50 protein-coding genes, 1 other RNA gene and 3 pseudogenes are annotated in these 56306 nt (G+C 73.7%); 32 read left to right on the forward strand and 22 right to left on the reverse strand.

Annotated elements, in window-relative coordinates:
* A partial coding sequence (locus ABTY20_RS11950) for a bifunctional RNase H/acid phosphatase (RefSeq protein WP_351996849.1) occupies positions 1 to 996 on the forward strand: 996 nt, incomplete at its 5' end.
* Here the strand turns inward: ABTY20_RS11950 and eda are convergent.
* The 3 genes from eda to ABTY20_RS11965 all read right to left on the reverse strand — a co-directional run bounded on the left by eda (position 971) and on the right by ABTY20_RS11965 (position 2715).
* Positions 971 to 1618 (reverse strand): bifunctional 4-hydroxy-2-oxoglutarate aldolase/2-dehydro-3-deoxy-phosphogluconate aldolase, encoded by a 648-nt coding sequence (gene eda / locus ABTY20_RS11955; protein WP_351996850.1) that lies wholly within the window; start codon positions 1616 to 1618, stop codon positions 971 to 973. The genes ABTY20_RS11950 and eda overlap by 26 nt on opposite strands.
* A 65-nt stretch (positions 1619 to 1683) precedes the next feature.
* On the reverse strand, positions 1684 to 2466 hold the full coding sequence (yaaA, locus tag ABTY20_RS11960; RefSeq protein ID WP_351996851.1) for a peroxide stress protein YaaA: 783 nt from the start codon (positions 2464 to 2466) through the stop codon (positions 1684 to 1686).
* Positions 2467 to 2532: 66 nt separating this feature from the next.
* Positions 2533 to 2715 carry a hypothetical protein gene (locus ABTY20_RS11965; RefSeq protein WP_351996915.1) on the reverse strand — a complete coding sequence of 61 codons (183 nt, stop codon included), beginning with the start codon at positions 2713 to 2715 and terminating at the stop codon, positions 2533 to 2535.
* 131 nt (positions 2716 to 2846) lie between these two features.
* Here ABTY20_RS11965 and ABTY20_RS11970 point away from each other — a divergent pair, with 131 nt between their 5' ends.
* From ABTY20_RS11970 to ABTY20_RS12005, 8 genes and pseudogenes are all read left to right on the forward strand, one after another.
* Positions 2847 to 3413, forward strand: a complete 567-nt coding sequence (locus tag ABTY20_RS11970; protein ID WP_351996914.1) for a Uma2 family endonuclease — start codon at positions 2847 to 2849, stop codon at positions 3411 to 3413.
* Between the two features lie 23 nt (positions 3414 to 3436).
* Complete coding sequence (locus ABTY20_RS11975; RefSeq protein ID WP_351996852.1) at positions 3437 to 4270, forward strand: AraC family transcriptional regulator; 834 nt, start codon at positions 3437 to 3439, stop codon at positions 4268 to 4270.
* Between the two features lie 52 nt (positions 4271 to 4322).
* Positions 4323 to 5072, forward strand: a pseudogene (locus ABTY20_RS11980) (DMT family transporter); the annotation flags it as partial.
* Positions 5073 to 5184: 112 nt separating this feature from the next.
* An RNA gene (gene rnpB / locus ABTY20_RS11985) (RNase P RNA component class A) lies at positions 5185 to 5597 on the forward strand.
* Between the two features lie 166 nt (positions 5598 to 5763).
* Entirely contained in the window at positions 5764 to 10551 is a 4788-nt protein-coding gene (locus ABTY20_RS11990) for an HD domain-containing protein (protein WP_351996853.1), read from the forward strand.
* Positions 10544 to 10855 (forward strand): hypothetical protein, encoded by a 312-nt coding sequence (locus ABTY20_RS11995; RefSeq protein ID WP_351996854.1) that lies wholly within the window; start codon positions 10544 to 10546, stop codon positions 10853 to 10855. The genes ABTY20_RS11990 and ABTY20_RS11995 overlap by 8 nt, the downstream gene beginning before the upstream one ends.
* Positions 10852 to 11454: a hypothetical protein gene (locus ABTY20_RS12000; RefSeq protein ID WP_351996855.1), complete on the forward strand. Its 603-nt coding sequence runs from the start codon at positions 10852 to 10854 to the stop codon at positions 11452 to 11454. The genes ABTY20_RS11995 and ABTY20_RS12000 overlap by 4 nt, the downstream gene beginning before the upstream one ends.
* Before the next feature lie 119 nt (positions 11455 to 11573).
* Entirely contained in the window at positions 11574 to 12197 is a 624-nt protein-coding gene (locus ABTY20_RS12005; protein WP_351996856.1) for a histidine phosphatase family protein, read from the forward strand.
* 108 nt (positions 12198 to 12305) lie between these two features.
* Here ABTY20_RS12005 and ABTY20_RS12010 read toward each other — a convergent pair whose 3' ends face one another.
* The gene (locus ABTY20_RS12010) at positions 12306 to 12929 is read right to left on the reverse strand and encodes a hypothetical protein (RefSeq protein ID WP_351996857.1); all 624 of its coding nucleotides are present in this window, start codon (positions 12927 to 12929) and stop codon (positions 12306 to 12308) included.
* Positions 12930 to 13104: 175 nt separating this feature from the next.
* Between ABTY20_RS12010 and ABTY20_RS12015 the strand changes: the two genes are divergently transcribed.
* The 7 genes from ABTY20_RS12015 to ABTY20_RS12050 all read left to right on the forward strand — a co-directional run bounded on the left by ABTY20_RS12015 (position 13105) and on the right by ABTY20_RS12050 (position 22345).
* Positions 13105 to 13368 carry a hypothetical protein gene (locus tag ABTY20_RS12015; protein WP_351996858.1) on the forward strand — a complete coding sequence of 88 codons (264 nt, stop codon included), beginning with the start codon at positions 13105 to 13107 and terminating at the stop codon, positions 13366 to 13368.
* 55 nt (positions 13369 to 13423) lie between these two features.
* Complete coding sequence (locus ABTY20_RS12020; RefSeq protein ID WP_351996859.1) at positions 13424 to 14392, forward strand: hypothetical protein; 969 nt, start codon at positions 13424 to 13426, stop codon at positions 14390 to 14392.
* Entirely contained in the window at positions 14389 to 18126 is a 3738-nt protein-coding gene (locus tag ABTY20_RS12025) for a CHAT domain-containing protein (RefSeq protein WP_351996860.1), read from the forward strand. Before ABTY20_RS12020 ends, ABTY20_RS12025 begins: the two co-directional genes overlap by 4 nt.
* A gap of 373 nt (positions 18127 to 18499) precedes the next feature.
* Positions 18500 to 18868, forward strand: coding sequence for a pPIWI_RE module domain-containing protein (locus ABTY20_RS12035; RefSeq protein ID WP_351996861.1), 369 nt, complete (start codon positions 18500 to 18502; stop codon positions 18866 to 18868).
* Entirely contained in the window at positions 18823 to 19827 is a 1005-nt protein-coding gene (locus tag ABTY20_RS12040; RefSeq protein WP_351996862.1) for an RNAseH domain-containing protein, read from the forward strand. The genes ABTY20_RS12035 and ABTY20_RS12040 overlap by 46 nt, the downstream gene beginning before the upstream one ends.
* Positions 19828 to 19975: 148 nt before the next feature.
* Positions 19976 to 20707, forward strand: coding sequence for a DUF7873 family protein (locus ABTY20_RS12045; RefSeq protein ID WP_351996863.1), 732 nt, complete (start codon positions 19976 to 19978; stop codon positions 20705 to 20707).
* Positions 20708 to 21280: 573 nt separating this feature from the next.
* Complete coding sequence (locus tag ABTY20_RS12050; protein WP_351996864.1) at positions 21281 to 22345, forward strand: alpha/beta hydrolase; 1065 nt, start codon at positions 21281 to 21283, stop codon at positions 22343 to 22345.
* A 74-nt stretch (positions 22346 to 22419) separates the two neighbouring features.
* On the opposite strand, the gene ABTY20_RS12055 is transcribed toward ABTY20_RS12050, so the two are convergent.
* Positions 22420 to 22998 (reverse strand): LysM peptidoglycan-binding domain-containing protein, encoded by a 579-nt coding sequence (locus ABTY20_RS12055; RefSeq protein WP_351996865.1) that lies wholly within the window; start codon positions 22996 to 22998, stop codon positions 22420 to 22422.
* 404 nt (positions 22999 to 23402) lie between these two features.
* Between ABTY20_RS12055 and ABTY20_RS12060 the strand changes: the two genes are divergently transcribed.
* Positions 23403 to 24122, forward strand: a complete 720-nt coding sequence (locus ABTY20_RS12060) for a lytic polysaccharide monooxygenase (RefSeq protein ID WP_351996866.1) — start codon at positions 23403 to 23405, stop codon at positions 24120 to 24122.
* A gap of 121 nt (positions 24123 to 24243) precedes the next feature.
* Here the strand turns inward: ABTY20_RS12060 and ABTY20_RS12065 are convergent, their stop codons facing one another.
* On the reverse strand, positions 24244 to 24597 hold the full coding sequence (locus tag ABTY20_RS12065) for a MazG-like family protein (protein WP_351996867.1): 354 nt from the start codon (positions 24595 to 24597) through the stop codon (positions 24244 to 24246).
* 102 nt (positions 24598 to 24699) lie between these two features.
* Between ABTY20_RS12065 and ABTY20_RS12070 the strand changes: the two are divergent.
* Together ABTY20_RS12070 and ABTY20_RS12075 are read left to right on the forward strand one after the other, a co-directional pair.
* Positions 24700 to 25654 (forward strand): annotated as a pseudogene (locus tag ABTY20_RS12070) (aldo/keto reductase).
* A 303-nt stretch (positions 25655 to 25957) separates the two neighbouring features.
* A complete protein-coding gene (locus tag ABTY20_RS12075) occupies positions 25958 to 27598 on the forward strand; it encodes an alkaline phosphatase D family protein (RefSeq protein WP_351996868.1) in 1641 nt (546 codons plus the stop codon).
* Here ABTY20_RS12075 and ABTY20_RS12080 read toward each other — a convergent pair.
* Positions 27585 to 28610, reverse strand: coding sequence for a Gfo/Idh/MocA family protein (locus ABTY20_RS12080; protein ID WP_351996869.1), 1026 nt, complete (start codon positions 28608 to 28610; stop codon positions 27585 to 27587). The two genes, ABTY20_RS12075 and ABTY20_RS12080, sit on opposite strands and share 14 nt — an antisense overlap.
* Positions 28611 to 28750: 140 nt before the next feature.
* On the opposite strand from ABTY20_RS12080, the gene ABTY20_RS12085 reads away from it, so the two are divergent.
* On the forward strand, positions 28751 to 30097 hold the full coding sequence (locus ABTY20_RS12085; protein WP_351996870.1) for a multidrug effflux MFS transporter: 1347 nt from the start codon (positions 28751 to 28753) through the stop codon (positions 30095 to 30097).
* The gene (locus ABTY20_RS12090; protein WP_351996871.1) at positions 30052 to 31227 is read left to right on the forward strand and encodes a serine hydrolase domain-containing protein; all 1176 of its coding nucleotides are present in this window, start codon (positions 30052 to 30054) and stop codon (positions 31225 to 31227) included. The genes ABTY20_RS12085 and ABTY20_RS12090 overlap by 46 nt, the downstream gene beginning before the upstream one ends.
* A gap of 49 nt (positions 31228 to 31276) precedes the next feature.
* Here the strand turns inward: ABTY20_RS12090 and ABTY20_RS12095 are convergent, their stop codons facing one another.
* Together ABTY20_RS12095 and ABTY20_RS12100 are read right to left on the reverse strand one after the other, a co-directional pair.
* Positions 31277 to 32197 (reverse strand): RNA polymerase sigma-70 factor, encoded by a 921-nt coding sequence (locus ABTY20_RS12095; RefSeq protein WP_351996872.1) that lies wholly within the window; start codon positions 32195 to 32197, stop codon positions 31277 to 31279.
* Positions 32194 to 33399, reverse strand: a complete 1206-nt coding sequence (locus ABTY20_RS12100) for an NAD(P)/FAD-dependent oxidoreductase (protein WP_351996873.1) — start codon at positions 33397 to 33399, stop codon at positions 32194 to 32196. Before ABTY20_RS12100 ends, ABTY20_RS12095 begins: the two co-directional genes overlap by 4 nt.
* Before the next feature lie 241 nt (positions 33400 to 33640).
* On the opposite strand from ABTY20_RS12100, the gene ABTY20_RS12105 reads away from it, so the two are divergent.
* Positions 33641 to 34636: a small ribosomal subunit Rsm22 family protein gene (locus tag ABTY20_RS12105; RefSeq protein WP_351996874.1), complete on the forward strand. Its 996-nt coding sequence runs from the start codon at positions 33641 to 33643 to the stop codon at positions 34634 to 34636.
* Here ABTY20_RS12105 and ABTY20_RS12110 read toward each other — a convergent pair.
* Positions 34579 to 34842, reverse strand: a complete 264-nt coding sequence (locus ABTY20_RS12110; protein ID WP_351996875.1) for a DUF6243 family protein — start codon at positions 34840 to 34842, stop codon at positions 34579 to 34581. The two genes, ABTY20_RS12105 and ABTY20_RS12110, sit on opposite strands and share 58 nt — an antisense overlap.
* Before the next feature lie 100 nt (positions 34843 to 34942).
* Between ABTY20_RS12110 and ABTY20_RS12115 the strand changes: the two genes are divergently transcribed.
* Positions 34943 to 35560, forward strand: coding sequence for a TetR/AcrR family transcriptional regulator (locus ABTY20_RS12115; RefSeq protein ID WP_351996876.1), 618 nt, complete (start codon positions 34943 to 34945; stop codon positions 35558 to 35560).
* A gap of 22 nt (positions 35561 to 35582) precedes the next feature.
* Here ABTY20_RS12115 and ABTY20_RS12120 read toward each other — a convergent pair whose 3' ends face one another.
* Entirely contained in the window at positions 35583 to 36449 is an 867-nt protein-coding gene (locus ABTY20_RS12120; RefSeq protein WP_351996877.1) for a glycerophosphodiester phosphodiesterase, read from the reverse strand.
* 215 nt (positions 36450 to 36664) lie between these two features.
* Between ABTY20_RS12120 and ABTY20_RS12125 the strand changes: the two genes are divergently transcribed.
* Positions 36665 to 37402, forward strand: a complete 738-nt coding sequence (locus tag ABTY20_RS12125) for a bifunctional DNA primase/polymerase (protein WP_351996878.1) — start codon at positions 36665 to 36667, stop codon at positions 37400 to 37402.
* An 82-nt stretch (positions 37403 to 37484) separates the two neighbouring features.
* Here ABTY20_RS12125 and ABTY20_RS12130 read toward each other — a convergent pair whose 3' ends face one another.
* The gene (locus ABTY20_RS12130) at positions 37485 to 38480 is read right to left on the reverse strand and encodes an SCO2278 family lipoprotein (RefSeq protein ID WP_351996879.1); all 996 of its coding nucleotides are present in this window, start codon (positions 38478 to 38480) and stop codon (positions 37485 to 37487) included.
* Positions 38446 to 38604 (reverse strand): annotated as a pseudogene (locus ABTY20_RS12135) (iron transporter); the annotation flags it as partial. The pseudogene ABTY20_RS12135 and the gene ABTY20_RS12130, both read right to left, overlap by 35 nt.
* A gap of 73 nt (positions 38605 to 38677) precedes the next feature.
* Between ABTY20_RS12135 and ABTY20_RS12140 the strand changes: the two are divergent.
* Entirely contained in the window at positions 38678 to 39322 is a 645-nt protein-coding gene (locus ABTY20_RS12140) for a PhzF family phenazine biosynthesis protein (protein WP_351996880.1), read from the forward strand.
* Between the two features lie 32 nt (positions 39323 to 39354).
* Here the strand turns inward: ABTY20_RS12140 and map are convergent, their stop codons facing one another.
* Positions 39355 to 40212 (reverse strand): type I methionyl aminopeptidase, encoded by an 858-nt coding sequence (gene map, locus ABTY20_RS12145; RefSeq protein ID WP_351996881.1) that lies wholly within the window; start codon positions 40210 to 40212, stop codon positions 39355 to 39357.
* A 75-nt stretch (positions 40213 to 40287) separates the two neighbouring features.
* Between map and ABTY20_RS12150 the strand changes: the two genes are divergently transcribed.
* A complete protein-coding gene (locus tag ABTY20_RS12150; RefSeq protein WP_351996882.1) occupies positions 40288 to 40518 on the forward strand; it encodes a hypothetical protein in 231 nt (76 codons plus the stop codon).
* Positions 40519 to 40531: 13 nt separating this feature from the next.
* Here the strand turns inward: ABTY20_RS12150 and ABTY20_RS12155 are convergent, their stop codons facing one another.
* Positions 40532 to 41134: a hypothetical protein gene (locus ABTY20_RS12155; RefSeq protein ID WP_351996883.1), complete on the reverse strand. Its 603-nt coding sequence runs from the start codon at positions 41132 to 41134 to the stop codon at positions 40532 to 40534.
* 140 nt (positions 41135 to 41274) lie between these two features.
* On the opposite strand from ABTY20_RS12155, the gene npdG reads away from it, so the two are divergent.
* Positions 41275 to 41988 (forward strand): NADPH-dependent F420 reductase, encoded by a 714-nt coding sequence (gene npdG, locus ABTY20_RS12160; protein ID WP_351996884.1) that lies wholly within the window; start codon positions 41275 to 41277, stop codon positions 41986 to 41988.
* 56 nt (positions 41989 to 42044) lie between these two features.
* Positions 42045 to 42236 carry a hypothetical protein gene (locus ABTY20_RS12165; protein ID WP_351996885.1) on the forward strand — a complete coding sequence of 64 codons (192 nt, stop codon included), beginning with the start codon at positions 42045 to 42047 and terminating at the stop codon, positions 42234 to 42236.
* Here the strand turns inward: ABTY20_RS12165 and ABTY20_RS12170 are convergent.
* Positions 42226 to 43026 carry a site-2 protease family protein gene (locus tag ABTY20_RS12170; protein ID WP_351996886.1) on the reverse strand — a complete coding sequence of 267 codons (801 nt, stop codon included), beginning with the start codon at positions 43024 to 43026 and terminating at the stop codon, positions 42226 to 42228. The genes ABTY20_RS12165 and ABTY20_RS12170 overlap by 11 nt on opposite strands.
* Before the next feature lie 161 nt (positions 43027 to 43187).
* Between ABTY20_RS12170 and ABTY20_RS12175 the strand changes: the two genes are divergently transcribed.
* Complete coding sequence (locus ABTY20_RS12175) at positions 43188 to 46478, forward strand: AfsR/SARP family transcriptional regulator (protein WP_351996887.1); 3291 nt, start codon at positions 43188 to 43190, stop codon at positions 46476 to 46478.
* Here ABTY20_RS12175 and ABTY20_RS12180 read toward each other — a convergent pair whose 3' ends face one another.
* From ABTY20_RS12180 to panB, 3 genes are all read right to left on the reverse strand, one after another.
* Positions 46479 to 47300 (reverse strand): ABC transporter permease, encoded by an 822-nt coding sequence (locus tag ABTY20_RS12180; RefSeq protein WP_351996888.1) that lies wholly within the window; start codon positions 47298 to 47300, stop codon positions 46479 to 46481.
* Positions 47297 to 48325 (reverse strand): ATP-binding cassette domain-containing protein, encoded by a 1029-nt coding sequence (locus ABTY20_RS12185; RefSeq protein ID WP_351996889.1) that lies wholly within the window; start codon positions 48323 to 48325, stop codon positions 47297 to 47299. The genes ABTY20_RS12180 and ABTY20_RS12185 overlap by 4 nt, the downstream gene beginning before the upstream one ends.
* Positions 48326 to 48490: 165 nt before the next feature.
* On the reverse strand, positions 48491 to 49369 hold the full coding sequence (gene panB / locus ABTY20_RS12190; RefSeq protein WP_351996890.1) for a 3-methyl-2-oxobutanoate hydroxymethyltransferase: 879 nt from the start codon (positions 49367 to 49369) through the stop codon (positions 48491 to 48493).
* Between the two features lie 191 nt (positions 49370 to 49560).
* Here panB and ABTY20_RS12195 point away from each other — a divergent pair, with 191 nt between their 5' ends.
* The 3 genes from ABTY20_RS12195 (at position 49561) to ABTY20_RS12205 (ending at position 53084) form a co-directional block, all read left to right on the forward strand.
* Positions 49561 to 51150 (forward strand): MFS transporter, encoded by a 1590-nt coding sequence (locus tag ABTY20_RS12195; RefSeq protein ID WP_351996891.1) that lies wholly within the window; start codon positions 49561 to 49563, stop codon positions 51148 to 51150.
* Between the two features lie 76 nt (positions 51151 to 51226).
* Entirely contained in the window at positions 51227 to 51847 is a 621-nt protein-coding gene (locus ABTY20_RS12200; protein WP_351996892.1) for a TetR/AcrR family transcriptional regulator, read from the forward strand.
* Positions 51848 to 52031: 184 nt separating this feature from the next.
* Entirely contained in the window at positions 52032 to 53084 is a 1053-nt protein-coding gene (locus ABTY20_RS12205; RefSeq protein ID WP_351996893.1) for an endonuclease/exonuclease/phosphatase family protein, read from the forward strand.
* 105 nt (positions 53085 to 53189) lie between these two features.
* Here ABTY20_RS12205 and ABTY20_RS12210 read toward each other — a convergent pair whose 3' ends face one another.
* From ABTY20_RS12210 to ABTY20_RS12220, 3 genes are read right to left on the reverse strand one after another with little or no spacing between them, the layout of a single operon-like run.
* Positions 53190 to 54950 (reverse strand): NAD+ synthase, encoded by a 1761-nt coding sequence (locus ABTY20_RS12210; protein WP_351996894.1) that lies wholly within the window; start codon positions 54948 to 54950, stop codon positions 53190 to 53192.
* A gap of 49 nt (positions 54951 to 54999) precedes the next feature.
* A complete protein-coding gene (locus ABTY20_RS12215) occupies positions 55000 to 55623 on the reverse strand; it encodes a DUF305 domain-containing protein (RefSeq protein ID WP_351996895.1) in 624 nt (207 codons plus the stop codon).
* Entirely contained in the window at positions 55620 to 56282 is a 663-nt protein-coding gene (locus ABTY20_RS12220) for a thioredoxin-like domain-containing protein (protein ID WP_351996896.1), read from the reverse strand. The genes ABTY20_RS12215 and ABTY20_RS12220 overlap by 4 nt, the downstream gene beginning before the upstream one ends.
* Positions 56283 to 56306: the final 24 nt, after the last annotated feature.

A 56306-nucleotide genomic window follows, 5' to 3' on the forward strand; every position in this document is an offset into this window, starting at 1 on the left:
CGGGCCGCCCTGGACGCCCCGGCGGCGGAACCGGTGACGCCCGGGCCGTCGGGTCCGCCCGGGGACGCGAGGGCGGGCGCGGCCCGCGCCCGCGCCGCCCTGGCCTCCGCCTCCGGGACCGACGCCGGGACGCGGTCCGGGCGGGCGGCGGACGCGGTGACCGGTCCCTCGCGGCCGGCGCTCGCGGACCGGGGGACCGACGGCCTCGCGGACGCCGGCCGCGCCGGCGCGCGGACGGCCCGGGTGGACGTGCCGGACGGGCCGGCGGCCCGGGCCGGTTCCCCCGTCGGGGACCGGGACGGGGCCGGGGCGGATCTGCGGGCCGCCCGGGCCGTGGCCACCCCCACCGCCGGATGGGCGCCCCCCGACATGGGCGCCCCGGCCACCTTCGTGCTGCTGCGGCACGGGGAGACCCCGCTGACTCCGCAGAAGCGTTTCTCGGGCAGCGGCGGCAGCGACCCCTCGCTCTCCGGCGTCGGACGGGAGCAGGCCGAGAAGGTCGCCGCCGCGCTCGCCCGGCGCGGCACCGTCCAGGCGGTCGTCGCCTCCCCGCTCGCCCGCACCCGGGAGACCGCCGGCATCGTCGCCGCCCGCCTCGGTCTGGACGTGACCGTGGAGGACGGGCTGCGCGAGACGGACTTCGGCGCGTGGGAGGGCCTCACCTTCGGCGAGGTCCGCGAACGCCACCCCGACGACCTGAACGCCTGGCTGTCCTCCCCGGACGCCGAACCCACCGGCGGCGGCGAGAGCTTCGCGGCCACCGCCGCCCGGGTCGCCGCCACCCGCGACCGGCTGACCGCCGCGTACGCCGGCCGCACGGTCCTGCTCGTCACCCACGTGACACCGATCAAGACCTTCGTACGCCTCGCCCTGGGCGCCCCGCCCGAGGCCCTGTTCCGCATGGAACTGTCGGCGGCCTCCCTCTCCGCCGTGGCGTACTACGCCGACGGCAACGCCAGCGTCCGCCTGTTCAACGACACCTCGCACCTGCGCTGAGCCCCGCCGCCGCCCGGGCCAGCGCCTCGACGCGGCCCCAGTCCCGGGCGGCCACCGCGTCCGCCGGAAGCATCCAGCTCCCGCCCACGCACCCCACGTTGGGCAGCGCGAGGTAGTCCGGCGCGGAGTCGGGGCCGATGCCTCCGGTCGGGCAGAAGCGGGCCTGCGGCAGCGGCCCGGCGAGCGACTTCAGATACGCCGTCCCGCCCGCCGCCTGCGCCGGGAAGAACTTCATCTCCCGCACCCCCCGCTCAAGCAGCGCCACCACCTCCGAGGCGGTCGACACCCCCGGCAGGAACGGCACCCCGGACGCCCGCATGGCCTCCAGCAGGACGTCCGTCCACCCCGGGCTGACCAGGAACCGCGCCCCGGCCGCCACCGCCTCGCCCGCCTGGGCCGGCGTGATCACCGTCCCGGCGCCGACCACGGCGTCCGGCACCTCACCGGCGATCGCCCGGATCGCGTCGAGCGCGGCGGGCGTCCGCAGGGTCACCTCGATCGCGGGCAGACCGCCCCTGGCCAGCGCACGCGCCAGCGGTACGGCGTCGGCCGCGTCCTCGACGACGACGACGGGCACCACGGGGGCGAGATCCAGCACGGAGGAGGGCAGGGGAGAGCGCATGGCGTCATCCTGCCCGTCCGACGCACACTGCGCAAAGGTCGTTGCACACCTTGCAACGTGCGGGGTCAGTGCACCTCGTCCACCAGCACGTCCAGCGCCCACGCCGCCCCCGCCCGGGCCGGCGCCGTCGCCTCCACCACGTACCCGAGGTCCCGCAGCGCCTCCACCAGCCCGGCGGGGTCCTGCGGCGCGGCCCCGGCCGTCAGCAGGCTCCGCACGATCCGCCCCTTGGTCGCCTTGTTGAAGTGGCTGACCACCTTCCGGGTCGGCGCGTGCAGCACCCGCACGGTCGCCGTCCGCGCCGCCACCCCGCCCTTCGGCCTCCAGGCCGCCGCGTACGCCGCCGACCGCAGGTCCAGCACCGGCCCGTCCCCGGCCGCCTCGGGCAGCACCTCGGCCATCGGCGCGCGCCAGTGCCCGCTCAGCGCGCCCAGACCGGGCAGCCTCACGCCCATCGAGAGACGGTAGGAGGGGATCTCGTCGGTGACCCGGACCGCGCCCCACAGCCCGGAGAAGACCAGCAGGGACGCCGCCGCCCGCCGCTTCGCCGCCGCGTCCAGGGACGCCAGGTCCAGGGCGTCGTACAGCACCCCGGTGTAGATCTCCCCGGCGGGCCGCGCCCCGGCGGTCCGCAGCTCCGCGTTCTTCGCGACCTCGCCCCGCAGCCCCTCGCTCAGCCCGAGCACCTCGCGCGCCTTGTCCTCGTCGCCGGCGCACAGGTCCACCAGCTCGGTGAGGACGGCCTCCCGCGCGGCGGCCAGCCCCGGCAGCGACAGCGACTCGGGCTTCAGCGGGGCACCGCGGCCGGAAGCGGCCTTGCCCTCGGACGGCGGCAGCAGGACAAGCACACGTACTCCTTCGATCGAGCTCGACGTCAGGGTACGGCGTGGCCCGGCCGGCCCGGCCGGACGCCGTCACCGGGCGGAAGGGGCCGCGGCGAGCGCGCGGACCGGCCCGTCGGGGTCGTCCGCGGGGCAGCGGACCACGCGGATCCCACGGCGGCGGCCGAGGAGGGTGACGTGGGTGACCGGCTCGGCGAGCTCGACCGTGACGCCCGTCCGCGCACCGACGGCGACGTCGAGCTCGCCGATCCGCATGCTCCGATGGAGACGTCGGCGTCGCGGCAGGGGCAAGCGGACCCCGTCGGGTGAACGATCCCCGTCCGTCCCCGGGAAGAGCCCTCCGTACGCCAGTCTGACCGCGACTGAAAGCGAGGCACCGCACCGTGATCACCTATGACCCGATCTCCGAGCACCTCCTCCTGGACTGGTTCACCGGTCTGGAGACCCCGGAGGGGTTCCGGGCGGAACTCGTCGAAGGCGAGTTCCTCCTCAGACCACTACCGGACGGGTCGCACGAGCACTGTCTCAGCCGGATCGCGGGCCAGATCCACACCGGCTCCCGCACCGCCATGGACTTCTCCGGGAACAAGGGCCTGAGGCTGGGGAGCGCGCGGGCCTGCCCACCGGACCATGTGATCCCGGACGGCACCCTCGCCCCCGGGGACCTGCGGCTCTACCGGGGAGCCGGTCCCTGGACGCCCTGTGCGGGCGTCACCATGGTGGTGGAAGTGACCGATGCCGCACCCGGAACCGACCGCGGGACCAAGCCGCGCTGCTACGCCCGCGGTGGCATCCCCCTCCACCTCCTCGTCGACCGCGAGGACTCTTCGGTCACGCTGTTCAGCGACCCGGAGGAGGACGAGTACCGCGAGCGGTGCACCCGCCCCTTCGGCAAACCGGTCACCCTTCCGGCCCCCTTCGGATTCGACCTGGACACCGCCGACTTCCTCTGATCCCCTGGGGGCGGGGGTGCGCGGTGACGGACGTACGGGAAGAGGCCCGCTGGGCCAGGGCGCGGCTCGGGCGGTGCGGTCCTCCCCTCGACCTGCTCACCGCCCGTTTCAGCCGGCACGAGTACGCCCCCCACGCCCACGAGGAGTTCACGGTCGGCGTCACCGTCGGCGGCCTGGAGACCATCGCCTACCGCGGCGGGCGCATCGTGTCCGGGCCGGGCTCCATCGTCGTCCTCGAACCCGGCGAGATGCACACCGGCGGCCCCGCCGCTCCCGAGGGCTACTCCTACCGAGCCCTCTACGCCGCCCCCGCCCTCCTCACCGACGGCACCCCCGGCGGCGGCCTCCCGCACTTCCGCGACCCCGTCCTCGACGACCCCGAGCTGGCCGCCGCCCTGCGCCGCGCCCACACGGACGTGAGCTCCTGCCCGGACCCCCTGGAGGCGGAGTCCCGCATCCCCTGGCTGCTCACCGCCCTCGCCCGCCGCCACTCCACCGCCCGCGGGCACGACACGGCGGTCCCCGGCGCCGGCGCCGTCGCCCGCGCCGTCCGCGACCGCCTCGCCGACGAACTCCTCGCCCCGCCCTCCCTCGCCTCCCTCGCCGCCGACCTCGGCCTCTCCCGCTACCAGCTCCTGCGCGCCTTCCGCACGACGACGGGGGTCCCCCCGTACGCCTGGCTCGCCCAGTACCGGGTGGCCCGGGCCCGCGCCCTCCTGGACGCCGGAACGCGTCCCGCCGAGGCGGCCGCCCTCGTCGGCTTCGCCGACCAGGCCCACCTGACCCGCTGGTTCCGCCGCGTGCTCGGGGTGACCCCGGCGGCGTACCGCAACAGCGTTCAAGACACCGCCCGCTGACCCGGCCGACACTCACCGCATGACTGCACGCGGCTGGGCCCTGTTCTCCCTGATGGGAGTGGTCTGGGGCATTCCCTACCTGTTGATCAAAGTGGCGGTGGACGAGGTGTCCCCGTCGGCGGTGGTGTGCGTACGCTGCGCCCTGGGCGCCCTGATCCTGCTCCCCTTCGCCCTGCGCCAACCGGGCCTGGCCCGGAACGTGCGGACGTACGGGAAACCGATGCTGGCGTTCGCCGTCATCGAGATCGTCGGCCCCTGGTACACCCTGACCGACGCCGAACGCCACCTCTCCAGCTCCACGGCGGGCCTGCTGATCGCGGGCGTCCCGATCGTCGGCGTCCTGCTGGCCCGCTCCTTCGGCCGGGCGGAGTCCCTGGGCGCCCGCCGGATCACGGGCCTCGCCCTCGGCCTCGGCGGCGTCGGCGTCCTCACCGTCCCCCATCTGACCGGCGGCGACGCCCTGTCCCTGGCGGAGGTCCTGGTGACGGTGATCGGCTACGCCGCCGCCCCGCTGATCGCCGACCGCCACCTCAAGGACGTCCCGACGCTGCACCTGATCACCCCCTGTCTGGCCCTGGCCGCCCTGGTCTACGCCCCCGCGGCGGTCGCCACCCGCCCGGCGGCCCTGCCCACGCCGGAGACCCTCGCCGCGCTGGCCGCCCTCGGGGTCGTCTGCACGGCGGTGGCGTTCGTCGCCTTCCTGGAGCTGATCAAGGAGGCCGGCCCGATCCGCGCCTCGGTGATCACGTACGTCAATCCGGCGATCGCGGTGGCGGCCGGCGCGCTGTTCCTGGACGAGACCCTGACCGCGACGGTGCTGGCCGCCTTCGTCCTGATCCTCACCGGTTCGGTGCTGGCCAACGCGCGGGAGCGGAAGCCCGCCGCCCGGCGGGTACCATGGTCCACACGGCAGACGAGCCGGGCGGGCGGCCGCGTGGAGTCCCCCTAGGGGGCTTCCCGAGGAACGTCCGGGCTCCACAGGGCAGGGTGGTGGCTAACGGCCACCCGGGGTGACCCGCGGGACAGTGCCACAGAAAACAGACCGCCGGGGACCGTATCCGTACGGACCCCGGTAAGGGTGAAACGGTGGTGTAAGAGACCACCAGCGCCTGGGGTGACTCAGGCGGCTAGGTAAACCCCACCCGGAGCAAGGTCAAGAGGAGCGCCGTGAAACGCGCTCTGCGCGGATGTCCGAGGGCTGCCCGCCCGAGTCCGCGGGTAGACCGCACGAGGTCGGCGGCAACGCCGGCCCTAGATGGATGGCCGTCGCCGGCGGGCCCGCGAGGACCCGCCGGAACAGAACCCGGCGTACAGCCCGACTCGTCTGCCTCCCCCCGCCGCGTCGCCGGGCGCGCCCCCCGCGGGGCCGCCGGTGGACACCCCTGTCCGTGGGGAGGCTTTGGCGCGCGGACGCCGCGGAGCCCCGGCAGAGGGCGGCGGTCGGATGAGCCGATCGACTGCTGACGGTTGGTCATCTTCCGTACCATGGGCCGGTGACGCAACGGCAAGCGCTCCTCATCGGTGTGCCGCACTGTGATGACACGACGTTCTCCCCCATCCCGCAGGTGGTGCGGAACGACCTGGAGAAGATGCGGTCGGCACTGACCCTGTCCTCCTACTCGGTCGATTCGATCGGCGAGGACGACACGCTGGATCCGAGCGGCAACCGCATCCGGGCCGCGATCAGGAAGGCCTGTGCCGAAGCCCCGGAGGGCGGCGTGCTGCTCCTCTACTTCTCCGGGCACGGCGTCAGCATCGACGGCGTCGACTACCTGGTTCCCAGCGATGCCTTCCGCGAGGGCGGGGAACTCGTGCCGGAGAGCCTCGTGCCGGTGATCCCCGACCTGAGCCGCTGCCGGGCGAAACTCGTGGCGTTCTTCGTCGACGCGTGCCGGGACTCCCCGGCCGGCGTCCCCTCGGAGGGGGGCGGGGGAGGGGTGCTCCACTTCCCGGCGGGGGGCTCACAGGTGATGGTGGCCGGGTGCGCGCCCGGGCAGGTCTGCCACTACGGCGAGGACGGCAGCGCCTTCACCAGGACACTCGCCCGGGTGCTCGACCGCCGCCATCCCGCGCGCACGCTGTCCGCCGTGCTCAGCGAGGTCACCAAGGAGATGCGCCGGACCGCGGGGCTGGGCAACGACCGCCCCCAGGTTCCGAACGCCTACCCGGTGACGATGTACCGGGACGCCGCCGACGTGGTGATCTGCGAAGGCGACGAACTCGTCTCGGCATGGCACCGCGCCGCTGCGGACAACCGCCTCTGGGACCTGACCTCCGGCGTGACGGACGAGTTGTGGACGCACGTGACGCAGATCGCGCAGGACTGCGCGCGCACCCACCTGGAGGTCTCCGAGCTGCTCCGCGGGAGAACGGGGATGACCGACCACTGGTTCGATCCGAACCACCCCGCCCGGACGATCGACCTGACGGCGGAGATCCTCACCGAGGGCTCCCCCCTCCTGCCGGAAGAGGCGGCCGTGATGATCGCGGCACCCTTCATGCGTGAGGCGGTGCTCGCGGAAGGGGTGCGGAAGGCCGCCGCCATCAGGCCGGCCGACTTCAAGCGGTGCTACGAGCCGGGCCACCGCACGGACCTCGAGCTCACCCACGAGATGTACCCCCAGGTGACCCGCCGGGTCGAAGGACTGACCCGCCGACGCGAGACGGAAGCCGCCGAGACCCTCGTCATGTGGCTGGTCCACCGCTGGCTCGACGGCTTCACGGGGCTCTGGAGACTCCAGCGGTCACAGGCCTGTGCCGATCGGGGGGCCGGCCTGATCTGCGGGACCGCGGCCGATCTGAGCCGGGGCGAGTGCCGTCATCTGATGGAGACGTTGATCCGTGCGGTCGCCGCCGGGCCGGCCGACGCGCGACTGGAGGAACGGCTCGCCGCGCTGCCGGACGACTGGCGGGGCAAGGCGGGCGTGCTGTGGCTGGCGGGCACCCTGGCGGCCGACCCGCGCCGCATGCCCGCGGTGATCGCCGATCACATCGGCACCGGCCTCGAGCTGTCCCTCGCATCGGTCAAGGACGCCGCCGATCTGCTGCGGGTGCAGCGGCGCAAGGGCGACCTCGATCTGGCCCTGATCTGCACGCACCCCGCCCAGCAGGACGCCTTCCAGGCCGTGGCCGAGGCCGGGCAGCACGTCCTGGGCAGTCTGCACAGGCTCGGGCGACTGGGCCCGGTCGCCGACGCGCTGCCCTTCCGGATCACCCATGACGGAGTGAGACCCGACCGCCCGGGCCCGGACGGGACCGCCGTGTACGAGGTGCCCCTCACCCGGTTCCGGCTCTCCGAGGACAAGATCCGCGAGCTGCTGATGGGGCGACAGCTCTATGACGACCCCGCCCTCGCGATCCGTGAGCTCTACCAGAACTCCCTGGACGCCTGCCGGTACCGGGACACCCGCCTCGAGGGGCTGCGGAGGAAGGGGCGGCGTCCGGCGCCGTGGACGGGGGAGATCGTCTTCCGCCAGGGCCTGGACGGCGACCGGGAGTACATCGAGTGCGAGGACAACGGCGTCGGGATGACCCGGCAGGTGCTCGAGCACGTCTTCAGCCAGGCCGGGGAGCGGTTCGTGTACTCGCACGACTACCGCGCCGAACACGCCGTCTGGCAGGAGCTCGACCCGCCCCTGCGCATGGTCTCCAACAGCCAGTTCGGCGTGGGGGTCTTCAGCTACTTCATGATCGCGGACGAGATCCTCCTGTACACGCGCCCCGTGGACCAGCAGGGGATCCCCTCGTCGGAGGGGTTCGCCGTCCGCATCGCCAGCAGCGGCAGCCTGATGCAGGTGACTCCGTCGGAGGAGATGCTGCAGGGCGGGACCAGGATCAGGCTCTACCTGACCGGAGAGGAGGAGCCCGACAAGAAGATCTCCGTCCTGCAGACCCTCCGCCGTCTGCTGTGGATCGCCGAATACCGGGTCGTCGCGTCCGAGCACGGCGCGGCACCGGAGGAGTGGCAGCCCCGGCAGCTCCGGTACCAGGACGAGTCGGCTGAATCGCTCAAGTTCGATCGCGATCTCTGGTGGGTGTCGGGCGAGGGCGGCCTGGCCGCGGACGGCCTGCGCACCAACGAGGAGATCTACGGGCTGATCGTCAACCTGCGCGACGAGCACCGCCCCCAGTTCACCGTCGACCGCAAGAAGCTCCGCACCTGGCACGAGGACTGGGTGTACGGCAAGATCGACGCCTCGCTGCCCGCCCTGAACACGTGGCCGGGACTGACGCTCTCCTGGCTGTGGGAGGTCACCGACTCCTCGGCGGAGGTCGCCGAGCGCGTCTTCCGGCACCTGGTCGACTCCGGAGCGGAGATCGCCATCGGGGGCGGCTGGGGCCAGAGCACGACCGTTCCGCTGGCGGAGGTCGGTTGCGTCCCCCAGGACAAGGAGCTGTTCGACCCGAAGAGCAGGGGCTACTACCTCTACTCCCGGTGGTTCACGATCTGGCGTTCCGGCGCCTGGAAGGGAAGGTCCAGCACCCAGCGGAACCTGCGCCGCCTGCCCCGGGCGCTCTCCGTCGAAGGGTTTCCCGTCGCCGATCCCGTCGACGGATCCCTTCTGGCGCGGCTCCGCCGCCAGTACGGCGAGGACAGTCCGGTCCTATTGGAGGAGATCCTCGGCGCGATCGCACACGAGAAGCAGACGGCCGCGGAGCTGCTCCGCCGGCTGCGGAAGTTCGCGATAACCGGTCTGGACCTGCGGCACGTGCGCCGGTGCGCCTCCGTCGACGTGACGTTCAAGAAGGAGGACGCCCCGCTCGCCGGAGCGCTGGCGGCATGGTCTCCCCCCGGGCTGGCGCCTTCGGCCGCCGCCGCCGGGAGCCTGGTCAAGGCGTCCGCGCAACTCGACCAGCCGCTGCGCGAGGTGGTGCGCAGGGCGGCCGCGACAGCGCCCGCGGGATGGACCGGGCCCGGCACGGAACTCGGCCGGCTCGGGGACCACATATGCACGGCGGCCGAGACGAGGCTGCTGTCGGTCCGGCTCACCGGGCATCCTCCGTGGATCTCCGAGCCGCTGCAGCCGGCCCACATCGCCCACGCCATGGGCGAACTCGGAAGGGACGCCTCGCAGATCCTCGAGATGTGCGAACGGCTGGCCCCCCTGGGAGTGACCGTGGCCGGACGCGAGCGGTACCCGGAAGCGCTCAGCCAGGTGCAGGTGGAGGCGCTGCGGCAGGTGGAGGAGGTCGGCGGTGCGCTCACTCCCGTCCAGCTGATCCACATCGCCGGGCTGGCCGCAGTGAGTTACCGGGACGTCCGGTCGGAGCTCGCGGCGCTGGAGGAGTGCGGACTGCTGCGCCTGCCGGCGGACGACGCCCTGGCGGATCTGGCCCCCGACGCCGACACCGTGGGATTCATCGGCTACGCGCTGCAGATCATGGACCCCTGGACGGGACGGCAGAGCTTCCTCCGCCGCCCCGCCGCCCTGGCGGTGGCGGCGACGCTGTCCGGCCGCTACATGCGGCGGGGCGTGATGAACCAGATGGAGGAACTCCTGGCCTTCACGGTCCCGGATGCGGCGATCACCGAACCGGACCTCGTCTCCCTCGCGTCGATGATCACCGGAACGGTCGGAGAGGCGCGTGCGTGCTTCGCGAGGGCCTATCCCGAGGTCCGGCTCCCCGGGATCCCGCAGGACGCCGAGGCACTGCAGCCCTGGCTGCTCCAGGAGTACCTGATCACTCCGCGCTGGGCCGTGGAGACGGTGGACTGGACCCTCGGCGTCGGCCAGTTGATCGCCGGCGCCTTCGACTTCGGCTGCACCGTCGGTGAGTTCCTCGAGAAGGTCGATCCTTACCGGGCCCTGGGCGCGCCCCTCCCGGAGCTCTCGCGGGAGGCCGCCGCGGAGGTGAGCGATTGGCGCCCCGACCTCTACGACCTCGAACTGCTCGTGGTTCCGCGGGACAGGCCCGCCCTCGGCTCGGACGACGCCTACCTGACGGAGGTGGACGCCCTCAGGCTGGTGCAGATCTCCGGACGGCTCGGCATGCCACTGCGGGAGACCCACCAGCGGCTCACCCGGATGACGTGCCTCGGTCTGCGTCTGGAGTACCCGGTCGACGCGGTGCCGGAGGGCGTCGTCCACTGGCGTGACCTGCTCGCGCTGACCGTGCACCTGGACGGACAGAGACCGGAGGTCGGGGGGCACGTGGGACCGGACCACCTCGCGCGGGCGGCCGAGGCGACCGGGGAGGCGGCCGCGGAGGTCGGGAAGAGGCTGCGCGGGTACGCCCCGCTGTTCTCCCTGGAGCTCCCGGAGGAGGCCTCCGATGGCTGATCACGACGGCGTCGCCTTCGCCGAGGTGGAGTTCCCCGTCCAGACGGGTTTCGCCGTCGCGCGGGGCGAGGACGGACTCACCGTCGCGGGGCCGTGCCCTCGATGCGCCGCCCGCACCGAGATGACGTTCGCCTTCGGCAGTCCGCAGGGGACGAAGGGCCTCTTCGGGCGGGCCCGGTCGGCGCGGCCGGCACAGCCGACGAAGGTGACGATGTACTGCGAGTGCGGCTACTGGCACGAGGACAGGCCCCCCGAGGCACCGGACACGGGCTGCGGCGCCTACTGGTCGGTCGACATCTCATGAGCATCGAGCGCAAGCGGTGGGCCCAGCGCGCCCAGGAGCTGCGGCTGCAGCAGCTGCCGGCCGCACGCGCGCAGGCGGAGGCCTGGCGGACCGGACTGGCCGGCATGACCACGCTGCTGGGGGTCGTGCTGGTGGTGAAGGGGCGCGAGACCGTGGGCGAGCTGGCCCCCTGGACGAGGGTGACCGTCGCCGTGCTGCTCGTCGCGGCCCTCACAGGCCTCGTCGCGGCGACGGTCCTCGCCGTCCGGGCGGCCGCCGGGACGCCCGGCGAGGAGATCCTCCTGACCGGCGAGGGGCTTCGGGAGTGGACCAGGACCGAGGTCGGGGACGTCGGCCGGCGGATCCGGTGGGCCGCTCTCCTGACCTCGGCGGCGCTTGCGCTGCTGGTGACCGCGCTCGGCTTCACCTGGTTCGGCCCGGTGCCGGAACCCGCGAAACCGACGGTCCGGGTGGTCACCCGGAGCGGAAGCCTGTGCGGCGAGCTCGTCGGGACCGCCGGTGGCGACGTCGTCGTCAAGGGCGAGAGCCTGAGGCGGGCGCCGATCGACCGGATCGTCTCCATCGAGCCCGTCAAGAAGTGCGGACCGAGTGCAGGGTGACCGCACCGGGCCGGGCCCGCCGCGGTGTCGACCGTCCCCCGACGCCTGAGGGAACCGGCGCCCCGGGACCGGCGTCCACCGGTGTACGAGATCACCGGTGGACACGGAGGAGCCCCACGATGACCGGCACGGCCACCCGCTACCTCTACCTCGCCCGGCACGGCGAGGCGACACCGGACGGGAGCGGGCTGACGCAGACCGGACGGCGGCAGGCCACCCTGCTCGGCCGGCGCCTCCGGAACGTCCCCCTCGCGGCCGTCCACCACGGTCCCCTGCCGCGGGCGGAGCAGACCGCCCGCCTGGTCGGCGCCCAGCTGGAGGACGTCCCCCTGCACGTCTCGGACGTCGCCGGCGACTACCTGCCCCACCTGCCGGAGGAGGGCGAACTACCCCCCGGGTCGGCGGACTTCTTCGCCCGCTTCCTCGCCGGTGTAACGGACGGGGACCGCAGGGACGGGCCCGTGCTGGCCCGCCGGGCGCTGGACCTGTTCACCGGGCCGGTGGACGGCGGACAGGACCGGCACGAACTCGTCGTCACCCACAACTTCCTGGTCGCCTGGCTCGTCCGGGACGCCCTGCACGCGCCGAAGTGGCGCTGGCTCGGCCTCGACCACGGCAACGCGGCGCTCACCGTCATCCGCTACGCCCCCGGCCGGCCCGCCTCCCTCCTCGTCTCCAACGACATGGGCCACCTGCCCGCCGACCTGCGCTGGACGGGCTTCGCCCCGGAGCCGCGCGTCTGACGCCCCGGCCGGGGCCGTCACGGCGGCGGACCGCACCGGGCGGGACACGGGCAGGCACGCGGAGCGGCCCGCCCGGAGAACTGCGTCCCGCTTCCGTCCGCGTCGGCCTCACACCCGCGTGCGCCATGCCCGTACGCACGTCCTCGGCAGGTACAGCGCCCAGAAGGCGGTGACGACGTACACGAGCGCCAGGATGCTCATGGTCTGGTTGAGGAACAGCAGCACCGGGACGGAGAAGGCCCCGCAGCTGAAGAGGAACCAGGCGATCGGGTGGAAGGGGGTCGTCTCCGTCTGCGGGTCGAGGGCGCCCCACCAGCCGGAGACGACGAGCAGGAACCCCACGGTGAACCACATCCAGAACACCGGGCTCTGCGTGGCGTCGTCGGCCGGGGCCAGCCAGGCGGCCACGTCCACGTCGGCCGGGCCCTCGTACGTCCGCATCGCCGATTCGAGGTGCGCCGCGATGAAGTAGCTCAGGGCCAGGTACACGGCCTGCACCACAGGGGTGACGGCCGCGTAGAAAGCCGCTCGGACGCGCTGTGCGCCGGGGATCGCGGACACCCGTGCGGCGGCGCTGCGCGCCCGGCGGTGCGCCGTCCTGGCGAGGGCGTACCAGGCCAGGAGCCAGGAGGCGACGACGAAAACGTGCAGCACCAGGCTGTGCGGGCCGAAGACGGACGCCACGATCGCCTCGGTGATGTCGTCGGGCTTGGCAGGGTCCGGTAGCGCCATGGAGAAGCCCTTCATCGACCGGTCCGCGTATGTGGCGTCAAGTTATCCCCGTGACAATGGGTTCGGGGTCGTAACGAGGGAATGGCCGCCCGGGCGGAAGTTTCATGAGCCATGCTCCTGTGCCCCCTTTAGGGTGTGATGCGGCACAACGATCACCAGTGAGCCGGGGGGCCGCATGGGACCACGCGACCACGACGACTACTTCGGCGGCGACGAACCGCTCGACGTCGACGCGGCGGACGGCGGACTGGCGCTCGCCCCGCCGGACGCCGCGGGCGGCGGCTCGGCGTACAGCTGGCAGTGTTCCCGCGAACCGGTGGGGACCGGACGGCGCTGCGACACGGAGGTGCCGGGCAGCATGGACTTCCCCCAGTACGGCGACGGCCGGTGCACGTGCGGAGCCGACCTCACCTACCAGCCGCGCGGACGACGGAACTGAACCGTCCGCACCCCGGGGACCTGTCCGAGGGGCGGGCACGAGGGAGAGGGTTGCCGTGGGGGTAGTCTCCGCGCTCGCGTCCGGACACGCGAAGCGCTGGACGGTGCTGATCAGCGGAGGCGCGTACGCGTTCACCGCCGTGGCCGTGCTGCTGCTGCGCCCCTGGAGGCCGCCCGCGGCGGACTGCCCGGGGTCCGGCATCACCGTCGTGGTGTGCGACGCCGGCAGCGGCGAACCGCTCGCGCTGGCAGCCCTCCTCGTGCTGGCCGTCGTCGCGGCCGGCGGCTCCTCCCTGGTCGTCTCGGCTCTCGCCGGACCGCTCGTGCACCTGCTGGCCGGGACCGCGCTCCCCGTACGCGGGCCGATCGCCGCGTTGGCCCGCCGGCGGGTGGCCCGGCGCACGTCCGCGAAGAGGCGGTTCACCGCCGACGGCGACGAGCGCCGGACGGACCCGCGCGCCGTGCGCGCCCGACGACAGCTGCGCCGCCGTCCGGTACAGGACGCGCTGACGACGCCCACCAGGATCGGGGACAGTTTCGCGGCCATGAGCGAGCGCGTCCGGGGGCGGCACGGACTCGACGCCCACCTGTGCTGGCCGCTGCTCCAGCAGATCCTCGACGACCCTGCCCGCCGCGAACTGGAACGCGCCTCCGAACGGGTCCTGGGCCGGGCCCGGAACCTGATCTGGGCAGCCCTCACCGCGGTCACCGCACTGCCGCTGGCCCTCCTCGACCGCGTCCAGGGCCTGCCCGCCGTGCTCGCCGCACTCGTCGGCGCCTTCGTCGCCGGCCTGCTGCTGGCCGGCCTGGGCAACGGTGTCGACGACTACGCGGACACCGCCGAAGCGTCGTTGCTGCGCCACCGCGACGCGCTCTACACGGCGGCCGGCTGGCCGCTTCCCGAGGACACCACCGCCGAGAAGGACACCGGTGCGCAGCTCACCGCGTACCTCAGGCGCACCGGGGACGTCCCGCCGCAGGTCGCCTTCGACCGCCCGCAGCCCCTGGAAATCCGCATCCGATGATCGACTACACCCGCCCCGGACGCGGGCCCGCTCCCGACGACGACCTCGATGCCGTCCTGCGCACCGCCTCGGACCACGTGGAACGGCTCGTCGGACGGTCGGCGACGGGCCTCGCCGATCCCGCCGGAGAGCTGCAGGCGTGGTACGACACCGTACGGGCGGTGGCGGACGCCTGCGTGCAGGCGTCCGTGCGCAAGGAGGTGCCGTCCCCCGCACGGCTGGAGGCGCTGGAGTGGTGGCTCGTCGGAGCCACCGACTGCCTGCGGACCTGCCGCCGGCTGCTCCGGGCGGCCCGGCGCCTCGCCGAACCCCCCCTGACCGACGGCGAGGTGTACGACCAGTACCTCGGACTGCTGGAACTGATGCACGTCGTGCACGAGGAAGCGGACCGCTTCCGCCGCGTTCTCGCCGTCCGGCGCGACGGCATCCCGCCGCAGCAGGCCGCCGCACGGTTCGTACGGGGACGCGCCGCGCACCGGGAGCTCGCCAGGCGTGCCCTGCGCCTGCTCCACGACGACGAACGCCGGGACGAGTGGTCCTACCGTGAGGTGTTCCTGACACAGCGCCTCGCCGAGTACGGCGGGGACCTGCCCGGCGAGGCGGCGGCGGCACGTGACCGGGCGCGGCGGCTGGCGCAGCCCGGCAGAGCGCTCGACGACGCGCAGCGGGCACAGATGAGATCCGCCGAGGCGGCTCTCGCCACCCACGTGAACACCGGCGGGGTCGCGACCCGCGCGACCGGCGTGACGGAACTCGTCCGGCAGCACCGCGCCGTCCGGGAGGAGGCGCCTGAGGACCCCCTGGCCGCCGCCCGCTACGGAGCCGAGCTGCTGAGGGCGATCATGGTGGGCGAGGCGGTCGACGGGCTGGACGTCCACGACGCGGTCGAGGCACTCGAGACCGCCGTACGGACCATGGACCCCGACGCCCCGGAATGGCCGGAGTGCCTGGCGGCACGCGCCCTGGCACGGGCCCAGACGATCGGCTCGTGGGCGGTGGGGAGGGGCGGAAGCGACGCGGTCGTCCGCGAACTCGACGCGGTCCGCCTCCTGCTCCCCCCGGGGCATCCCCTGCTGATCAACGTCGTGGTCACCCTCGCGCAACTGCTGTCCCGGCGCGGCACCGACGACGGAACGCTGAGCGACGTCCGGTCCGCGCTCGCACTGCTGCGCCGGGTGCGGGCGCAGCACCTGGCCGACCCGCTGGAGCGGCTGGTCGTCGACACCGCGTTCGCGCAGGTCCACAGCGCCTTCCACTACCACGCGGGCGCCGACGACGCGGACTGCACCGGCACCGGCGACGAGGCCGCGCCGGCGGACGACCGGACGGGGCACGCCGCCCACACGCACCGGCTGCTGCGCCGCTGCGTCGACCGGGCCCGCGAGATGGCCGCCGCCCGGGAGGACCACAGTCCGGAGATGCTGGCACTGGTGCAGCACTTCCTGGGCTGGGCGTTGCTGATGACCGCCGCCTGCCCGGACGGTCCAGGCGCCGGCCCGCACCGTGGTGACGCCCGCTTCTCCCTGGTGGCGGAGGCCCGGACGGTCCTGACGGAGTCCCTGACGCGTACGGACGAGCGGTCACCGCAACGGGCCGGACGTGAACTGCTCCTGCACATGGCCTCCTTCGTGGAAGCCCTGCGGCAGCCGGCCGCGGCGGCCGGGAACCGGACCGCCCAGGCCCGGGCTCTGGCGCGGCTCGCGGAGCGGTCCGACGTGGTGGACCGGCCGGCCCTCCGGGACACGGTGCTCGCCGTCCACGCCTGCGCCGAGTCACTGCTGGCCGCTCCGCCCGGTGGCACGGTGCCGGCCGAACGGGCACAGCGGCTGAGGCAGTTGGAAGCGAGCGTGGCGGCGGAGGGGGACGCGGTGCACGCGACGGCCGTGGACCTGCGCATGCACCTGGCCCGTGCCTACCGGTCGGGCGACAGCGACGCGTCCGGCCTCACCGCCCTGCTGACCCGGGCGGCGATGCCGGGGGCGAGCCCGGCCGGGAGCCCCGACGCCGCAGAGCGCCTGCGCTCCCGCCGGTTGGGCCGGGAGGCGCTCGGACTCCTGGCCCGCCGGGCCCTGGTCCAGGAGATCGCCGCCGACGCGGTCCTCACCGCCGATCAGGCCGGGCCGCTCTCGCGGGAGGTCGCCGCCTGGTGCGTGGCGGACGGCGACCCGGCGGAGGCGCTCGAGGTCCTGGAACGCGGCAGGGCGCTCGCGCTGCACACGGAGATGACCACCGTCGATGTCCGGCGACGGCTGACGGAACTGGGCCGGACGGACCTGGCCGACGCGTGGGCGGCCTGGCGCGGCGCCGCGCTCCCGACGCACCCGCGGGACACGGCCGCGGGCACCGGGGCGGGGGCCGGCACGGGACGGGCGGGGGACGCCCGGGACCCGTACACGGAGCATCCGGTGCCCGAACGGCTCGGCGCCCGGGTACGGGCGGTGCTGGAGGAGCACGGGGCGTTGGACCACCTCCTGGCGGCGGTGCCGGCTCCGGAGATCGCGGCGGCGCTCCGGACGACCGGGAACGACGAACTCGTGTACCTGCTGCCGACACAGGGCCCGCCCGACTCCGGCGGGGCCCTCAGGGTGGGACGCGACGGCCGCGTACGGTGGACGGCCCTGCGCGGGCTCGCCGACACCACACGGCTGGACGCCTACCTGGGCGCCCTGGAGCTGCTGCTCTCCGCGCCGCGGTCCGAGGCGGTCGAGTCGGCCTGGGAGGCGGAGCTGCGACAGCTGTGCGACTGGGCCGGGACGGCGGTGATGGAACCACTGCTGCGGGACCTGGGGCGGGGGACCGGGCCCGGAGACGTGCCCCGCCTCGTGCTGGTACCGCTGGCCACGTTGGCCGCCGTGCCCTGGAGCGCGGCACGCCTGCCCGGGACGGCGGGCGGGCGTCCGGTCCGGGCGGTCGACCGGCTGGCGCTGTCCACCGCGCCGTCGGCCCGGATGTTCACGGCGGCGGCCGGCCGGCCCGCCGTACGGGCCGAGGACTCCGCGCTGCTGATCCTCGGGCTGACCGGAGCGGAGGCCCGCGTCTCGTCCAGCAGGGCGCTGCACCGCCTCTACCCGAACCGGCGGCTGCTGGCCCCGGCCCCCGACCGCCCGTCCGGACGGCCGACCCGTCCGCCGGACGGTACGACCCGGCCCGCGGAGATACTGGACGAGATCCGGCGGGCCTGCCGCGAGCACGGCGTCGTGGACATCTCCGCGCACCTGCTGCCCGACCCGTCGGACAGCTGGCGGTCCCACCTCGCCTTCGGCACGGTCCTCGGCCCGGACGGGACGGTCGCCCAGGACGTCGACCGCCTCTCCGTGCAGACCATCGCGGCCCAGCGCTTCCCGGTGCCGCCGGCCGGGCCCGGCCTGTGCGTCTCCCTGGCGTCGTGCATGAACAGCCTGCCGCGCCGTCACCACGACGAGTCGTTCACCATGGCCGCCGCGTTCCTGGCCGGCGGGGCGTCGTCCGTGCTGGGCTCCCTGTGGCGGGTCCGGCTGCACGCCACGGCCCTCCTCGACCTGCTCTTCCACCACTGGCTGCGGTCGGGCGACGCTCCCGTGGACGCGCTGCGCCGGGCGCAGCTGTGGATGACCGACCCGGACCGGACACCGCCGGGTGACCTGCCGCCGGACGCCCGTCGGCTGGCCGCCGAACTACTGGACGTCCTCACGGCCGCCGGGCACGATCCCGCGGACCCGGCGCTGTGGGCGGGCCTGGTGGCGGTCGGCCGGTGACCCCCGTTGTCGGCGGTGGACTCCCCGGCCTTACGGTCATGCTCCGAACCCCTCCAGGTGCGCGCCGTGGCCCGCTGCCCAGTCCGCTTGACATCCTCGTCGCTCACCCGCACCCCGCCGACCTCGGCGGCGCACAGCGCGGACAGCCGGTCGTCGCCCGGCCTCTCCCGGCGCTCCTGGACGATCGGCAGCATGCACTCGGTGAACTTTCCGCACCAAAGAGGGTTATTGACCAGCCACCAGTCGGAACGGAGCACCCGAAGGCGGTTGCGCCGGGATCGGGAACCGGCCGAGAACCGCTCCTCGCCGACGCTGCGGACGGTGCGGAAGGTCCCAGGCCCGCTTCGAGTGGAAGGTGCGTCGATCCCAGGTCGTGAAGGAGGCCGACCACTGGATCCATGGCCGGGACGGTATCCGGATCGCGATCGGGCACCAGGCGGCCATGGGAAGGCACCCGATCGGCACCGGACTGATGCCCAGCGAGCGCCGGCGGCTGATCGAGTGGGCGGAGCAGGCGATCGCTCCGGAGTTCGTCCCCGCGCCGAAGCTCGAACGCAGTCCCTACGCGCGCCCCCCCCCAAGAAGCGGCTCAAGGCGCTGCCTTCCCTCCCCAAGCACGCGGAGGCTGTCGCGGACGCAGGGCTGCGTGCCGCCGCGGCATGGTCGGACGGCCTGCGCCAGACCGGGGTCCGACTGGTGCCGCAGCACACGCTCGGCGACGCGCTCATCCCGCCGAACCTGAACCAGGTGGCTTTCCACCTCGTGGAACGACGCCTGGACGGGCCCACCGGGAAGCAGCAGTTCACACCGATCGCGGTGCTCGTCCGCCCAGGTGCGAAGTGCGTGCTGGGCAAGTCGACGGACATGCACGAGTGGGTTCCCTACCCCGAACTCCTGAAGTCGTTGACGGGACGGGTCGAAGGCCGGAAGAACAGCGTGGAGCAGTCGGCCCTCATGGCTGCCTTCGTCAAGAAGACCCTGGCCCAGCTGCGCAGCACCCCGACGCTCGTCCTGGCGCATGCCCAGGACGTGCGGAAGCGCTGGCCGTGGCTGCGGAACGACGGTCTCGAGCGGGACAGGCTCGGCGTCGACGGAGGCCCGGTGCAGCGGATCGGGTTGTACGGCAGGCATCTGCGTGTCGTCCGGGTCGCCGACGGCAGCCGGGACGAGACGGCACAGTGGTGGGCCGAGAGGGAGGAACTCTCTCCCGAGATGGAGGGCAAGCAGGGCGGGGGCATCGCGATGGGGCTATGGCGGCCCGGGGAACGGGAGAACTCGAACCGTGTCTTCTACAGCACGATCGGCAAGTCGGGCACGCAGTCGAAGCTGACCAACGACGACGCCAAACTGACTCCGCACATCAACGCCTCGGGCACCAATGCCCACCGCCCGACAGTGAACGCCTGGAATCCGGACCTTCTCGAACTGACCGTCGCGTGCCTTCAGCCCGGTGACGACGCGGAGGCATGGGCCGCATTCGTCCACCAGCAGCGTTTCAGCGAGGACTACCGTGCCGGTCGCGAGGGTCTGGCTCATCCCTTGATCCTGCACCTTGCGCGGCTTGCGGACGATTACGCACTGCCGCACGAGATCGAGGACGCGATGGATCCGACGGAGCCGCAGTCCGCCACCGCGGTGAACCAGAATGCGGCGGGCCAGCTGGCCTTTGACTTCGATCTCGATGACGGAGAAGACGAGTGACTCACACGTCCGAGGGCGACGGGCGTGGTGCCTCTCCTCGCCCGGAGTTCGACCGCGGTTGCCTCGGCACACCCGCGACACGCAGAAAATCATGTGCGGTCGCCCGTCCCCTCTGACAGTGTTCCCACTGTTCGAAGGGGGGCCCGACGTGGCGAAGTTGAACCAGATCATCGCGGTCGAGAAGGGTGTCAAGAGCAAGTCGCTCCAGGACATCAACGCGGCGCACGCCAGGGTGCAGAAGCCGGCGCTGCTGGCCGGCATCTCGCGCACGTACCAGCCGAAGGACGAGGAGGGCGAGCAGTTGCCGCCCGAGTCCACGCGGGTGCAGGTACAGGCCGAGGACGTGCTGCGGGAGATGTCCGCGTCGCTGACGCGGCTGTTCGACGTGACCGCGACCAAGGACTGGGCGAACTGCACGGCCCGCGCGGACGTCACCGTCGACGGACGGACGATCGTCGCCGACGTGCCGGTCAGCTACCTGCTCTTCCTGGAGAAGCAGCTCGCCGACCTGCACACCTTCGTCAAGAAGCTTCCCACCCTCGACGCCGCCGAGTCCTGGTCCCACGACCCGTCCACGGACTGGTGGAAGACGGACCCGGTGCGCACGATCCGTACGAAGAAGGTCCCGCGCAACCACGTCAAGGCGGAGGCGACCGAGAAGCACCCGGCGCAGGTCGAGGTGTACTACGAGGACGTGCCCATCGGGTACTGGACCACCGTGAAGTTCTCCGGTGCCCTTCCGGCGCGGCGGGTGAACGAGCTGGCGGATCGGGTCGAGAAGCTCCAGCAGGCCGTGAAGTTCGCCCGCGAGGAGGCCAACGGCACCGAGGTCACCGACCAGCGGGTCGGTGACGCGGTGTTCGGCTACCTGTTCGGCTGACGCCGACCGAGGTGGCCACCACGATCGCCCCCGCGTGCGAGCGCGGGGGTGCGCGACGGGGCGGGCCGGAATTGAGGACCGGTTCGCGCCAGGAGCGCAAGCTGACACTGAAGTTCAGCCTGAAGAAGCGGCCCGCCGAAGCGGCGGCCGCGGTCAATCTCAGACTCTCGCTCCAGTCTCAGCATCGCCGCCGATCGCCGGACCGACCGGGGACGGACGAACGCCGTCGGATGCGAGTTCGACTCTCGCCTGCGCCTCTTGCACGGCGCGGTAGTTCAAAGGAAGAACACGACGGCATGATGACTGATCCGTCCTCTTAAACGCCGCCGGCGTGCGCAAGTGGGTGGCATCCCCAGGGGCCCGGGAGCTGGATACGACTCCCGGGCTCCGCCACGTCCGGCGACCCGCGGCGGGCCCGCTTTCCGGAAGGGGCCCAGGACCGTCCGCGCGCCCCTCCGGAGTCCCGCTCCCGAAGGGCGACGGCCGACGGCGGGTGCGCCACGGGATCACTGTCCGTGCGTGCACGGTTCGCATGGGTGAAAATGCTGGCGTCCCCCACGTGACGGAGGTCGGATGTCCTGGCGCTCTGCGCGGCTGCGGCTGCGACTGCTGCTTCCCCTGGTGATCGCGGGTTTCCTCCTGCCCGCGGAGGGCTCCGCGGTGTACGCCGGCGGGGGTGCCCCGGCACCGCACCACGGTGCCCGGGTCGTCGCCGAGGAGGACGTCGGTGAGCGGCTGGTCGACCTCACGGTCGACTCGCCCGCCCTGGGGCGCACGGCGAAGGTCCGGCTGCTGACCCCGGACGGCTGGGAGGACCGGCGGCCGGGCCGCAGCTGGCCGGTGCTCTACCTCCTGGTCGGCGGTGACGGCAACCACAGGGCCTGGACGGAGGACTACGACGCCCGCCTCCAGGAGCTGCCCGAACTCCGGGACGTGCTCGTGGTGATGCCCGAGATGCCGCTGTTCGGCTTCTACAGCGACTGGTACAACGACGGCCGGGGCGGCCCGCCCGCCGTGGAGACCTTCCACCTCCGGGAGGTGCGCCCCCTCCTGGAGCGCCACTACGGCGCCGGCCTGCGCCGCGTGGCCGCGGGTGAGTCGCAGGGCGGATTCGGCGGACTCTCCTACGCCGGCCGCCACCCCGGGCTGTTCCGGGCGGTGGCGAGCTACAGCGGTTACGTGCACCCCCTGCAGCATCCGCACGCGGTCCGGGCCGCGATGACCTTCCTGGGCCTGGACTGGAAGGCGCTGTGGGGGGACCCGGTCGCCCAGCGCGTGAACTGGGAGGCCCACGACCCGTACCACCTGGCCGACCGGCTGCGCGACACCCCCGTGTACCTCTCCAGCGGCGACGGCAGGGTGGGTGTGCTCGACCCGCCGGGCACGCAGCCCGACCCGGAGGTTCCCGGCCTCGAGGACCCGTCCGACCCGTTCCCCGACGACGTCGTCTCACCCTCCGAGACGATCATGGAGCGGGAGTCCCGTGCCCTGGCCGCACGCCTGGAGTCCGTCGGAACCCCGGTGACGACGCACTTCTACGCCGGCACGCACGACCCGCCCTACTGGGTGCGGGAGTTCCGCAGGTCCCTGCCCATGCTCCTGCACGCCCTGCGCGACGCCACCGGTCACAACGGCTGAACGGCCACGGTGCCCGCCCGGGCGCGGTGTCCGGTCGTCGGGTCACCCCGTCGGAGGTGACCCGACGAAGCCCGTCACCCCTGGGCGGTCGGATCCGCGGTCGCCTCCGTCAGACAGGCGACCGGGTCCTCCTCCTCCATGACGCAGGTGACGAGCGGCTCGAGACGTTCGAGGAGCGCACCACTGGAGACCTCCTCCGGGAAGCCGAGGTGTTCCAGCAGCAGGGGGATCCGGTCGAGCAGCACGGGTACGTGGCCGAGCATCCCCAGGAGGCAGTCGCCGATGTCCTCGGGCGCCTCCGCTTCGGGGCAGAGCGAACCGCCGATCAGCTGCGGGTGCTGGGCCAGAACGCGTTCCAGGGCCGCACGGACGGCCTTCTCGCCGGCCTTCAACACGGCGGGGTCCGGGACGGCCAGCTCGGTTTCGGGGAAGATCCAGTGGCCGATGCCGCTGCCGTCGCGCCCGTGGTCCCGGGCGGCCTTCTCGATCGTCTTGGCGTTGGCCCCGAAGAGGACCCACCATTTCGTCCCGTCGCCGTAATGGTCGTCGGCGATCTCCCACAGGGTGTTCCCGCCCGCCACGGTGTGGGTCTCGTGACGCGGCTGCTCCTTCGAGTGCCCGGCCGGCCGGTGCGGCTGGGCTCGTTCTTCCATGGCCGCTGCCTGACTCGTGGCCAACAGCATCGAGCCGGCCGCCAAGCCGCTGATGAGGGTCAGAGCCGGACCGCGGCGGCGTATGTGCCGCATGGTTAGCCTCCCGGGGTGAACGCGTACGGTGACGAGGCCTCACGCTAGGTCACGACGTGCGGCGCGGCGCGGCCACTGGGCCGATCGGCCCTGTTCGCCGATTCCCTTCGTGTGAACCCTTGACCGCCCCCCGTGTGCCGGTATGGTCTAGACCTAGTCGCTGAGGTCTAGACCTCTACTCCCTCCACCTCGGTCCCGGTCAGGCCGTCGGCCGGGCAGGGGTGCGGGGCGCGTGCGGCGGCGCCTGCGGCACGGTCGCAGGACCGCGCTCGCGGGCGGCCTCGACACACACCGAAGGAAAGGGATATGTCATGAGCATGAAAAGACGAGTGGCGGTCGCCATCGGAGCGCTGGTCGCTCCCCTGCTCGCCGTCGGCCTCCCGGCGGGCTCGGCCTACGCCCACGGCTGGGTGACCGACCCCGGCAGCCGGCAGGACCAGTGCGCCGAGGGCGTCGTCGACTGCGGTCAGATCACGTACGAGCCGCAGAGCGTCGAGGGCCCGAAGGGGCTGCGCAGTTGCAGCGGCGGCAACAGCCAGTTCGCCGAGCTCGACGACGACGGCAAGGGCTGGCGCGTCACCCCGGTCGGCACGAGCCACACCTTCAACTGGCACCACACCGCCCGGCACGCCACCGACACCTGGCAGTACTTCATCGGCAACACGAAGATCGCCGAGTTCGACGGCCACGGCGCGCAGCCGGCCGCGGACGTCGCCCACCAGGTGAACTTCGGCGGCTTCACCGGCCGTCAGAAGGTCCTCGCCGTCTGGAACGTGGCCGACACCTCCAACGCCTTCTACGCCTGCATCGACGTCAACATCGGCGGCGGTGGCGGCGACGGCGGCGACGGCGGCGGTGGCGGCGAACCGGGCGACTGCGCCGCGCCGGTCTGGAACGCCGCGAGCGTCTACACCGGCGGGAACACCGTCTCCCACGACGGCCGCACCTGGCGCGCCAAGTGGTGGGTGACCGGCGAGGAACCCGGCACCACGGGGGAGTGGGGCGTCTGGGAGGACCTCGGAGCCTGCTAGCCGCACCCCTCGGGAAGCGGACCGGTGCGGCGCGCCGCACCGGTCACCCGTCGCGGGTCCGCGCTCCCGGCGACGGCCGCACCGGCGGGATCCGCCGGGCCCGGCCCGCCGGGCCCCCGCTTCAGGTGCCGAGCGAGCGGCGTGCGACCCGGGCCAGATGGCCGGCGAAGACCTCGCGGGCGTCGGGGGTGAGGGTGCGCAGGGCCACCAGCGCCGTGACGGCGACGTCGCACAGCTCCGACTGCACGTCGTCCCAGGTGTGCGTGGTGCCCTTGCGCGGGTTCTGGCCGGTCGCGCCGATCACCGCCTCGGCCACCTCGCCGACCTCCTCGGACAGTTTGAGGATCCGCAGCAGCAGGCCCTCCCGACCGTCGACCGGACGCTTCGCGTCCAGCCAGCCGCACAGCTCGTCGACGGTTTCCCACAGACCGGCGCCCGGGGGAGAGGTCGGGGTCGGGGTCGAATGGTCGCTCATGGGAGCCGAGCCTGGCACAGGGCACCGACAGGCGGGGCACGGGTGCGGGCGCGGAGCGGGACTTGCCTTCGCGCGCGCTCCAACTCCTGGCGTTCCGGGGGCATGGAGACCACACGGACACTGGGGCGCAGCGGCATCGAGGTCAGCGCCGTCGGATTCGGCCGCCGGGCAGCCCCTGGGATGGGGGAAGGTCGACGACGAGGAGTCGGTGCGGGCGATCCGGCGCGCACTCGACCCGGGCGTCACCTTCTTCGACACCGCCGACGTCTACGGGGCCGGACACAGCGAGCACGTCCTCGGGCGGGCCCTCGGGCGGCGCCGGAGCGAGGTCGTCGTCGCCACCGAGTGGGGCAACGTCTTCGACCCGGACACCCGCACCCTCACCGGGAGCGACGACTCCCCGGAGCACCTCCGCCGCGCCCTGACCGCCTCGCTGCGCAGGCTCGGCACCGACTACGTCGACCTCTACCAGCTGCACCTCGCCGACGCCGACCCCGACCGGGCGGCCCGACTGCGGGACGCCTGCGAGGAACTGGTGGCGCAGGGGCTGATCCGGGCCTACGCCTGGAGCACCGACGACCCGGCCCGCGCCGCCGTGTTCGCGATGGGGCCGCACTGCGCCGCAGTCCAGCACGCGCTCAACGTGCTCACGGACGCGCCCGGGATGCTGCGGCTGTGCGAGGAGACGGGCCTCGCCTCCGTCAACCGCAGTCCGCTCGCCATGGGCCTGCTCACCGGCAGGCACGCCGGCCGGCCGCCGCTGCGGGAGGGGGACATCCGCAGTCGGCCGCCCGCCTGGCTGCGGGGCTTCGGCGCCGGGACCGGCGCCGACCCGGAGTGGCTGGCGCGCGTCGACGCGCTGCGGGACGTCCTCACCGGCGACGGCCGCACCCTCGCCCAGGGCGCCCTCGCCTGGCTGTGGGCCCGCAGCCCGCGCACCGTGCCGATCCCCGGCTTCCGGTCGGTCGCCCAGGCGGAGGAGAACGCGGGGACGCTCGGGAAGGGGGCGCTGAGCGACGGACAGATGGCCGAGGTCGAGCGGATCCTCGGCCGCTGACGGGCCGCTGACGGGCCGCCGGCGACCGGCCCGCACGGTGGCCGTTCCCACGCCGCCCACCGGTGCGTACCCGCGCTCCCGCGGGCCCGCCCACGCCGGCGGTGACGGCTCTCCGCGGCGCGGCGGTCGCGCCCCGGTGCGCCCGGCGTGCCTGGGCCGCGGTGCACGGCAGGCCCCGGCACGCGGCAGGCCCCGGCACACGGACCTCATGCCGTCGTCATCCGAATGCTGTGTACGCGTCAATGTGGCGTCGTTCCCGGTCGTTTCCATGCCTCCTGCATCCATACGCCAGGGGAGGAACGGATGACACCCGAGGTCCGTCAGTCACAGCACGCCCCCGAACTCCGCGCGGCCGCCCGGCACATCGGCCGCCGCCGCTTCCTGACCGTCACCGGCGCCGCCGCCGCGCTCGCCTTCGCGGTCGACGTGCCCGGCGCGGGCGCCGCGAGCGCCGCCGAACTCGACACGGCACAGCTCACCGAGGACCCCTTCACGCTCGGCGTGGCGTCGGGCGACCCGCTGCCCGGCTCCGTCCTGCTGTGGACGCGCCTGGCCCCCGCCCCGTACCAGGCCGACGGTGGACTGCCCGCGAAACGCGTCCCCGTCGACTGGGAACTCGCCCTCGACGAACGGTTCCGCCGCGTCGTCAGACGGGGCAGGGTGACCGCCCACCCGGAGTTCCACCACACCGCGCACGTCGAGGTGGACCACCTGGCCCCCGGCCACGTCTACCACTACCGCTTCCGGGCCGGCCGCTTCGTCAGCCCGGTGGGCCGCACCCGCACCGCGCCCCCCGCCCACAGCCGGGCCGTCGGCCTCACCTTCGGCCTGGTCTCCTGCCAGCGTTACGACCAGGGTTACTACACCGCGTACCGCCATCTCGCCGACGAGGACCTGGACGTCGTCTTCCACCTCGGCGACTACCTCTACGAGTACGCCGTCAACGCCGTCGCCGGCTCGCGCGCCTACCCCGCCGGCACCCTGCCCGCCGTCTTCAACCACGAGACGGTGACGCTGGAGGACTACCGTCTGCGGTACGCCCTCTACAAGTCGGACCCCGACCTGCGGGCCGCGCACGCCGCGCACCCCTTCGTCGTCACCTGGGACGACCACGAGACCGAGAACAACTACGCCGGCGACGTCCCGGAGAACAGCGTCCCGCCGGAGGAGTTCCTGCTGCGCCGGGCCGCCGCCTACCGGGCCTACTGGGAGAACATGCCGCTGCGCCGGCCCCAGCTCCCCGACGGCCCCGACCTCAGGCTCCACCGTCGCCTGCACTGGGGCCGGCTGGCCCAGTTCGACGTGCTCGACACCCGCCAGTACCGTTCCGACCAGGCCTACGGCGACGGCTGGCAGTACCCGGGCCCGGAGTCCGAGGACCCGGCGCGCACCCTGACCGGCGACGCCCAGGAGCGCTGGCTGATCAACGGCTGGCGCCGGTCGGACGCCGTGTGGAACGTGGTGCCCCAGCAGGTCACCTTCTCCCGGCGGTTCAACTCCACCACCTCGCCGTCCAAGGTCTCCATGGACTCCTGGGACGGCTACCCGGCCTCCCGCGAGCGGGTGTTGGCCGGCGCGCAGGCCGCCGGTGTCGAGAACCTCATGGTCCTCACCGGCGACGTGCACGTGCACTACGGCTTCGACATCAAGCGCGACTTCTCCGACCCGGACTCCCGCACCGTGGGCACGGAGATCGTCACGTCCTCGATCACCAGCGGCGGCAACGGCTCCGCGAAGCCGTCCAACTGGGACACGTACATGGCCGCCAACCCGCACCTGCGGTTCTACAACGGGCTGCGCGGCTACACGACCGTGTCGCTCGGACGGGAGCTGGCGCGCGCCGACTTCAAGACGGTCTCCCACGTGACCACGCAGGGCGCGCCGCTCACGACCGCCGCCTCCTTCGTGACGGAGGTGGGGGAGCAGGGGCTCAAGCCGGCGTGACGGACAGCTCCTTCTCCGTTTCCCCCGGGTAGCGGACCCCGACGCGGTCCCGGATCGCGTCGAGGGTCCGCATCACGGCGAGGGTGCCGTCGAGCGGGACCAGCGGGGACTCGGTCTCGCCGGCCCGCAGGGCCCGCATCACCTCGACGGCCTCGTGCCCGAGGCTGTCGCGGGGGCCGTCGGCCGGGTCGGCGGTGAACTCCTCGGCGTCACGGCCGTCCCGGTGCAGCACGAACCGCTCCGGGAAGAAGAAGCCGGACGGAATGTCGATGCGGCCCCGCGAGCCGGTGATCGAGGCGTAGGTCGCCGTACCGCCCACGATGGAGCAGTGCACCGAAGCGAGAGCACCGCTCTCCCACGAGAGCAGCGCTCCCGTCTGGAGGTCGACGCCCTCCTCCGAGAGCATCGCCCGCGCCGTGACGTCCGACGGTTCCCCGAGCAGCAGCTGCGCGAACGACACCGGGTACACCCCCAGGTCCAGCAGCGCGCCCCCGCCCAGCGCCGGGTTCCGCAGCCGGTGCGACGCCGGGAACGGTCCCGCGAGGCCGAAGTCCGCCTGCACGTGGCGCACCTCGCCGATCGCGCCGTCGTCGACCAGCGCCTTCAGCCGCCGCACCATCGGATGGCAGTACGTCCACATGGCCTCCATCAGGAAGCGCCCGTTGCCCCGCGCGAGCGCGACCAGCTCCTCCGCCTCCCGCACGTTCAGCGTGAACGGCTTCTCGCACAGCACGTTCCGCCCGGACTCCAGCATCAGTCCGGCCGCCGTGCGGTGCGCCGTGTGCGGAGTGGCGACGTAGACGACGTCGACCTCCTCGTCGAGGGCCAGCGACTCCCAGTCGCCGTACGCCCGCGGTATCCCGAACCGCTCGGCGAACGCCTTCGCCGGCTCCGTCGACCGCGACGCCACCGCCACGACCTCCGCGTCCGGCACGTCCACCAGGTCCGCGGTGAACCTCGCGGCGATCCCCCCGGTCGCCAGGATCCCCCAGCGCACCTTCTGCTCCGTCATGTGTCCCACCCTGTTCGTGTCGTTCGTCACATCGTGAAGAGATGGAGGTGGAAGCGCTCCCATGACATCGCCGTTGACGCCGAGCACTCCGTACGAGCTGAGAGCATAGGGAGCCGATGGAGTGAAAAGGGAGGGGCCACATGCCCGAAGGCGGGGCGTTCATAGCGGACACGACGGCGGACACGACGGCGAAGGCGGTGGGGAGCGGGGCGCCGGGGGCGGCGCCGGACGCGGGCGCGGGCGCGCCGGCGGCGCACCGGGACGCCGCCGCCCGTCGCACCGGCCTCCTGGTCACGCTCCTCCTCGGAGGCCTGACGGCCATCCCGCCGCTGGCGATGGACATGTACCTCCCCGCCCTGCCGGAGGTCACCCGGTCCCTGCACGCGCCCGCCGCCACCGTCCAGCTCACGCTCACCGCCTGCCTGGCCGGCATGGCGTTCGGGCAGCTGGCGGTCGGCCCGATGAGCGACCGCTGGGGCCGCCGCCGCCCGCTGCTCGTCGGCCTCGCGGTCTACGTCGTCGCCACCGCGCTGTGCGCGTTCGCGCCCACCGTCGAACTCCTCGTCGCCTTCCGGCTGGCGCAGGGCCTCGCGGGCGCGGCCGGCATCGTCATCGCACGGGCGGTCGCCCGCGACCTGTACGACGGCGTGGCCATGGCCCGCTTCTTCTCCACCCTCATGCTGATCTCCGGGGTCGCGCCGATCGTGGCGCCGCTCATCGGCGGACAGATCCTGCGGGTGACGGACTGGCGGGGCGTGTTCGTCGTCCTCACCGTCGTCGGGGTGCTGCTGACGGCCCTGGTCTGGGCGAAGCTGCCGGAGACCCTGGCCCCCGCCGACCGGCACGGCGGGGGCGTCGGCGAGGCGCTCGGCTCGATGCGCCGGCTGCTCGCCGACCGGGCCTTCACCGGCTACATGCTCGCCGGCGGATTCGCCTTCGCCTCCCTCTTCGCCTACGTCGCGGCCTCCCCGTTCGTCATGCAGGAGATCTACGGCGCCTCCCCGCAGACCTTCAGCCTGCTGTTCGGACTCAACTCGATCGGCCTGATGATCATGGGGCAGGTCAACGGCAAGCTGCTGGTCGGCCGGGTCGGGCTGGACAAGGTGCTCGGCATCGGCCTCGTCGTCGTGGTGGTCGCCGCGGCCGCGCTGCTGCTGATGTCGCTGGGCGTGTTCGGCGAGGTGGGGCTGGTGCCGGTGGCCGCCGCGCTGTTCGTGCTGATGTCCGCGATGGGCGTCACCCTGCCGAACACGCAGACGCTCGCCCTGATGCGCACCCGGCACGCCGCCGGCTCCGCGTCGGCGCTGCTCGGCACGGTGTCCTTCCTCATCGCCGCGATCGCCTCCCCGCTGGTCGGGATCGCCGGGGAGGACACCGCCGTCCCGATGGCCGTCGTCCAGCTGGTCTCCGCCCTGGTCGCGCTGGCCTGCTTCCTGGGGATGTGCCGCCCGCGGAACGGGAAGGGCGCGAAGGGCGGGGGCGTCTGAGCGCGCCGCGACTGCGTCCCGGCCCACCGGAACGGGCCGGACTCGACGCACGGGAACTCCGCCGGCTGGTCCGGGAGGTCCACGCCCGGACCAGCGGCGAACGGCCCTGGGCGGCCGGCGCCGTCGTGGTCGTCGGACGCGGCCCGGTGCTCGCCGTGCAGGAGGCGGCGGGCTGGGCCGTGCGCTACGCGGCCTACGACGAGGGGGCGGACGCCCCGGTCGAGCTGCCGCCGGCCGCACGGGTCCCGATGACCGTGGACACCCCCTTCGACCTGGCGTCCCTGACCAAGCTGTTCACCTCGGTGGCCGCGGTGCAGCAGATCGAGCGGGGCACGCTGGGCATCGACGCGCGGGTGGGCGCCTACCTGCCGGACTTCACGGCGGCCGCACGGCACGGCGTCACCGTCCGCCAGCTGCTCACCCACACCTCCGGGCTGCGCCCCGAACTCCCGCTCTACGACTGCGCCGACGACGCGCGGCGGCTGGCGCTGCTGCGCGCGGAGCGGCCGGCCGGCGCGCCCGGCGCGTACTGCTACTCCGACCTGAACATGCTGCTGCTCCAGCACGTCCTGGAACGCCTCACCGGGCGCACCCTCGACGTCCTGGTGCGCGACGGCATCACCCGCCCGCTCGGCATGACCGCGACCGGATTCGGCCCGTGCCCGGGGGCGGCGGCGACGGAGGACCAGCGGCGGCCGTGGGCCAAGGCGGACCGGGGGATGCTGCGGGGGGAGGTGCACGACGAGAACGCCTGGGCGCTGGGCGGCGTGGCCGGCCACGCCGGCCTCTTCTCCACCGGCCGGGACCTGGCGGTCTTCTGCCGGACCCTGCTGGCGGGCGGTTCGTACGGCCCCGCCCGCATCCTCGGCCCCGACTTCGTGGACCTGCTGTTCCTCCCGCCCGGCCTGGGCTTCGCCCTGGACCAGCCGTGGTTCATGGGGGAACTGGCGGGCCGGGGCGCGGCGGGCCACACCGGCTTCACCGGCACGTCCCTGGTCCTGGACCGGGCCACGGACACCTACGTGATCCTCCTGGCGAACACGGTCCATCCCCGGCGCCCGGTGCGGCCGGACAGTGCGCCGAGGGCGGAGGCGGCGACACGGGTGGCGCGGGCGGTGCGGGGGATGTGAGCGGCGCCCCTCCACGGCGCGCACCGGCGGACCCGCCCCGGTACCCCCCTCACCGTGTGCCGATGTCGTAGGCGGAACCGCCCGCGACGGCCTTCAGTTTGTCGGGGTTCGCCACGTTGTGGATGGCGGTGATGCGGCCCTCGGCGTCGAAGTCGAAGGTGACGGTGGCGATCACGCGCCCCGGCCCGCTGAACACCACGCCCGGCCCGCCGTTGATCCCGACGATCTCGGCCTTCATGTCGGCGGGCTCGACGCCCTGGTAGGTCACGGTGCCGATCGCCGCGAACCAGGCGGCCACCGTGGCCGCGCCCACGACCGGACGCAGGGCCTGGCGGACCTTGCCGCCGCCGTCGGTCCACAGGGCGACGTCCGGGGACAGCAGTTCCATCAGGGCGTTGACGTCCCCGCCGGCCGCGGCGGCGAGGAACCGCTCGGTGGCCTCGCGCCGCCGGGACCGGTCGGCGGCGAAGCGCGGCCGTCGGGCCCGCACGTGTTCGCGGGCCCGGTGCGCGGCCTGCCGCACCGCGGCCTCGGAACGCTCCACCGCCTCGGCGATCTCGGCGTGGCTGAAGTCGAAGACCTCCTTCAGCACGAACACCGCGCGCTCCAGCGGGCTGAGCGTCTCCAGCACCACCAGCAGGGCCATCGACACCGACTCGGCGTCCGCGACGGCCTCGGCGGCGTCCCCGCCGGTGAGGATGGGCTCCGGCAGCCACGGCCCCATGTAGGTCTCCCGCTTGTGCCGGGCGGAGCGCAGCCGTTCCAGCGCCAGGTTCGAGACGATCCGCGTCAGGTACGCCCTGGGGTCGACCACCTGCGAACGGTCCGCGGCGGACCACTTGATCCAGGCGTCCTGGACCACGTCCTCGGCGTCGGCCGCGGTGCCGAGGAGGCGGTAGGCCACGGAGAACAGCAGCTTGCGGTGCTCGTGGAAGGCCTGCTGGCCGGGGTGGGCGGACAGGTCGGTCACCGGACCCCCCGGACACGGGTGAAACGGCCCCCGCGGGGCCAGAACGCGCCCGAGGCGGGCATCTTCTTCATACGGCTGTAGGTCGGCCAGGGTGAGGCGGTCACCGTCTCCTTGTACCGGACGGCCACGCGTCCGGTCAGGTGGATTCGGCGCGGGCTGTCATCGGGCCGGGTGAACTGCACCACCGCGTCACCGCGGCCCAGGCTCACGGGCGTGTGGTAGTAGCCGAAGCGGAACGGCTTGGGCCGCTTGCCCCTGAGCACCCGCTCGATCGACAGCGCGGCGTGCACCCCGGTCGGCATGCCGCCCTGGCAGGTGCCGTGCATGACGCCGTAGTTCTGACGGATCGCGGCCGCGTCGCCGACCGCGTACACGTCGGGGTGGGACACCGACCGCAGCGCGGCGTCGGTGACGATGCGTCCGCGGTCGTCGACGGCCAGCCCGGCTGCGGCCGCCAGCGGCGGCACGCGCGTGCCGCCCGTCCACAGGACCGCATCGGCGGTGATGCTCTCCCCGTCCGCCAGCCCGACCGCGCCGGGCAGCACCTTCGCCACCTCCACCCCGGCGCGCACCCGGACGCCCAGCCGGTCGAGCGCGGCCCGCACGTACGCCCCGGCCCCGGGGCTCAGGGTCGCACCGGGCTCCTGCCCGCCCAGCAGCACGACGTTCAGCCCCGGGTGCCGCTCGGCGATCTCCGCGGCCGACTCGACGCCGGTCAGCCCGCTGCCGACGACCACCACGGTGCCGCCGTCGAGCCGCGCCAGCCGGTCGGCCAGCAACTCGGCGTCCTGCGCGCTGCTCAGGGTGTACGCATGGTCCGCGGCACCCGGCACCGCGGACGTGTCGGCCACCCCGCCCAGCGCGTACACCAGCGTGTCGTAGTGCAGCACCCGTGCGTCGTCGATCCGTACGGTCCTGGTGTCCGCGTCCACCGCGGTGACCCAGCCGCACACGAACCGCGCACCCGTGCCCTCCAGCAGTTCCGGGACGCTCAGCCCGGCGAGTCGCCGGCCGGCCGCCGTCATGTGCAGCCGCATCCGCTCGGTGAACCGCTCCTGCGCGTTCACCACGGTCACCCGCACGTCCTCGCGCCCCTTGACCCGGGCCGCGAGCTGGACGGCCGCGGCCGTGCCCGCGTATCCCGCCCCCAGGATCACCACGCGGTGCGCGGTCGCCGTACCGGTCTGCTGCCGTGCGCCCATCGTCTCGCCCTCCTCGGCTCGCTCACTGACACCCACCGGATGGGAACGGGCGGCCCGGACGTGACATGGATCGAATGTGATGCGCGGCACAGTGTGAGTCGAGGGCCCGCCGGGAGGCGGTGGACGGAGCCGCGGAGCCGTCGGGGACGGCGCCCCGGGCCGGGCGGCCCTCTTCCGCGTGCGACGCGGCCGCCGGCCGCGGGCGGGCCGCGGCTCGGTCCCGCCCCCGTAGAATCGCCGGGTGAACGCCCCCGCCCCGCTGCCCACCGCCGAAACCCTGCGCTCCGCCCTCGCCGGGCTGCTCGACGGGCTTCCGCCGCGGCAGGCCGCGCAGGCCGTCGAGCGGCTGATCGCCACCTACCGGGGCGCCACCCCGACCGGGGCGCCGATCCTGCGGGACCGGGCCGACGTGGTCGCGTACGCCGCCTACCGGATGCCCGCGACGTTCGAGGCGGTGCGGTCCGCGCTGGAGGCGTTCGCAGAGGCCGTGCCCGGGTGGGCGCCCGGCGGCCACGTGGACGTCGGCGGCGGCACCGGCGCGGCCGCCTGGGCGGTGGGCGCGACCTGGGACGGGGAGCGCCCCGTGACCGTCCTCGACTGGGCCGAGCCCGCCCTCGCCCTCGGCCGGGAGCTCGCCACCGCCCATCCCGCCCTGCGCGACGCCCGCTGGCACCGCTCCCGCATCGGATCGGCGCTCACCATCGAGAGCACCGATCTCGTCACCGTCTCCTACGTCCTCAACGAACTCACCGCCCCCGACCGTGCCTCCCTCGTCGACGCCGCCGCCGACGCCGCGCAGGCCGTCGTGATCGTCGAGCCCGGCACCCCCGACGGCTACGCCCGCGTGATCGAGGCCCGCGACCGCCTGGTCGCCGCCGGTTTCCGCGTCGCCGCCCCCTGCCCGCACAGCGCCGCCTGCCCCATCGCCCCCGGCACGGACTGGTGCCACTTCTCCGCACGGGTCAGCCGGTCCTCCCTGCACCGTCAGGTCAAGGGCGGCTCCCTCGCCTACGAGGACGAGAAGTTCAGCTACGTCGCCGCCACCCGCCTGCCGGTCGCCCCGGCCGCCGCCCGGGTCGTCCGCAAGCCGCAGATCCGCAAGGGCCAGGTCCTCCTCGACCTGTGCGAGAAGGACCCGGCCCTGCGCCGCGCCACCGTCACCAAACGCCACGGCGACCTCTACCGGGCGGCCCGGGACACCGACTGGGGCGACCCCTGGCCGCCCGTCGGCGCCTGACCGGGCGCCGCACCGCCACCCCCTCCCTGCCGCCCCTGCTTCTCCCGCTTCTCCCGCAGCGCGCGCAGCAGCTCCCGCTTCTGCGCCTGCGGGTCGGCGCCGCCCCCGACCCGGCCCCCGCGCCCGCCCCCGCGCAGGGCGCCGCGGCCCAGGTGCCGTCGGGTGCCGCCGACGCCCAGCATGTCTCCGGCTCCGCCTCGGGTCATCGCACTCTCCTCTCGACAGTACGAGACGTATCGTCTCGTCGTGGAACGCCTCCACTGTCCGGCGAGACGCACCGTCTTGTCAACTGGTAAATTCGGCTCCATGGCCGCGAACCAGTCACCCCCCGACGCCACCCGCCGCAGCGAGCGCTCCCGGCGGGCCATCTACGACGCCGCCCTCGCCCTGGTCGCCGAGGCCGGCTACCCGAGGACCACCATCGAGGGCATCGCCTCCCGCGCCGGCGTCGGCAAGCAGACCATCTACCGCTGGTGGCCGTCGAAGGCGGACGTCCTCCTCGAGGCGTTCCTCGACATGGCCGAGCGGGCCGCCGAGGCCGCCGGCCACGTCGCGCACGCCCTCCCGGACACCGGCGACCTCGCCGCCGACCTCAAGGCGGTCCTGCGCGCCACCGTCGACGAACTGCACGACCCCGCCTTCGAGGCCCCCTCCCGGGCCCTGGCCGCCGAGGGCCTCGTCAACGAGGAGCTCGGCCGCAGGTTCGTCGCCCGGCTGCTGGAACCCCAGCTCCAGCTCTACGTCGACCGCCTGCGCGCCGCCCAGGAGGCCGGGGACGTCCGCCCCGACGTCGACCCGCGCATCGCCCTGGAACTCTTCGTCTCCCCCCTCGCCCAGCGCTGGCTGCAGCACACCGGCCCGATCACCTACGACTACACCGACACCCTCGTCGACTACGCCCTCAACGGCATCGCACCCCGCTGACCGGCGGGGACGGCCGGCGGCCTCACCGCCCCAGCACCGCGCTCACCCTCCCCGGCACCCGCGCCGGATGCCGGGCCAGCAGCCCCGGGGCGTCCGTGATGACGCCGTTGCAGCCCAGCGCCAGGGCGCGGTCGCGCTGCGCCGGGGTGAGGACCGTGTGGGCCCACACCCGGGGGACGCCGGAGCGCACCGCGCGCCGCAGATCGGCGTCCCGCGCCCTGACGTCGACGTCGAGCAGGTCGACGTAGGAGCGCCAGCGCCCGGGGCGGTCGGTGCGCATCTGGCGGGCCGAGCGCCACAGCTGGGTCAGCAGGCCCAGGCGGTGGACACGGCGGGCGACCCGGGGGTCGTTGGTGTTCACGAACACCGAGCGGGTCAGACCGCGGGCCCGGATCAGCGCGGCCAGCCGGTCCAGGCCGCGCGGGTCCTTCGCCTCCAGCATCAGCACGATCCGCCCGCCGAACCGGTCCAGCACCTCGGCGACCGTCGGCGGCCGCTCCGAGCGCCAGCTCCCCGGCAGCCGGTCGCGCGGACGCAGCCGTACGCCCCGCCACTCCCCGGCGTCCAGGCCGCGCACCTCGCCGCCCAGGAACGTGGTGCGGTTCAGGGTCGCGTCGTGGAAGACCACCGGCGTGCCGTCCCGCAGCACCCGCGTGTCGAAGTCCAGCACCTGCGCCGTGCCGCGCCGGTACGCCGCCATCAGCCCCGACATGCTGTTCTCGGGCACCTCGCGGGCCCCGCCCCGGTGGGCGACGTACGGGACGCGGGGCAGCGAGTCCACCGTCAGCGGTCCGGGGCCCGACTCCAGGGGGCCCCGGAAGCCCGTGACGGTCAGCGAGAACACCGAAGCCACGGCAGCCAGGCCCGTCAGGGCGACACGTGTGACCATGCGGCCACGGTAGGCCCGCGCACCGCCGCCCACCGCTCGGGGACACCCGAACCGGTACCCGCGTCCGTCACCGCGCGGCTGTCCCCTTCACCCCCCTCGTCCCGTCGGGTCACCCTCGTCCCACCTGCGCGGATTGTGTGCTCCGGCCCCCCGACGCGCACGATCGTGGGACCATAGGGCATGCTGTGGGGCACGACGGCGAGGCGAGGGGATAGATGAGCGCGGAGTTCGGCGGCCGGAGCGGCCGACAGGGCAGACTCTCCCAGTGGCTGCGCGGACGCCGCCCGAAGCAGGCCGCCGACGAAGGCGGCCGTGAGGCCCTGCTGCTCGCCGCCGCCGACGCGGGACTGCCGCTCGCGCCCGCCGCCCACCCCGCCGCCGGATACGGCTGCTCCTGCGACCGCGTGGGCTGTCCCACCCCCGCCCGGCACCCGGTGTCGTTCGCCTGGCAGACGCAGTCCACCACCGACCGCACCCAGATCGAGCGCTGGGCCCGCCACCAGCCGCAGGCCAACTTCATCACCGCGACCGGCATGGTGCACGACGTCCTCGACGTCCCCCTCGACGCCGGCCGCGAGGCGCTCACCCGTCTGCTCGACGCCGGCGTCGAGGTCGGCCCCGTCGCCGAGAGCGACGACGGCCGGATGCTGTTCTTCACCCTCACCCGCGGCACCCCCGAGGACGAGGACGAGTGGTGGCCGTGCGAGCTGGACTGCCACCCGGAGACCATGGACGAGCACCCCGGCCTGCGCTGGCACTGCCGGGGCTCCTACGTCCTCGTACCGCCCGCCCGCCTCCCCGGCGACGACGGCCGGTCGGTGCACTGGGTGCGCGGCCCCGAGCACCCGCTGCCGGACCCGCTGAGCCTGCTGGAGATCCTCACCGACTCCTGCGCCCGCCACGCCGGCGAGCAGCCCGACCAGGAGGGCGCGGCCTGGCCGCTGCGCCACTGAGCCGGACCCGAAGGACCCGGAGCGCCGGAGGGGCCGGGGACCCCGAGGAGCCGGAGGGACCGAAGGGCCCTTGGGGAGGGACCTACTCGCCCTGTGCCGCCGTCAGTCCCTGGACCCGCCCCAGGATCTCCACCTCGCCCTCGGCCGGGTCCAGCGCCACCTCGGTGGAGACGAACTCCATCGTCAGCGACTGCCGTATCTCCCCGGTCGTCAGCGCCAGCACGTCCTTGTTCGGCGTCGGCACCGACGCCCCGGCCGCGGCGGTCTGCTTCTCGAAGTGGCGGGTGGTGAAGAACACCAGCGCCCCGCCGTCCTTCGTGCGCAGCGCCAGCGGCGCGTAGTCGCCGCCGGTCACCGGCTCGTCGATGTACTGCGTGGCCAGCCCCGGCCGCGACGACTTCTTCTCGCGCTGCTCCCGCCACCTGCTGGTGTGCGGTCCGTCGGCGAAGGCGCCCCCGCCGTCCTTCAGGTACGCGGCGTAGTCCTCGCTCAACTCGCCCGGCTCCACCACGGGTTCCGCCGAGTCCGCGGGCACGGCCTCGGCCCACCCCTCCCCGTCGGTCCTGAACTCGGGTATGTCGTCCGGGGCGACCAGCGTCAGGTAGGCCGCCTGCCAGGTCTCGTCCAGCCCGCTCCGGGTGAACACCAGCAGCCAGCGCGCGTCGCCGCCCTTGTTGCCGGCCGCGTCGGCGAGGAACCAGCGCGGCCAGCCGGCCTTCTTCGGGATGGTGAACTTCGCGTCCGTGAGCTTCAGCGGCGTGTGCCCGGCGTTGCCCTCCGGGCTGTTGGCCCGCCCCGCCTTCAGCCGCGCCCCGTCGATGTCGGCGAGGGCGCCGGTGGTGTGGTCGGCGTCCAGGGAACCGTCGTACGCCTTGTCGGCCTCGTTGTAGGCGGCCGTGAACGCCTCGAGCGCCTCGGCGGCTTCGGCGCGGGTGGTGGCCGGGAGCACCTCGCGCTCACCGTGCACCACCACACAGCCGCTCGCCGTGAGCGCCAGGGCGACCGTGAGCACGCACGCGCCGAGTCCGCGGTGTCCGCGGTGTCCGCGGAGCCTTCGAAGGCCGAGATCCCTGCTCATCCGGTTCCTTCACCTTCCCCTTCCCGGAGGCGAACCCTACCGGGGCGGGGAACGGCGCGAGCGCCGGGACCGGGTACAGCGGCCGCACCGTGACACGACGACCGGCGGGGCGACGGTCCGGGCGAGGGGCCCGGCCGCCCCCGGCGGACCCACGACCTGGGACGACCTCGCCGCACCCGTGATGTTTGAATGCCCCCGTGACTGACTACGACGTGCTGCGCGTCTTCTGCGGCCCCCGCGGCGGGTACGGCAACGAACTGGGTGTCGTCCGCAACGGGGCCGTGATGCCCGAGCGGGAGGACCGGCAGGAGTTCGCCGCGAAGCTCGGGTTCAGCGAGACCGTGTTCGTCGACGACCCCGAGCGCGGGGTGATCGACATCTACACCCCCACCCTGCGCCTGCCCTTCGCCGGTCACCCCTGCGTCGGCACGGCCTGGCTGCTCGACGTGCCCGAACTGGTCGTCCCCGCCGGGGTGATGGGCGCCCGGCAGGACGGGGAGTTCTGCTGGATCGAGGCACGGGCGGAGTGGGCGCCGCCGCGCACCCTGCGCCAGTACGCGAGCGCCGCCGAGGTGGACGACCTGCCCGTGCCGCCCAAGGGGGAGTGGATCTACGCCTGGGCCTGGCTGGACGAACCGGCCGGCCGTGTCCGCGCCCGCGCCTTCCCCGGCCGCGACGACGGCATCGACGAGGACGAGGCCACGGGCGCCGCGGCCCTCCTGCTCACCGACCGGCTGGGCCGTGCCCTGAACATCACCCAGGGCACCGGCTCCCAGATCCTCACCGCCCCCCAGCCGGAGGGCTGGACGGAGATCGGCGGCCGCGTCCACCTGGAACGCTGACGGTCCGGCCGCGCGACACGGCCCACGGTGGCCTACGGCAGCGTCAGGATGTCCGCGCCCGTGTCCGTCACCACCAGCGTGTGCTCGAACTGCGCCGTGCGCTTGCGGTCCTTCGTCACGACCGTCCAGCCGTCGTCCCACATGTCGTACTCGTGGGTCCCCAGCGTCAGCATCGGCTCGATGGTGAAGGTCATCCCCGGCTGCATCACCGTCGTCGCGTGCGGACTGTCGTAGTGCGGGACGATCAGGCCCGAGTGGAAGGACGAGTTGATGCCGTGGCCCGTGAAGTCGCGGACCACGCCGTAGCCGAAGCGCTTGGCGTACGACTCGATCACCCGGCCGATGACGTTGATCTGCCGGCCCGGCTTGACCGCCTTGATCGCACGGTGGAGGGACTCCCGGGTCCGCTCCACCAGCAGACGGCTCTCCTCGTCCACCTCACCGACCAGGTACGTGGCGTTGTTGTCGCCGTGCACCCCGCCGATGTACGCCGTCACGTCCAGGTTGACGATGTCGCCGTCGCGCAGCACCGTCGAGTCCGGGATGCCGTGACAGATGACCTCGTTGACCGACGTGCACAGCGACTTGGGGAAGCCGCGGTAGCCGAGCGTCGACGGGTAGGCGCCGTGGTCGCACATGTACTCGTGCGCCACCCGGTCCAGTTCGTCCGTCGTGACGCCGGGCGCGATCAGCTTCGCGGCCTCCGCCATCGCCCGCGCCGCGATCCGGCCCGCGGTGCGCATCGCCTCGACCGTCTCGGGCGTCTGCACCTCCGGACCGGTGTACGGCGTGGGGGCGGGCTTGCCGACGTACTCGGGACGACGGATGTTCCCGGGCACGGCACGGGTGGGGGACAGTTCCCCGGGGACGAGCAGCGACTGGCCATACATGCCGGCGAGTCTAATTCAGCGTCGACGGGGGACCATCTCCCTGGTGGGACGGAGAGACGGTGAGAGGAGCCGGTCATGCCCCTGTTCAAGAAGCGGACGGTCGGAAAGCCGGGCGAGTGGTACTACTGCCTGCAGCACAAGAAGGTCGAGGAGGGCCCCGAATGCCCCGCCAAGGACCGCTTCGGCCCGTACGCGAGCCGCACCGAGGCCGAGCACGCCATGGAGACGGCCCGCGAACGCGACCTCCAGTGGGAGAACGACCCCAAGTGGCACGACGCCCCCGCGGGCGGCCGGGACGACGGCTGACCGCGCCGGCGCCCTACCAGCGCGCGGGCGGCGGGGCCGTCAGCAGGTCGGCCAGCCGCGACAGCCGGTCCCGGAAGCGGCGCGGACCCCGGCGGGCCGGCCGGGCGTCCTCCCCGGCCGCCGCGCTGACCAGGTGCTGCACGGTGTCCAGGTCCAGCTCGGAGCCGTCGGGCACGGACAGGACCTCGTGGGCCATCGCCGGGAGCTCGCCCTCACCGGGGCCCAGGGACAGCACCGTCGCCCCGGCCCGGCGGGCGTCGCACACCCGCTCCAGGAGCGGGGCGGCCGGCTCCCCGGGCGTCACCACCAGCAGCGTCTCCCCCCGCCGCGCCGCCGCCAGGCGCCCCAGGCCCACCGCCAGGTGCGCGGGGTCCGAGGGACGCGCGTGGTGCCGTACCAGCGTGGGGGCCAGCTCCGGCGTGCCCGACCAGGCGGCCTCGTCCCCCAGGTGGGCCGCCAGGTGCCACGGCTCGTACTCCGGCGTGCCCACGAGCAGCAGCCCGCCGCCGTGCGAGACCACCGACCCGCGCAGCGTCCCCGCGAAGTGCCGGGTGGCGCCCAGCCATTCCGTCCCGGCGAGCACTTCCCGCAGCAGTGCGACCCGTACCGCGTCCATGCGGCCGCATCCTTCCCCCACCGCGCCGCCACGTCGCGGTGTTCGAACCGGGTTCGCCCGAACCGGGGACACGGCCCCGGACGCCGTGACGGGACTCACGCCCGCCGGACGCGGTGCCGTCCCGCACGTAGAGTCGGTCCATGACCTCCAGTGACAGCGCACAGCAGCCCGCGAAGGCCCCCGCCAAGGACCCCTGGGACCTGCCCGACGTGTCCGGGCTCGTCGTCGGCGTGCTCGGCGGCACCGGACCGCAGGGCAAGGGCCTCGCGTACCGGCTCGCCAAGGCCGGCCAGAAGGTGATCATCGGCTCCCGCGCCGCCGAGCGCGCCCGGGACGCCGCCGAGGAGCTCGGGCACGGCGTCGAGGGCGCCGACAACGCCGAGACCGCCCGGCGCAGCGACGTCGTGATCGTCGCCGTGCCCTGGGACGGCCACGCCAGGACCCTGGAGTCCCTGCGCGAGGAGCTGGCCGGCAAGCTCGTCGTGGACTGCGTCAACCCGCTCGGCTTCGACAAGCAGGGTGCCTACGCGCTGAAGCCCGAGGAGGGCAGCGCCGCCCAGCAGGCCGCCGCGCTGCTCCCGGACTCCCGGGTCACCGCCGCCTTCCACCACCTGTCGGCCGTACTGCTCCAGGACCCGGGGATCGACGAGATCGACACCGACGTGATGGTGCTCGGCGAGGCCCGCGCCGACGTCGAGATCGTGCAGGCGCTGGCCGGACGCATCCCGGGCATGCGGGGCGTCTTCGCCGGACGGCTGCGCAACGCCCACCAGGTGGAGTCGCTGGTCGCCAACCTGATCTCGGTCAACCGCCGCTACAAGGCGCACGCCGGGCTCCGCGTCACGGACGTATGAGGCGATGGGGGACACTGGACGCCGTAGCCAGTGTCCCCCGACAGGAGCCTCCCGCCATGCCCCGCCTCGCCCTCTACGCCCTCGCCGTCTGCCTCCTCGCCGTCGCCGCGGCCGTCGTCTCCTTCGTCCGGGGCGGCGTGTTCGTCGGCGTGGTCTGGGTGCTGCTGGCGGGGCTGTCGTCCAACATGACCTGGTACTACGTGCGGCGCGGGCGGGCGACGGCGCGCAGCGGCTCCGTCACGGGCTGACCGCGCAGAAGTCGTTCCCGCCGCGCCAGAAGCGGAACAGCTCGTAACCGCAGTACGTGTCGAACTCGTGGATGCCCAGCGTCCCCAGCAGCGCGTCGACCACGTCGAAGAACGCGCCGTTCACCGACGGCACCCACAGCAGCGCGAACACCAGCAGCAGGCCGAACGGGGCGAACGGCTCCACCTGCCGCCTCACGCCGTGCGACAGCCACGGCTCGATCACGCCGTAGCCGTCGAGACCCGGTACCGGCAGGGAGTTCAGGATCGCGGCCGTCACCTGGAGCAGGGCGAGGAAGGCCAGCGCGAACCGGAAGTCGGCCGGCACGCCGTCCAGCGCGTCCAGCCAGAACGGCGCCGTGCACACGACGGCGAACAGCACGTTCGTCAGCGGGCCCGCCGCCGAGATCAGGCTGTGCCGCAGGCGCCCCCGGATCCGTCCGCGCTCGATGAACACGGCGCCGCCCGGCAGACCGATCCCGCCCATGATCACGAAGACGACCGGGAGCACGATGCTCAGCAGGGCGTGGGTGTACTTCAGCGGGTTCAGCGTGAGGTAGCCCTTCGCACCGACCGATATGTCGCCGCCGTGCAGGGCGGTGCGCGCGTGCGCGTACTCGTGCAGGCACAGCGAGACGATCCAGGCGGCCGTCACGAACAGGAACACGGCGACCCCGGGCTGCTCGGCGAACCCGGTCCAGGTGGCCCACCCGGTCACCGCCGTCACGGCCAGGATGCCCAGGAAGACCGGACTGATCCTCCGGTCGCTGTGACGGGTGGCGGCGGTGGTCATGGGACTCCCTGGACTGTCGGGCGCACGGCGGACGCGTGGGGGACCGCCCGACCGTACCGGGCGCACCCGGAAAACGTCTCGCGCCGGCGGCCGGTTCCGCGCAGGGTGGGGACGGCCACGCCGACCGGGCCCCGTGACCCCCGCCGCCACCACCGGAGACAATGAACCCCGTGCGCTACCGCATCCTCGGCACCACCCAGGCACTCCGCCCCGACGGCACCGTCGTCCCGGTGGGCGGGGCGCGGCTGCGCGCCCTGCTGACCGTGCTCGCGCTGCGGCCCGGCCGCACCGTGCCCGTGGGCCTGCTGGTCGACGAGGTCTGGGGGGAGGCGGATCCGCCGGCCGACGCGACCGGGGCGCTGCAGGCGCTGGTGGGGCGGCTGCGCCGGGTGCTCGGCGCGGACGCGGTGGCCTCCGTCGACGGCGGCTACCGGCTGACCGCCGCGCCCGACGACATCGACCTGCACCGCTTCGAGCGGCTGGCCGGCGACGGCCTGCGCGCCCTGGCCGACGGCGACCCGGCGAAGGCGGCCGCCGTCCTCGACGACGCCCTCGCCCTGTGGCGCGGCCCCGCCCTCGCCGGCCTGCCCGACCGCACCGCCGAAGCGGCCCGCCTGGCGACCCGGCACCTGGACGCGCTGCGCGGCCGGCACGCCGCCGCGCTCGCCCTCGGCGAGGCCGAGCAGTCCCTGCCCGAGCTGACCGCGCTGTGCGACGGCCACCCCCTGGACGAACCCCTCCAGGTGCTGCGGCTGCGCGCCCTGCGCGACACCGGCCGCACCGCCGAGGCCCTGGCCGCCTACGAGGACGTACGGCGCCTGCTCGCGGACCGCCTCGGCTCCGACCCCGGCGCCGAACTGCGCGCGCTCCACGCCGAGCTGCTGGACCCCGGGCCGCCGCAGCCCGCGTCCCGCGGCCGGGGGAGCGCGCCGCCCGGCAACCTGCGGGCCCGGCTGACCTCGTTCGTCGGCCGGGAGGCCGACATCGGGACCATCCGCGCCGACCTCGCCGCCGCCCGGCTGGTGACCCTCCTCGGACCGGGCGGGGCCGGCAAGACCCGGCTGTCGCAGGAGGCCGCCGAGACCGTACGGCAGGGCATGCCCGACGGGGTGTGGCTCGCCGAGCTCGCCCCGGTCGACGACCCCGACGCCGTCCCCGAGGCCGTCCTCACCGCCGTCGGCGCCCGCGAGACCGTGCTGTACGGCGCCGGCGCCGAGAGCATGCGGGCCGTCACCGACCGGCACGCCGACCCCGTGGAGCGCCTCGCCGAGCACTGCGGCCCGCGCCGCATGCTGCTGATCCTCGACAACTGCGAACACGTCGCCCTGGCCGCCGCCCGCCTCGTCGAGACGCTGCTGGAACGCTGCCCCGGCCTCACCGTCCTCGCCACCAGCCGCGAACCCCTCGGTGTGCGCGGCGAACTGCTGCGCCCGGTGGAGCCGCTGCCCGAGCCGGTCGCGCTGCGCCTGCTCGCCGACCGGGGGGCCGCCGCCCGCCCCGGCTTCCGCACCGACGCCGACGAGGACACCGCGGCGGCCTGCGCGGAGATCTGCCGCCGCCTCGACGGACTGCCGCTGGCCATCGAACTCGCCGCCGCCCGGCTGCGGATGCTCACCCCCCGCCAGATCGCCGACCGGCTCGACGACCGCTTCCGGCTGCTCACCTCCGGCAGCCGCACCGTCCTGCCCCGGCAGCAGACCCTGCGGGCCGTCGTCGACTGGTCCTGGGACCTGCTCGACACGGACGAACGCGACGTCCTGGGCCGGCTGTCGGTCTTCGCGGGCGGCTGCGACCTCGCCGCCGCCGAGGCCGTCTGCGGACCGGCCGCGCTCGACGCGCTCGGCTCCCTCGTCGACAAGTCCCTGGTGGTGGCCGCCCCTTCGGAGGACGGCGGGATGCGCTACCGGCTCCTGGAGACCGTCGCCGAGTACGCCGGCGAACGCCTCGACGAGTCCGGCCGGCGCCCCGGGGCCGAGCGGGCGCACCTGACGTACTTCCGTGAACTCGCCCGCACCACCGAGCCGATGCTGCGCGGCCCGGACCAGGTGGCCGCCATCACCCTGCTGGAGCGGGAGTACGAGAACGTGCGCACGGCCCTGCGCCACGCCCTCGCCCTGCGCGACGAGCAGGAGGCGCTCTGCATCACCCTGTCGCTCGTCTGGTACTGGCAGATGCGCGACCTGCGCATCGAGGCCCGCAACTGGTGCACCGAGGTGATGGCCCTCGCCCCCGACCCGTTCGCCGAACCGGTGCGGCCCGCCGCCCCGTTGTGGCAGCGCTGCACCGACGCCCCGCCCCCGATGACCGGCGAGGTCCTCGCCGAGGCCCGCCGCGGGGTGCACCTGGCCCACCTGGCCCACATGGACACCGAACTCGACGACTGGCAGACCCCGCAGGCCCAGCACAAGCTGCGCCTCGTCGGCGCGACGTACGAGCCGGGCATGCCGCAGGTCTGCCGGCCGCCCGGCCTGCTCTGGGTGTTCGCCGTGATGCTGACCGGTGACATGGAGCGGCTGCGCCACGTGGTCGACGAGGCCATCCGCACCTGCCGGGCGACCCCCGGGTTCGAGTGGGAGCTGGCCTGCAACCTCCAGCTGCGCGCCAACTTCCTCGCCAACCGCAGCGACTGGGCCGGCGACGCCCGCCGCGACGCCGACGAGGCCCTGGAGATCCACCGCCGGCTCGGCGACACCTGGGGCATCGCCGAGGCCCTCTCCGCGCGCGGCGAGGCCCGCGAACGCGCCGGCGAGCACCGGGAGGCCGCCGCGGACTACGAGGCGGCGATCGAGCACGCCGACCGCCTCGGCGCCCGGGCCCACACGGCCGTGCTCACCGCCCGGCTGGGCAGCGCGCTGCTGGAGGCGGGGGAGACGGAGCGCGGTGAGCGGCTGCTGCGCGAGGTCATCGACAGCACGAAGGGCCGGCACCTCGAGGCCCTGCCCGCCGCCCGGCTCTTCCTGGCCGGCTGGCTCTGCGCGACCGGGCGCACGGCGGAGGCCCGGCAACACCTGCGGGCCCTGCGCGAGGAGTTCCGCATCGCGCACTACGTGGTCTTCGACGCGTTCATCCTCGGCGCCGAGGGCTGGCTGGAGGTGACCGAGGGCAACGACGAGCGGGCCCTGGCCGTCCTGCGCGAGGCGGTCCGGCAGGCGGGCGATCCGCTGTCCGCCGCCATGGCGCCCCACATGCGCGCGGCGTACCTCACCCTGGGCGCCGTCGCCCTCGCCGGGGTCGACGGCGGGCGGCGCGCCCGGGACGCGGCCCGCTGCATCGGCGCCGCCGACTCCTGGCTGCCGCCCGAACACCGGGCCGGGCTCGTGGAACGCGAGGCGCGCGCCCGGGCCGAGGCGCGCGCCCGGGCGGCACTCGGCGGCGCGGCGTGCGAGGCCGCGTACGCCGAGGGCGCCGGCCTGCCCCAGGAGGAGGCCGGCGCCCTGCTGGGACCGGAGTGATCAGGTCTTCGTACGGAACGCGCGGATCGCGACCGGTGCCATCACCGCGGTGATCCCCACCGACCAGGCCAGGGTCATCCACAGGTCGTGGGCGACCGGGCCGCCCACCATCAGTCCGCGCGAGGCGTCCGCCAGCGCGGACAGCGGGTTGACCTGGGTGAAGGACTCCAGCCAGCCCGGCATCGACCGGGTCGGCGCGAAGATCGACGAACCGAACTGCAGCGGCATCAGCACCAGGAAGCCCATCGCCTGCACCGACTGCGCGTTCTTCATCACCACACCCAGGGTGAGGAAGATCCACATCAGTGCCGAGCCGAACACCGCGGACAGCCCCACGGCGGCGAACAGCCCCGGCCAGTTGCCGATGTCGAAGCCGACGAGCACACCGACGACCAGCAGGATGGCGGTGGCGATCAGCATCCGCACCATCTCGACGGAGATCTTGGCGAACAGCACCGAGCCGCGCCCGATCGGCAGCGACCGGAAGCGGTCCATGACCCCGGTGTTGAAGTCCTGGTTGAACCCGGTGCCCACCCCCTGGGCCATGTTCATGCCCATCATGGCCATCAGGCCGGGCACGATGTACTGCACGTAGGCCTGCTGCCCGCCGCCCAGCGACTGCCCGATGGAGCCGCCGAAGACGTACACGAACAACAGGGTGAAGACGATCGGGAACAGCACGGCGTCGAACATCGACTCCGGGTCCTGCCGTATCCACAGCAGATTGCGACGCACCAGTGCCCCGGTGTGCCGCAGATGGGCGCGCAACGGGATCCGCGCGTCCGCGCGGAGGTCGGTCGTGGTGGCGGTGACGGCACTCATACGGCGACGGCCTCCTCGCGGGTCCCGGCGGGCACGGCGTCCTGCGGGGCACTGGCGCGGTGGCCGGTGAGGGACAGGAACACCTCGTCCAGGCTGGGAAGTTCGGTGGTGATGGAGCTCAGCGTGATGCCGCGCGCGGTGACCGCGCCGACCACGGCGGTCAGCTGCTCGTCACTGAGCACCGGGACGAGCACGGCGCCCCGCTCGGCGTCCACGGTGGTCGTGGCGAGCCCGGTGAGGCCCAGCGTGTCCAGGGCGTCCGCCAGCGGGCGCAGCTGCAGCGGGTCGGCCGGGCGGACCCGCAGCGTACGACCGCCGACCTTGGCCTTCAGCTCCTCGATGCCGCCGTTCGCGATGACCCTGCCGCGGTCCACGACGGTCAGTTCGGAGGCGAGCTGCTCGGCCTCCTCCATGTACTGGGTGGTCAGCAGCACCGTCACCCCGTCCCCGACCAGCCGCTTGACCTCGTCCCACACCTCGTTGCGGGTGCGGGGGTCCAGTCCCGTGGTCGGCTCGTCCAGGTACAGCACGGCCGGCCGGCCGATCATCGAGGCGGCCAGGTCCAGGCGCCGCCGCATACCGCCGGAGTAGGTGGCGGCCGGCCGCCGGGCCGCCTCGGTGAGCGAGAACCGCTCCAGCAGCTCGTCGGCGCGGGAACGGGCCTCCTTGCGGGACAGGTCGAGCAGCCGCCCGATCAGGTACAGGTTCTCCCAGCCCGGGAGCTTCTCGTCCACGGAGGCGTACTGCCCGGTCAGCCCGATCACCCGGCGCAGCTGCCTCGGCTGGCGGACCACGTCGTACCCGGCGACGGTGGCGTGCCCGGCGGTCGGCGTGAGCAGGGTCGACAGGATCCGCACCAGGGTGGTCTTCCCGGCCCCGTTCGGTCCGAGCACCCCCATCACGGTGCCCTCGCGCACCTCCAGGTCGACCCCGTCCAGCGCCTTGGTCTCCCCGTAGTGCTTGACCAGCCCCCGCACGGTGACGGCGCTCCCCGCGCCCCCCGGGTCATTGTCGTTTCGCTTCATGCCGAGAACCGTGCCGGTGTCCGCCGACAAACCACCGACATCCCGCCGACAGCCCCCGACACCCCTCACCCCCGCCCGGCCCGGACGTGCGCCGGCCCCGTCGACGGGGGAAGATCGACGGGGCCGGCGGGTGGTGCGGCAGTGGCTCAGCGGCGGCGCGGACGCTCAGTGGACGGAGTGCGCCTCCTCCGGGAACGTCCCGCCGACCACGTCCTCGGCGAACGCCTTCGCCGCCCCGCTCATGACCTCACGCAGATCGGCGTACCGCTTCACGAACTTCGGCACCCGTCCCCCCGTCAGCCCCAGCATGTCGGTCCACACCAGCACCTGCGCGTCCGTGTGCGGCCCCGCACCGATCCCGACGGTGGGGATCTGCAGCACCCGCGTCACCTCGGCCGCCAGCTCCGCCGGCACCAGCTCCAGCACCACCGCGAACGCCCCCGCGTCCTGCACGGCCTTGGCGTCCCGCAGCAGCTGCTGTGCCGCCTCCTCGCCCCGCCCCTGCACCCGGTAGCCCATGGCGTTCACCGACTGCGGCGTCAGCCCGATGTGGGCCATCACCGGGATCCCGGACTCCACCAGCAGCTCGATCTGCCGGTGCGACCGCTCGCCGCCCTCCAGCTTCACGGCGCCGACACCGGCCTCCTTGACCAGCCGGGTCGCCGAGCGCAGCGCCTGCACCGGTCCCTCCTGGTAGGAGCCGAAGGGCAGGTCGCCCACGATCAGGGCGCGCGAGGTGCCCCGTACGACCGCGGCGGACAGCATGGTCATCTCGTCCAGGGTGACGGGCACGGTGGTCTCGTACCCGAGGTGGCAGTTGCCCGCGGAGTCGCCGACCAGCATGACCGGGATGCCGGCCTCGTCGAACACGGACGCGGTCATCGCGTCGTACGCGGTCAGCATGGGCCACTTCTCGCCGCGCTCCTTGGCGGCTGCGATGTCGCGGACAGTGATGCGGCGCGTGCCCTTGCCCCCGTACAGGGTCTTCCCGTCGGAGGGGGAACCGGGGGTCGCCCCGGTCCGGGCAGCGGAAAGCTGCGTCATGGAACCGTCTCCCAACACGTCATCTCGAGGCGCCCTGACGGCGTCCCCGGACCGTCTCCATGGTGGCACCTCGCCCCCGGGAGGGCCAGAGGCCCCCCTGTGAGTTCCGCCGTGCGGTGTTCGGGCGGGATCCGGGCGAAACGCTTCCGATACGAGACGGTCTCGTATCGGAAATGGTTAGTCTGGACCGCATGACTTCTCCTGCCGCCCCCGTCCGCCGGGTCCCCGAGGCCGTCCACCGGCGCCGCTGGGCGATCCTCGGCGTGCTGATGCTGAGCCTGCTGATCGTCGTGCTCGACAACTCGATCCTGAACGTCGCCATCAGGACGATCTCCACCCCCGCCCCCACCGGCCTGGGCGCCACGCAGGGCGAGCTGGAGTGGGCGATCAACGCCTACACCCTCGTCTTCGCCGGCCTGCTCTTCACCGCGGGGCTGCTGGGCGACCGGCTCGGCCGCAAGAAGGTGCTGATCGGCGGTCTCGTCGTGTTCGGCGCCGGCTCGGCGCTCGCCGCGTTCTCCGGCTCGCCGGCCGAGCTGATCGGCTTCCGCGCGATGATGGGCCTGGGCGCCGCGTTCGTCATGCCGGCCACCCTGGCCGTGCTGATGAACGTCTTCGAACGCGACGAGCAGCCCAAGGCCATCGGTGTCTGGGCGGGCGGCGTGGGCCTCGCCATCGCCGTCGGCCCGATCACCGGCGGGGTCCTGCTGGAGCACTTCTGGTGGGGCTCGGTCTTCCTCGTCAACGCGCCCATCGTCGTCCTCGCCGTCGTCCTGATGCTCTGGCTGGTCCCCGACTCCCGCGATCCGAACCCGGGCCGGATCGACCCCGTCGGCGTCGTCCTGTCCGTGGCCGGGCTGGTCCTGCTGGTCCACGGCATCATCAGGGGCGGCCGGCTCGCCGACTTCACCGACGTCACCGTGCTCTCGACGATCGGCGCCGGTCTCGGCCTGCTCACCGCGTTCGTGGTGGTCGAGAAGCGCAGCGACCACCCGTCGATCGACGTGTCCTTCTTCCGGAACAAGGTGTTCTCCGCCGCGATCGTCGCGATCACCCTGGTCTTCTTCGCGCTGATGGGCGTGACGTTCTTCGCCGTGTTCTACACCCAGAGCGTGCGCGGCTACTCGCCGCTGGAGACGGGCCTGCTGTTGCTGCCGCTGGCCGTCGCCCAGCTGGTCTTCGCGCCCCGGGCCCGCCTCCTGGTGGACCGCTTCGGCGACAAGGCCACCACGACCGCCGGTCTGGTGGTGCTGGCGGCGACGCTGGCCGCCTTCGCCCTCCTGGACGGGGACACGCCGATCTGGATCCTGGAGGCCGTCTTCTTCTTCATGGGTGCCGGCATGGCGCACGTGATGACGCCGGTCAGCGTCCTCATCATGCAGGCCCTGCCCCGTGAGAAGGCCGGCTCGGCCTCCGCCCTCAGCAACACCTTCCGCCAGGTCGGCGGCGCCCTCGGCATCGCCGTGCTCGGCTCGGTGCTGTCCACCGCCTACCGCAACGACATCGAGGACGAGCTCGGTCTGCTGCCGCCCGGCGCGCGGCACGCCGCCGGCGAGTCCATCGAGGCCACCCTGGCCGTGGCGGAGCGGCTGGGCGCGCGCGGCGAACCCCTGGTCGGCGCGGCCGACGACGCGTTCCTGCACGCCATGCACGTCACCTCGCTGTGGGGGGCGGGCGTCGCGGTGCTGGGCGCGGTCGTCGTCGCCGTGTTCCTGCCCGGCCGGGCGCCCGCGTCCGAAGGGGACCGGGAGGGACGGGAGCTGGTGCCGACGGCGGACTGAGAACCCCCGGGGCGGTGGACGGTCCCCGCCGGCCGCCGGGGAGAATCGTTCCAGCCCACCGAAAGGACCCGACGACGTGAGCCCGGCCGACACCGATTCCCGGCAGGGCGGTCCCGCGCGGGGCCGCCCCCGCAGCCAGGCGGTCGAACGCGCCATCGTCGAGGGGGTGATGAAGCTCCTGGAGGACGGCGTGCCGCTCGCGGAGCTCTCCATCGAGCGCATCGCCCGCACCGCCGGCGTCGGCAAGGCCACCATCTACCGCCGCTGGAGCGGCAAGGAGGAACTCCTCGTCGACGTCCTGCGCGCCGCGGAGCCCCTGGACCCGGAACTCCCCGGCACCTCCATGCGCGACGACCTCGTCGTCCTGCTGGAGTCGCTGCGGCTGCGCGGTCTGGCCGGCCGCACCTCGGCGGTCCTGCACACCGTGCGCGCCCAGGTGAAGAGCAGCCCCAACCTCTGGGCCGCCTACCACGACACCGTCATCCTGCCGCGCCGCAGGCTCGGCCTGGAGGTGCTGCGCCGGGGCCGGGAGAACGGCGAACTGCGCGCCGACGTCGACCTGGAGGTCCTCAACGACATCGTGGTGGGCCCCCTCCTCGTGCGCACCGTCCTGCGTCCCGACGCCGACCTCCCGGACGATCTCGCCGCACAGGTGGTCGACACCCTCCTCCAGGGTCTGCGCCCCGTCGACGGATAGCCGCGATGTGCGCGTTTCGTCACAGAGGGAACCTTTCCCGCCCCCGCCCGGAACTCCCCGGGCGCCCTCGCACGTCCTCGCCCCCGTACGGCCGTCGAGGGGCGGCAGGAACGGAACCGATCATCCCCTAGGGTCGTACGGACACGGGGGCGACGGTGTGCACGGCAGGTTGTGAGGCGACGGTATGGCGCAGCAGGCGTACGTGACGGAGACGGACGACGGCGGTTCGGGGCCCGAGCCGCGGCCCACCCGGCTCCGGCGCCTGTGGGCCCGCCTCACCCGGGGATGGCGCGGCGACCGCCGCATCTGGCGCCGCGGCCTCGTCGTGGCCGCCTGCTCGGTCCTGACGGCCCTGGCCATGGTGGCCCACACCCGCATCCCCAACGCGATCGGCAACCTGGGCAGCCTGGTGGACACCTTCCTCCCCTGGCTCGGCCTGCTGATCCCCGTGCTGATCGTCCTCGGCCTGATCCGCAGGTCGGCCACGGCACTGATCGCGACGATCCTGCCGGTGGCGGTCTGGCTGAACCTCTTCGGCGGTCTGCTCACCGACAAGACCGCCACCGGCGGCGACCTGACGGTGGCCACGCACAACGTCAACGCCGACAACCCGGACCCGTCCGCCACCGCCCGCGACGTGGCCGCCTCGGGCGCGGACGTCCTGGCCCTGGAGGAGCTGAAGGCGTCACAGGTCCCGACGTACGAGCGGGCGCTGGAGTCGACGTACGAGCACCACGCGGTGGTCGGCACCGTCGGTCTGTGGAGCAAGTACCCCCTGAGCGACGTGAAGGCGGTCGACATCCGCCTCGGCTGGAAGCGCGCGATGCGCGCCACGGTGACCGCCCCCGCCGGCCGGGTCGCCGTCTACGTCGCCCACCTCCCCTCCGTCCGGGTGAAGCTGGAGGCCGGCTTCACGGCCCGCCAGCGGGACAAGAGCGCCGACGCGCTGGGGGAGGCCATCGCCGACGAACCCCTGCCGAACGTGGTCCTGCTCGGCGACCTGAACGGCACGATGAACGACCGCGCCCTGAACGCCGTCACCTCCCAGATGCGCTCCACCCAGGGCGCCGTGGGCAGCGGCTTCGGCTTCAGCTGGCCGGCGTCGTTCCCGATGGCGCGGATCGACCAGATCCTGGTGAAGGGCGCCGAGCCGGAGAGCTCCTGGACCCTCCCGGCCACGGCGAGCGACCACCTGCCCATCGCGGCCCGCCTGAAGCTCGTCCCCCCGGAGGCCTGAGAACCGCGGGGCCGGGTCCCCGCGTCGCCGGGCCCCCGCGCCGGTGCGGTCCGGTGGCGGCTCCACCGCCCCCACCGGACCGCACCGGCACCCCGCAGAAGCGCGTCAGACGCGCGCCCCCTCGCGCCAGCCGTTCGTGACCGGCAGGCGGCGGTCCTTGCCGAAGCCCTTCGGGGAGATCTTCGTACCCGGCGGGTACTGCCGCCGCTTGTACTCCGCCCGGTCCACCATCCGCAGCGTCCGCGTCACCAGCTCCGCGTCGAACCCGGCCGCCACGATCTCGTCCGCCCCCCGGTCCCCGTCCACGTACAGCGCCAGGATCGCGTCCAGCACCGGGTAGTCCGGCAGCGAGTCCGTGTCCACCTGCCCCGGCCGCAGCTCCGCGCTCGGCGGCTTGGAGATCGAGTTCTCCGGGATCGGCGGCGTCTCCCCCCGCTCCGCCGCCGCCCGGTTGCGCCACTCGGCCAGCCGGAACACCGACGTCTTGTACACGTCCTTGATCGGCCCGTACGCCCCCACGGAGTCCCCGTACAGCGTCGAGTACCCCACCGCCAGCTCCGACTTGTTCCCCGGCGCCAGCACGATGTGCCCCTCCTGGTTGGAGATCGCCATCAGCAGCGTCCCCCGCAGCCGCGACTGCAGGTTCTCCTCCGCCAGCCCCGTCAGCCCCAGCGCCCCCATGTACGCGTCGAACATCGGCTCGATCGAGACCGTCCGGTGGTTCAGTCCCGTCCGCCGCGCCAGCTCCGCCGCGTCGTCCTTCGAGTGCTCCGAGGAGTACTTCGACGGCATCGACACGCCGTACACGTTCTCCGCCCCGAGCGCGTCACAGGCGAGCGCGGCGACCAGCGCCGAGTCGATCCCCCCGGACAGCCCGATCAGCACCGACCGGAACCCGTTCTTCTCGACGTACGCCCGCAGTCCGGCCACCAGCGCGGAGTACACCTCCTCCTCGTCGTCGAGCCGCTCGGCGTACCCCCCGGCCGACGAGGCGTCGTACGCGGGCACGGGCTCCTCCGACAGCACGACCCGGTCGATCCGCAGCCCGTCGTCGACCACGCCCGTCGGCGCGTCCGGCTCCGCCGCCGGGAGCTCGAGATCGACCACGACGCACGCCTCGGCGAACTGCGGCGCACGCGTCACGACCTCGCCGTCACGGTCCACCACGATCGAGTCCCCGTCGAAGACCAGCTCGTCCTGCCCGCCCGTCATCGCGAGGTACGCGGTCGTGCACCCGGCCTCCTGCGCCCGCTTGCGCACCAGCTCCAGCCGGGTGTCGTCCTTGTCCCGCTCGTACGGCGAGGCGTTGACCGACAGCAGCAGCCCGGCCCGCGCCGACCGCGCCGCCGGCACCCGCCCCCCGTCCTGCCACAGGTCCTCGCAGATGGCGAGGGCGACGTCGACCCCGCGCACCCGCACCACCGGCAGGGTGTCGCCGGGCACGAAGTACCGGAACTCGTCGAAGACGCCGTAGTTCGGCAGGTGGTGCTTGGCGTAGCCCAGCACCACCTCACCCCCGTACAGCACGGCGCCCGCGTTCTGCGGCGCACCGGCCGGCTGCCCGTACTTCGGCTGGGCGGCGGCGCTGCGGTCGAGGTACCCGACGACCACCGGAAGGTCCCCGAACCCCTCCTCCGCGAGCCGCGCGGCCAGCGAGCGCAGCGCCGCCCGCGAAGCCTCCACGAAGGACGACCGCAGGGCGAGGTCCTCGACGGGATACCCGGTCAGCGCCATCTCGGGGAACGCCACGAGGTGCGCCCCCTGCTCGGCGGAGCGCCGGGTCCAGCGGACGATCGTTTCGGCGTTGCCGGTGAGGTCGCCGACGCGCGAGTCGATCTGATTCAGGGCGAGACGTAGTTGAGGCACGGGCCCAGTGTAATCGTCAAAGCGACGCGATGTCCCGGAGTCCCGTCCGTCACGGCCGGGCCGCCGCCCCCCGCCGCTCCAGCATCTCCGCCATCAGCGCGATCTCCGACTCCTGTCCCTCCACCATCCCCCGCGCGAGCCGCTTCCCGGCCCCGACCTCGCAGGCGCGGACGCAGGCCTGGGCCATGTGGACCCCGCCCTTGTGGTGGTCCGTCATGAGCTGCAGGTAGAAGACCTCCGCCCGCTCCCCGCCCAGCGACCCCAGCCGCTTCATCTCGGTGTTGGTCGCCATCCCCGGCATCAGCGCCCCGTCCTTCCCGGGGGCCGCGTCCGCCATGCCCATCCAGGTCATCGGCGGGTCCGCGGACACCTTGGGCAGCTCCCACAGGTCCAGCCAGCCCAGCAGCATGCCGCGCTGGTTGGCCTGCGTCTGGGCGATGTCGTAGGCGAGCCGCCGGACCTCCTCGTCGTCCGTGCGGTCCCGCACGACGTACGACATCTCGACGGCCTGCTGGTGGTGCACGGCCATGTCCCGGGCGAACCCGGCGTCCGCGGACTCCGCGGCCGGGACCGCGGCCGAGGACCCCTCGTCCCCGGCCACCGCGTAGGTGATCGCCCCGGCCGCGACCAGTGCCAGGGCCGCGGCCCCCGCGATCAGTCCGACCTGCCTCACTTGGACAGCCCGTTGGTGCAGGCGGCCCCCGGCTCGGGCGTCTGCTCCCCCTGGACGAACTTCTCGAAGAAGGCGTCCACGTTCGGGTCCTCCGCCCCGGTCACCGTCCGCTGGTGCCCCCAGGCGGACAGCACGATCGGGTCCTTCTGGTCGTCCACCGGGCTCATCAGCGTGTACGGCGTCTTCTTCACCTTCGCCGCGAGCGCGTCGACGTCCGCCTTCCCGGCCGAGGCGTTGTACGTCACCCACACGGCGCCGTGCTCCAGCGAGTGCACGGCGTTGGTGTCGTTGATCTCGTCGGTGTAGACATCGCCGTTGCAGTTCATCCACGCCGGGTTGTGGTCGCCGCCGACCGGGGGCGAGACGGGGTAGTCCACCGCCTTGGTCACGTGGTTGCGCCCCAGCTCGCCCTGCCACTTCCGCACGCCGTCGGCGTCCGTGACGAAGCTGCCCGAGTTCTTGGAGTCGGCGGCCGCGCCGCCGTCGTCGTCCGACTGCGACTGGACGAGCACCACGCTGCCGGCGACGAGCCCGGCGACGACCACCACACCGGCGGCGATGACGAGGAGCCGGTTGCGGCGCTCGCGGGCCTGCTCGGCGCGCCGCATCTCCTCTATGCGTGCCGAACGTGCCGCGCTGCTCTTCTTGGCGGAGCCCATGGGAGTGTCCTTCGGGAGAGGAGG

The sequence above is a fragment of the Streptomyces sp. NPDC126497 genome, assembly GCF_040302425.1.
GTDB lineage: Bacteria > Actinomycetota > Actinomycetes > Streptomycetales > Streptomycetaceae > Streptomyces.

Bases quoted from the DNA above. Each gene is read 5' to 3' on its own strand.
- ABTY20_RS12130 (WP_351996879.1), bottom strand. From the start codon at position 38,480: ATGAGCAGGGATCTCGGCCTTCGAAGGCTCCGCGGACACCGCGGACAC.
- ABTY20_RS12155 (WP_351996883.1), bottom strand. From the start codon at position 41,134: ATGGACGCGGTACGGGTCGCACTGCTGCGGGAAGTGCTCGCCGGGACG.
- ABTY20_RS12205 (WP_351996893.1), top strand. From the start codon at position 52,032: ATGGCGCAGCAGGCGTACGTGACGGAGACGGACGACGGCGGTTCGGGG.
- ABTY20_RS12005 (WP_351996856.1), top strand. From the start codon at position 11,574: ATGACCGGCACGGCCACCCGCTACCTCTACCTCGCCCGGCACGGCGAG.
- ABTY20_RS12025 (WP_351996860.1), top strand. From the start codon at position 14,389: ATGATCGACTACACCCGCCCCGGACGCGGGCCCGCTCCCGACGACGAC.
- ABTY20_RS12180 (WP_351996888.1), bottom strand. From the start codon at position 47,300: ATGAGTGCCGTCACCGCCACCACGACCGACCTCCGCGCGGACGCGCGG.
- ABTY20_RS12055 (WP_351996865.1), bottom strand. From the start codon at position 22,998: ATGGAAGAACGAGCCCAGCCGCACCGGCCGGCCGGGCACTCGAAGGAG.
- ABTY20_RS12080 (WP_351996869.1), bottom strand. From the start codon at position 28,610: ATGACGGAGCAGAAGGTGCGCTGGGGGATCCTGGCGACCGGGGGGATC.
- ABTY20_RS11995 (WP_351996854.1), top strand. From the start codon at position 10,544: ATGGCTGATCACGACGGCGTCGCCTTCGCCGAGGTGGAGTTCCCCGTC.
- ABTY20_RS12120 (WP_351996877.1), bottom strand. From the start codon at position 36,449: ATGGTCACACGTGTCGCCCTGACGGGCCTGGCTGCCGTGGCTTCGGTG.
- ABTY20_RS12060 (WP_351996866.1), top strand. From the start codon at position 23,403: ATGAGCATGAAAAGACGAGTGGCGGTCGCCATCGGAGCGCTGGTCGCT.
- ABTY20_RS12075 (WP_351996868.1), top strand. From the start codon at position 25,958: ATGACACCCGAGGTCCGTCAGTCACAGCACGCCCCCGAACTCCGCGCG.
- ABTY20_RS12010 (WP_351996857.1), bottom strand. From the start codon at position 12,929: ATGGCGCTACCGGACCCTGCCAAGCCCGACGACATCACCGAGGCGATC.
- ABTY20_RS12115 (WP_351996876.1), top strand. From the start codon at position 34,943: ATGGCCGCGAACCAGTCACCCCCCGACGCCACCCGCCGCAGCGAGCGC.
- ABTY20_RS12170 (WP_351996886.1), bottom strand. From the start codon at position 43,026: ATGACCACCGCCGCCACCCGTCACAGCGACCGGAGGATCAGTCCGGTC.
- ABTY20_RS12150 (WP_351996882.1), top strand. From the start codon at position 40,288: ATGCCCCTGTTCAAGAAGCGGACGGTCGGAAAGCCGGGCGAGTGGTAC.
- eda (WP_351996850.1), bottom strand. From the start codon at position 1,618: ATGCGCTCTCCCCTGCCCTCCTCCGTGCTGGATCTCGCCCCCGTGGTG.
- ABTY20_RS12165 (WP_351996885.1), top strand. From the start codon at position 42,045: ATGCCCCGCCTCGCCCTCTACGCCCTCGCCGTCTGCCTCCTCGCCGTC.
- npdG (WP_351996884.1), top strand. From the start codon at position 41,275: ATGACCTCCAGTGACAGCGCACAGCAGCCCGCGAAGGCCCCCGCCAAG.
- ABTY20_RS12050 (WP_351996864.1), top strand. From the start codon at position 21,281: ATGTCCTGGCGCTCTGCGCGGCTGCGGCTGCGACTGCTGCTTCCCCTG.
- ABTY20_RS12125 (WP_351996878.1), top strand. From the start codon at position 36,665: ATGAGCGCGGAGTTCGGCGGCCGGAGCGGCCGACAGGGCAGACTCTCC.
- ABTY20_RS11965 (WP_351996915.1), bottom strand. From the start codon at position 2,715: ATGCGGATCGGCGAGCTCGACGTCGCCGTCGGTGCGCGGACGGGCGTC.
- ABTY20_RS12100 (WP_351996873.1), bottom strand. From the start codon at position 33,399: ATGGGCGCACGGCAGCAGACCGGTACGGCGACCGCGCACCGCGTGGTG.
- panB (WP_351996890.1), bottom strand. From the start codon at position 49,369: ATGACGCAGCTTTCCGCTGCCCGGACCGGGGCGACCCCCGGTTCCCCC.
- ABTY20_RS12065 (WP_351996867.1), bottom strand. From the start codon at position 24,597: ATGAGCGACCATTCGACCCCGACCCCGACCTCTCCCCCGGGCGCCGGT.
- ABTY20_RS12195 (WP_351996891.1), top strand. From the start codon at position 49,561: ATGACTTCTCCTGCCGCCCCCGTCCGCCGGGTCCCCGAGGCCGTCCAC.
- ABTY20_RS12015 (WP_351996858.1), top strand. From the start codon at position 13,105: ATGGGACCACGCGACCACGACGACTACTTCGGCGGCGACGAACCGCTC.
- ABTY20_RS12220 (WP_351996896.1), bottom strand. From the start codon at position 56,282: ATGGGCTCCGCCAAGAAGAGCAGCGCGGCACGTTCGGCACGCATAGAG.
- ABTY20_RS12185 (WP_351996889.1), bottom strand. From the start codon at position 48,325: ATGAAGCGAAACGACAATGACCCGGGGGGCGCGGGGAGCGCCGTCACC.
- ABTY20_RS12085 (WP_351996870.1), top strand. From the start codon at position 28,751: ATGCCCGAAGGCGGGGCGTTCATAGCGGACACGACGGCGGACACGACG.
- map (WP_351996881.1), bottom strand. From the start codon at position 40,212: ATGTATGGCCAGTCGCTGCTCGTCCCCGGGGAACTGTCCCCCACCCGT.
- ABTY20_RS12000 (WP_351996855.1), top strand. From the start codon at position 10,852: ATGAGCATCGAGCGCAAGCGGTGGGCCCAGCGCGCCCAGGAGCTGCGG.
- ABTY20_RS12175 (WP_351996887.1), top strand. From the start codon at position 43,188: ATGAACCCCGTGCGCTACCGCATCCTCGGCACCACCCAGGCACTCCGC.
- ABTY20_RS12110 (WP_351996875.1), bottom strand. From the start codon at position 34,842: ATGACCCGAGGCGGAGCCGGAGACATGCTGGGCGTCGGCGGCACCCGA.